The organism is Actinomycetota bacterium, assembly GCA_030018275.1.
In the GTDB taxonomy this organism is placed as follows: domain Bacteria; phylum Actinomycetota; class Aquicultoria; order Subteraquimicrobiales; family Subteraquimicrobiaceae; genus Subteraquimicrobium.
Genome location: JASEGB010000009.1, coordinates 11,911 through 69,581, shown reverse-complemented (window position 1 = coordinate 69,581; position 57,671 = coordinate 11,911). Strand labels below are relative to the sequence as shown.

The 57,671-nt window shown below is 46.5% G+C and carries 48 protein-coding genes, 2 rRNA genes and 1 pseudogene (1 of these 51 running past the window's edge); 8 read left to right on the top strand and 43 right to left on the bottom strand.

Annotated elements, in window-relative coordinates:
- From mutM to QMD66_05215, 5 genes are all read right to left on the bottom strand, one after another.
- Positions 1 to 120 carry the 5' portion of a bifunctional DNA-formamidopyrimidine glycosylase/DNA-(apurinic or apyrimidinic site) lyase gene (mutM, locus tag QMD66_05235; protein MDI6822244.1) on the bottom strand. It extends 705 nt beyond the left edge of the window, so only the first 120 of its 825 coding nucleotides appear in the window; it begins with the start codon at positions 118 to 120; its stop codon lies beyond the left edge, outside the window.
- A gap of 968 nt (positions 121 to 1,088) precedes the next feature.
- Entirely contained in the window at positions 1,089 to 1,403 is a 315-nt protein-coding gene (locus QMD66_05230) for a type II toxin-antitoxin system RelE/ParE family toxin (GenBank protein MDI6822243.1), read from the bottom strand.
- Positions 1,393 to 1,665, bottom strand: a complete 273-nt coding sequence (locus tag QMD66_05225; protein MDI6822242.1) for a type II toxin-antitoxin system Phd/YefM family antitoxin — start codon at positions 1,663 to 1,665, stop codon at positions 1,393 to 1,395. Before QMD66_05225 ends, QMD66_05230 begins: the two co-directional genes overlap by 11 nt.
- Positions 1,666 to 1,754: 89 nt before the next feature.
- Positions 1,755 to 2,660 carry a zinc metalloprotease HtpX gene (htpX, locus tag QMD66_05220; protein ID MDI6822241.1) on the bottom strand — a complete coding sequence of 302 codons (906 nt, stop codon included), beginning with the start codon at positions 2,658 to 2,660 and terminating at the stop codon, positions 1,755 to 1,757.
- Positions 2,661 to 2,742: 82 nt separating this feature from the next.
- Entirely contained in the window at positions 2,743 to 3,312 is a 570-nt protein-coding gene (locus QMD66_05215; protein MDI6822240.1) for a LemA family protein, read from the bottom strand.
- Between the two features lie 259 nt (positions 3,313 to 3,571).
- On the opposite strand from QMD66_05215, the gene QMD66_05210 reads away from it, so the two are divergent.
- Positions 3,572 to 4,294 carry a rhomboid family intramembrane serine protease gene (locus QMD66_05210; GenBank protein ID MDI6822239.1) on the top strand — a complete coding sequence of 241 codons (723 nt, stop codon included), beginning with the start codon at positions 3,572 to 3,574 and terminating at the stop codon, positions 4,292 to 4,294.
- On the opposite strand, the gene QMD66_05205 is transcribed toward QMD66_05210, so the two are convergent.
- From QMD66_05205 to QMD66_05190, 4 genes are all read right to left on the bottom strand, one after another.
- Positions 4,264 to 5,100 carry an ATP-dependent Clp protease proteolytic subunit gene (locus tag QMD66_05205; GenBank protein MDI6822238.1) on the bottom strand — a complete coding sequence of 279 codons (837 nt, stop codon included), beginning with the start codon at positions 5,098 to 5,100 and terminating at the stop codon, positions 4,264 to 4,266. The genes QMD66_05210 and QMD66_05205 overlap by 31 nt on opposite strands.
- A 57-nt stretch (positions 5,101 to 5,157) precedes the next feature.
- On the bottom strand, positions 5,158 to 6,507 hold the full coding sequence (locus QMD66_05200; protein ID MDI6822237.1) for a L,D-transpeptidase family protein: 1,350 nt from the start codon (positions 6,505 to 6,507) through the stop codon (positions 5,158 to 5,160).
- Positions 6,508 to 6,896: 389 nt separating this feature from the next.
- Positions 6,897 to 8,321, bottom strand: coding sequence for an ATP-binding protein (locus QMD66_05195; GenBank protein MDI6822236.1), 1,425 nt, complete (start codon positions 8,319 to 8,321; stop codon positions 6,897 to 6,899).
- A gap of 3 nt (positions 8,322 to 8,324) precedes the next feature.
- Positions 8,325 to 8,999: a response regulator transcription factor gene (locus QMD66_05190; protein MDI6822235.1), complete on the bottom strand. Its 675-nt coding sequence runs from the start codon at positions 8,997 to 8,999 to the stop codon at positions 8,325 to 8,327.
- Between the two features lie 310 nt (positions 9,000 to 9,309).
- Here QMD66_05190 and fusA point away from each other — a divergent pair, with 310 nt between their 5' ends.
- Positions 9,310 to 11,382: an elongation factor G gene (gene fusA, locus QMD66_05185; GenBank protein ID MDI6822234.1), complete on the top strand. Its 2,073-nt coding sequence runs from the start codon at positions 9,310 to 9,312 to the stop codon at positions 11,380 to 11,382.
- On the opposite strand, the gene QMD66_05180 is transcribed toward fusA, so the two are convergent.
- Positions 11,383 to 12,174: an HAD-IIA family hydrolase gene (locus QMD66_05180; protein ID MDI6822233.1), complete on the bottom strand. Its 792-nt coding sequence runs from the start codon at positions 12,172 to 12,174 to the stop codon at positions 11,383 to 11,385.
- Between the two features lie 542 nt (positions 12,175 to 12,716).
- Here QMD66_05180 and QMD66_05175 point away from each other — a divergent pair.
- A complete protein-coding gene (locus QMD66_05175; protein MDI6822232.1) occupies positions 12,717 to 13,253 on the top strand; it encodes a hypothetical protein in 537 nt (178 codons plus the stop codon).
- Between the two features lie 239 nt (positions 13,254 to 13,492).
- Here QMD66_05175 and QMD66_05170 read toward each other — a convergent pair whose 3' ends face one another.
- Together QMD66_05170 and QMD66_05165 are read right to left on the bottom strand one after the other, a co-directional pair.
- Complete coding sequence (locus QMD66_05170) at positions 13,493 to 13,645, bottom strand: DUF559 domain-containing protein (protein ID MDI6822231.1); 153 nt, start codon at positions 13,643 to 13,645, stop codon at positions 13,493 to 13,495.
- Positions 13,614 to 13,724, bottom strand: a complete 111-nt coding sequence (locus QMD66_05165) for a DUF559 domain-containing protein (GenBank protein ID MDI6822230.1) — start codon at positions 13,722 to 13,724, stop codon at positions 13,614 to 13,616. Before QMD66_05165 ends, QMD66_05170 begins: the two co-directional genes overlap by 32 nt.
- Before the next feature lie 228 nt (positions 13,725 to 13,952).
- Between QMD66_05165 and QMD66_05160 the strand changes: the two genes are divergently transcribed.
- Complete coding sequence (locus QMD66_05160; GenBank protein MDI6822229.1) at positions 13,953 to 14,246, top strand: transposase; 294 nt, start codon at positions 13,953 to 13,955, stop codon at positions 14,244 to 14,246.
- 22 nt (positions 14,247 to 14,268) lie between these two features.
- On the opposite strand, the gene QMD66_05155 is transcribed toward QMD66_05160, so the two are convergent.
- Together QMD66_05155 and QMD66_05150 are read right to left on the bottom strand one after the other, a co-directional pair.
- Complete coding sequence (locus QMD66_05155) at positions 14,269 to 14,679, bottom strand: NUDIX hydrolase (GenBank protein ID MDI6822228.1); 411 nt, start codon at positions 14,677 to 14,679, stop codon at positions 14,269 to 14,271.
- Positions 14,680 to 14,694: 15 nt separating this feature from the next.
- Complete coding sequence (locus QMD66_05150) at positions 14,695 to 15,906, bottom strand: methionine adenosyltransferase (protein ID MDI6822227.1); 1,212 nt, start codon at positions 15,904 to 15,906, stop codon at positions 14,695 to 14,697.
- Between the two features lie 301 nt (positions 15,907 to 16,207).
- On the opposite strand from QMD66_05150, the gene amrB reads away from it, so the two are divergent.
- From amrB to QMD66_05135, 3 genes are all read left to right on the top strand, one after another.
- The gene (gene amrB / locus QMD66_05145) at positions 16,208 to 17,050 is read left to right on the top strand and encodes an AmmeMemoRadiSam system protein B (protein MDI6822226.1); all 843 of its coding nucleotides are present in this window, start codon (positions 16,208 to 16,210) and stop codon (positions 17,048 to 17,050) included.
- A 361-nt stretch (positions 17,051 to 17,411) separates the two neighbouring features.
- Positions 17,412 to 18,743 (top strand): DUF1015 domain-containing protein, encoded by a 1,332-nt coding sequence (locus QMD66_05140; protein MDI6822225.1) that lies wholly within the window; start codon positions 17,412 to 17,414, stop codon positions 18,741 to 18,743.
- A 116-nt stretch (positions 18,744 to 18,859) separates the two neighbouring features.
- Complete coding sequence (locus tag QMD66_05135; protein MDI6822224.1) at positions 18,860 to 19,051, top strand: DUF6485 family protein; 192 nt, start codon at positions 18,860 to 18,862, stop codon at positions 19,049 to 19,051.
- Between the two features lie 13 nt (positions 19,052 to 19,064).
- Here QMD66_05135 and QMD66_05130 read toward each other — a convergent pair whose 3' ends face one another.
- From QMD66_05130 to tyrS, 7 genes are all read right to left on the bottom strand, one after another.
- Positions 19,065 to 20,429, bottom strand: a complete 1,365-nt coding sequence (locus tag QMD66_05130) for a CCA tRNA nucleotidyltransferase (GenBank protein ID MDI6822223.1) — start codon at positions 20,427 to 20,429, stop codon at positions 19,065 to 19,067.
- Positions 20,430 to 20,543: 114 nt separating this feature from the next.
- Positions 20,544 to 21,458: a radical SAM protein gene (locus QMD66_05125; GenBank protein MDI6822222.1), complete on the bottom strand. Its 915-nt coding sequence runs from the start codon at positions 21,456 to 21,458 to the stop codon at positions 20,544 to 20,546.
- A gap of 88 nt (positions 21,459 to 21,546) precedes the next feature.
- The gene (locus QMD66_05120; GenBank protein ID MDI6822221.1) at positions 21,547 to 22,008 is read right to left on the bottom strand and encodes a helix-turn-helix domain-containing protein; all 462 of its coding nucleotides are present in this window, start codon (positions 22,006 to 22,008) and stop codon (positions 21,547 to 21,549) included.
- A 110-nt stretch (positions 22,009 to 22,118) separates the two neighbouring features.
- Complete coding sequence (locus QMD66_05115; GenBank protein ID MDI6822220.1) at positions 22,119 to 22,355, bottom strand: hypothetical protein; 237 nt, start codon at positions 22,353 to 22,355, stop codon at positions 22,119 to 22,121.
- Between the two features lie 218 nt (positions 22,356 to 22,573).
- Positions 22,574 to 26,938 (bottom strand): 23S ribosomal RNA (locus QMD66_05110).
- Positions 26,939 to 27,135: 197 nt separating this feature from the next.
- Positions 27,136 to 28,696: ribosomal RNA gene (locus QMD66_05105) — 16S ribosomal RNA — on the bottom strand.
- Together the 16S and 23S rRNA genes form the textbook arrangement of a ribosomal RNA operon.
- Before the next feature lie 312 nt (positions 28,697 to 29,008).
- A complete protein-coding gene (gene tyrS, locus QMD66_05100) occupies positions 29,009 to 30,232 on the bottom strand; it encodes a tyrosine--tRNA ligase (protein ID MDI6822219.1) in 1,224 nt (407 codons plus the stop codon).
- Between the two features lie 381 nt (positions 30,233 to 30,613).
- Here tyrS and QMD66_05095 point away from each other — a divergent pair, with 381 nt between their 5' ends.
- The gene (locus tag QMD66_05095; GenBank protein ID MDI6822218.1) at positions 30,614 to 33,034 is read left to right on the top strand and encodes a PBP1A family penicillin-binding protein; all 2,421 of its coding nucleotides are present in this window, start codon (positions 30,614 to 30,616) and stop codon (positions 33,032 to 33,034) included.
- Here the strand turns inward: QMD66_05095 and QMD66_05090 are convergent.
- The 22 genes and pseudogenes from QMD66_05090 to QMD66_04985 all read right to left on the bottom strand — a co-directional run bounded on the left by QMD66_05090 (position 33,031) and on the right by QMD66_04985 (position 57,044).
- The gene (locus QMD66_05090) at positions 33,031 to 33,984 is read right to left on the bottom strand and encodes an NGG1p interacting factor NIF3 (protein ID MDI6822217.1); all 954 of its coding nucleotides are present in this window, start codon (positions 33,982 to 33,984) and stop codon (positions 33,031 to 33,033) included. The two genes, QMD66_05095 and QMD66_05090, sit on opposite strands and share 4 nt — an antisense overlap.
- An 86-nt stretch (positions 33,985 to 34,070) precedes the next feature.
- Positions 34,071 to 35,786 carry a DNA polymerase/3'-5' exonuclease PolX gene (polX, locus tag QMD66_05085; protein MDI6822216.1) on the bottom strand — a complete coding sequence of 572 codons (1,716 nt, stop codon included), beginning with the start codon at positions 35,784 to 35,786 and terminating at the stop codon, positions 34,071 to 34,073.
- Positions 35,787 to 35,821: 35 nt separating this feature from the next.
- Positions 35,822 to 37,207 (bottom strand): argininosuccinate lyase, encoded by a 1,386-nt coding sequence (argH, locus tag QMD66_05080; protein ID MDI6822215.1) that lies wholly within the window; start codon positions 37,205 to 37,207, stop codon positions 35,822 to 35,824.
- 36 nt (positions 37,208 to 37,243) lie between these two features.
- The gene (locus QMD66_05075) at positions 37,244 to 38,482 is read right to left on the bottom strand and encodes an argininosuccinate synthase (GenBank protein ID MDI6822214.1); all 1,239 of its coding nucleotides are present in this window, start codon (positions 38,480 to 38,482) and stop codon (positions 37,244 to 37,246) included.
- 23 nt (positions 38,483 to 38,505) lie between these two features.
- Positions 38,506 to 38,967, bottom strand: coding sequence for an arginine repressor (gene argR, locus QMD66_05070; GenBank protein MDI6822213.1), 462 nt, complete (start codon positions 38,965 to 38,967; stop codon positions 38,506 to 38,508).
- 5 nt (positions 38,968 to 38,972) lie between these two features.
- Positions 38,973 to 39,905, bottom strand: coding sequence for an ornithine carbamoyltransferase (argF, locus tag QMD66_05065; protein MDI6822212.1), 933 nt, complete (start codon positions 39,903 to 39,905; stop codon positions 38,973 to 38,975).
- A 90-nt stretch (positions 39,906 to 39,995) separates the two neighbouring features.
- Complete coding sequence (locus QMD66_05060; GenBank protein MDI6822211.1) at positions 39,996 to 41,252, bottom strand: acetylornithine transaminase; 1,257 nt, start codon at positions 41,250 to 41,252, stop codon at positions 39,996 to 39,998.
- Positions 41,253 to 41,468: 216 nt separating this feature from the next.
- On the bottom strand, positions 41,469 to 42,359 hold the full coding sequence (gene argB, locus QMD66_05055; protein ID MDI6822210.1) for an acetylglutamate kinase: 891 nt from the start codon (positions 42,357 to 42,359) through the stop codon (positions 41,469 to 41,471).
- A 218-nt stretch (positions 42,360 to 42,577) separates the two neighbouring features.
- Positions 42,578 to 43,807: a bifunctional glutamate N-acetyltransferase/amino-acid acetyltransferase ArgJ gene (gene argJ / locus QMD66_05050; GenBank protein MDI6822209.1), complete on the bottom strand. Its 1,230-nt coding sequence runs from the start codon at positions 43,805 to 43,807 to the stop codon at positions 42,578 to 42,580.
- Between the two features lie 95 nt (positions 43,808 to 43,902).
- Positions 43,903 to 44,952 (bottom strand): N-acetyl-gamma-glutamyl-phosphate reductase, encoded by a 1,050-nt coding sequence (gene argC / locus QMD66_05045; GenBank protein MDI6822208.1) that lies wholly within the window; start codon positions 44,950 to 44,952, stop codon positions 43,903 to 43,905.
- A 99-nt stretch (positions 44,953 to 45,051) separates the two neighbouring features.
- The gene (gene pheT, locus QMD66_05040) at positions 45,052 to 47,463 is read right to left on the bottom strand and encodes a phenylalanine--tRNA ligase subunit beta (GenBank protein ID MDI6822207.1); all 2,412 of its coding nucleotides are present in this window, start codon (positions 47,461 to 47,463) and stop codon (positions 45,052 to 45,054) included.
- 157 nt (positions 47,464 to 47,620) lie between these two features.
- Entirely contained in the window at positions 47,621 to 48,667 is a 1,047-nt protein-coding gene (gene pheS / locus QMD66_05035) for a phenylalanine--tRNA ligase subunit alpha (protein MDI6822206.1), read from the bottom strand.
- A gap of 467 nt (positions 48,668 to 49,134) precedes the next feature.
- Positions 49,135 to 49,494: a 50S ribosomal protein L20 gene (rplT, locus tag QMD66_05030; protein ID MDI6822205.1), complete on the bottom strand. Its 360-nt coding sequence runs from the start codon at positions 49,492 to 49,494 to the stop codon at positions 49,135 to 49,137.
- A gap of 21 nt (positions 49,495 to 49,515) precedes the next feature.
- A complete protein-coding gene (rpmI, locus tag QMD66_05025; protein MDI6822204.1) occupies positions 49,516 to 49,713 on the bottom strand; it encodes a 50S ribosomal protein L35 in 198 nt (65 codons plus the stop codon).
- Between the two features lie 60 nt (positions 49,714 to 49,773).
- On the bottom strand, positions 49,774 to 50,298 hold the full coding sequence (gene infC / locus QMD66_05020) for a translation initiation factor IF-3 (GenBank protein MDI6822203.1): 525 nt from the start codon (positions 50,296 to 50,298) through the stop codon (positions 49,774 to 49,776).
- 152 nt (positions 50,299 to 50,450) lie between these two features.
- Complete coding sequence (gene thrS / locus QMD66_05015) at positions 50,451 to 52,391, bottom strand: threonine--tRNA ligase (protein MDI6822202.1); 1,941 nt, start codon at positions 52,389 to 52,391, stop codon at positions 50,451 to 50,453.
- A 409-nt stretch (positions 52,392 to 52,800) separates the two neighbouring features.
- Entirely contained in the window at positions 52,801 to 53,157 is a 357-nt protein-coding gene (locus tag QMD66_05010) for an ATP-binding cassette domain-containing protein (protein ID MDI6822201.1), read from the bottom strand.
- Positions 53,158 to 53,162: 5 nt separating this feature from the next.
- The gene (gene mnmA / locus QMD66_05005; GenBank protein ID MDI6822200.1) at positions 53,163 to 54,266 is read right to left on the bottom strand and encodes a tRNA 2-thiouridine(34) synthase MnmA; all 1,104 of its coding nucleotides are present in this window, start codon (positions 54,264 to 54,266) and stop codon (positions 53,163 to 53,165) included.
- Between the two features lie 54 nt (positions 54,267 to 54,320).
- Positions 54,321 to 55,208: a permease gene (locus QMD66_05000; protein ID MDI6822199.1), complete on the bottom strand. Its 888-nt coding sequence runs from the start codon at positions 55,206 to 55,208 to the stop codon at positions 54,321 to 54,323.
- A pseudogene (locus tag QMD66_04995) lies at positions 55,208 to 55,849 on the bottom strand (aminotransferase class V-fold PLP-dependent enzyme). Before QMD66_04995 ends, QMD66_05000 begins: the two are co-directional and overlap by 1 nt.
- 31 nt (positions 55,850 to 55,880) lie before the next feature.
- Positions 55,881 to 56,687 carry a diguanylate cyclase gene (locus QMD66_04990; GenBank protein MDI6822198.1) on the bottom strand — a complete coding sequence of 269 codons (807 nt, stop codon included), beginning with the start codon at positions 56,685 to 56,687 and terminating at the stop codon, positions 55,881 to 55,883.
- Between the two features lie 18 nt (positions 56,688 to 56,705).
- The gene (locus tag QMD66_04985; GenBank protein MDI6822197.1) at positions 56,706 to 57,044 is read right to left on the bottom strand and encodes a type II secretion system protein; all 339 of its coding nucleotides are present in this window, start codon (positions 57,042 to 57,044) and stop codon (positions 56,706 to 56,708) included.
- Positions 57,045 to 57,671: the final 627 nt, after the last annotated feature.

Sequence of the window (57,671 nt, the reverse complement as noted above, 5' to 3'; positions counted from 1 at the left end):
CTCCACAGTTGCATTTTTAAGTGGTTTTGCCGATCTTACCTCGACCTTGGTGATTTCCTCTCCCTTGACCTTCTCCTCGAGTTCCCTTCGAATCGTCTCAACCTCTGGCATCTCCGGCATCCTACTCACCCCTCCCACTGTTCATTCCAATTTTAAAGAACTTATCTATCTTTAGCAAACACCCCCCCTCCTCCCTCACCGAGAGTAGATCCCGCATTCTAGTCCATTTGGACTATCAAAAATGAGTCAACTGTGCTATTTACCTGAGAAGATACTTAGCTAAACATTAGATTAGAAGGAACTTATGAATCAAATTGACTTCCAGCATTCTTTTTCAATTCCGTGATGGACTTTTGAAAACTGAGGGCTTTTCTGTAAGCTCTAAACTTTTTATGGGTAAATCCGATACTATACAGGGAGAGTCCCGAGAGCGTAGCATGACCAGAACCTCGAATTAAAATAAGATACGAGGTCGGCAGCTACAAAAATCACCTGAAAAGGTCTTGGGACTCTCCCCTTTTTGTTAGCTGAAAAACCAATAGCTCAGCAGCTCAGATTTAGGATTCGTTGAGCCAAGGCAATTCCCTTAACAATTTCGGTAAGCTAAACTGGGAACATAGTTGGAGGTCATTTCGGGGAGAACAAAGTGAAGTGCAAGTTTTATCTGTTTCTATTAAAGATTATTCGGGAGCGGCGTCGATTATTCTCGATTTTTCTATAGATATTGTCCATATTTTCCCGTAAATCTATTGTTAATTTGATTGCTTTTGCAACCTTCATATTTTTTTAAAAAAGGATTTTCTCATCTCCATGAGGTAGTTGATGTGGGGTTCCCTCTTGCCCCGTTCATCCGACTCCCAGTGACATCTTATCTTCTCTGGATGCAATCTCAACACGGTTTGATAAAGACCTTCATAAATCCTTATCCTCTCAAGAGGACTTAGTTTACCGAAATACTCTCTATCGTATTGATTTTCCCACCGGTAATTTCCAGCGTATTTCTCTTTCCCGCTCAGAATATTTTTTGTTTCCGTCCATCATGCTTCCCAAATTTTGTAAAAATTCCCAGCTTATTTGACCATCTTAATTTACTTCTCAAACATCCGCAAATCAAGTAACCGTGCCCCATGAATGACACGCAAAATGATCACGGTTGAGCCTTCGATGCGAAAAACCGTCCTATAATCGACATAGATTAAATGGCGATATGGATGACCAAGTTCCTCCAATTCAGGAATTACCGGACAACGTTGGGGAAATAACTCTAAGGAATCGATTTGGCGCTCAATTTCGGTAACCCATTTTGCCGCTGCCTGCGGGTTATCGTGCGCGAGGTGGTCAAAGGTGGACTTGATATCATTTTCCGCAGTGACCGTAATTTTGACTTCGTATTTACGAGCCACGCTTCAGCTCCCTCAAGAAATCTTGGGCTGGGCGTGTTCTTCCTTTCTTCACATCTACCTCAGCCTCCGCCAACAATGCCCCGAGATTTAACGCCCTCAGCTTTCTTTCAAAAACGGAGACATCGAGCAAAACTGCATCGGGCTTTCCATTGACGGTGATAATCACAGGGCGACCTGTACGGTGAATCTGTTCAAATACCTCGCGCGTCTTTTTCTTCAAATCGGATATGGATTTGAAATCCTCAATGATGCTCAAAGGCACAATATTTCACTCCTTTTTAAATATAAAATTTTATACTTTTAAGGATACCATTCTTTATCACTAATATCAAATTGTTATCGCTGGGAATTTTACTCCGTTTGGAGTTCGAAGGACATTTCACGGAGGCGTTTTATTCTTTCTTCTATCGGTGGGTGAGTGTTGAAGAGGCTGTTCATGGCACCCCGGAGGTCCTTTAAAGGATTGACGATATACAGGTGGGCGGTAGCCTTGTTGGCAACTTCCAGGAGTTCCCTATCTGCAGCCAATTTCTCCAAAGCGCTGGCCAGACCGGGGGGATATCTGGTGAGCATTGCTCCACTGGCGTCGGCGAGGAATTCTCTCCGTCGAGAGATGGCTAAACGGATGAGCTGGGCGATTAAAGGAGATAAAAGGGCGAGGATTATCCCAATGAGAAGTAAGACGGCGGTTAAAGCCCCTCGTTCCGAATCCCTTCTCCTTCCGCCCCACCAGAAGCTACGTAAAAGCCAGTCGCTTAAGAGAACGACCACTCCAACCATCACAGCGGTCAAGGTAGCCAGTCGAATATCGTAATTTTGGATGTGCGATATCTCATGAGCGATGACGCCCTCGAGTTCAACGCGATTTAGTTTCTCAAGGAGTCCCGTGGTCACGGCGACAGCGGAATGCTCAGGATCCCGACCGGTGGCGAAGGCATTAGGGGCGGAATCATCGATGACGTACATCTTTGGAGTGGGATTACCCGCAGCGATGGATAATCCCTCGACCACATTATATAAATATGGGTATTCCTCCTTCTCCACGGGGCGGGCTCTGCTCATGGTGAGTACGATTTTATCGCTGTAGTAGTATCCACTAAAGCTCATAACCATGGCGATGATGAGAGCCAATGCCACCCCAAAGTAGCCTATCCGCATGAGCTCCCCGAATACATAACCGAGGAGCATGATCAGGACAACGAAGAGGAGAATTAAAAACCAGGATTTTCTCACATTGCTTGCAATTTGTTCATACAAAACTAATCACCTCGAATGTCATAAATCGAATGTCGCAAGTTAAAATTTTCTTCGCCTGCAACTTGTGACCTGCGACTTGCGGCTAGAATTGTACTTTAACGGGTTCTCGAGATACCTCTTCTATTTCGAAGTATTCTCGAGGAGAAAACCCAAAGGCGGGAGCAACCAATCTGGTGGGTAAAGATTGAATCATGGTATTATATTTCATCACGGTATCGTTGTAAAATTGGCGAGCATAGGCGATTTTGCTCTCGGTCCCAGCCAATTCCTCCTGAAGCATCATGAAGTTCTCATTCGCCTTCAATTCTGGGTAGTTTTCAGCCACGGCAAAGAGTGATCTTAAAGTCTGTGTGAGCATGTTTTCCGCCTGTGCCTGCTTTCCAACGCTTCCCGTGGACTTGATTGCCTCGGCTCGAGCCTTTGTCACGTTCTCAAAGAGTTCCTTCTCATGGGCGGCATAACCCTTGACCGTCTCCACCAAATTCGGAATTAGGTCATAACGTCGCTTTAACTGGACATCGATTTGCGCCCAGGCATTTTCGATTCTATTCCTCAAAACCACCAACCGATTGTAGATATAGATCAAACCCAGGGCAATCAACAGCACTAAACCGATGATTAAAAACATTAAAATTCCGAAAATGACGGCCATTTTGTCCCCCCAAAGTTGAATTTCTACGGGTCTTCGTTTTACTTAAGAAATATGATGCCATGCAAAATGTTATCTGGCAAGTTTAACCTTAGCTATCAACCGAATGTGACCACAGTAAAAAGCGAACTTGAAACTTAAATGATCTAATGTAAAATAGGTATAATTATAGCCTAGACATAATTCACGCTTAATAATTCGAGATCACTCTATTTATGTCTTGGGCAGGTATAATTCAATTTCAAGAAAGGTTGTGAGGGTTTTGTTCCCCCTTCGCGACGAGAATCCCGCGGAAACTTTCCCCTTCATGACCGTGGGTCTGATAATAATCAATATAGCCGTCTTCATTTATCAGCTCTCTCTGGGTACGGAGTACAGCCTCAGACAATTCATATACACCTATTCGCTGATTCCCTACGAAATAACTCACGGTGTGAGCCTCTTCCCTGGGATCCAAAAGATTCCCTATCTCACCATTTTAACCTCGATGTTCCTTCATGGAGGCTTCATTCACATCATTGGGAATATGTGGTATCTGTGGATATTCGGGAACAATGTCGAGGATATGCTGGGACATTTCAAATTCACTCTTTTCTACCTCTTATGCGGTTTGGGAGGAACTTTTGGACACATCCTTTCTGGACCCAATTCACAGATACCTTCCCTTGGTGCCAGTGGAGCCATTGCCGGGGTTTTGGGAGCTTACCTTATCCTCTTTCCCACAGCTCGAATTCTTACTTTGGTTCCCCTCTTCTATTTCATTCAGATTGTAAGGCTACCCGCATTGCTGCTGATAGGATTCTGGTTTATCCTGCAATTGTTCAGTGGGGTAGCCGCGATCACAAGCCCTCAACAAGGTGGAGGCATAGCCTGGTTCGCTCACATTGGTGGATTCTTAACGGGATTTCTGCTCATCCTCATCCTTCCGAAGAGACCGAGACGAAGGAGACCAAACTATTTCTTCTCTTCGACCTTCCTCTCGTAAGGAAGAGGTATATATTCCACGGAAGGTCTGCGCAATCCAACCTGGGGATAAAGCTCCATCAGATTATAAACCTCTCGAGGCATCTCCACCTTGACCTCAATTCCCAGGCTCTTTAGCTTTTCGACGGTCAGAGGGAAGTCGTGGGTCCACCTTCCCTCCGTAAGCAAATTTGCAATATCCCAGGCTCTGTCCTTCTCCACTTTGTGTTGCAAAATATCGAAAATGAGCTGCCGCAGTTGTCGCACGGCCTTCTGGGCAACATCCAGATAGATCAAGGTTCTGTCATCCAACTCATTTCTATCCTTTGCCTGAGCTGTCCAAATAAGGGAGCTTGCCGGATACTGCCAACCAAGCTGGGGATCGAGTGACCCCAAAACAGCATCCTCATCGAGGATGATTTCATCAGCGGCCAAGGCTATGAGCATCCCACCGGACATGGCGTAATGGGGCACAAACACTGTGACCTTCGCCTTGTGTCTTAAGAGGGCGTGGGCTATCTGCTCTGAAGCCAGAACCAACCCTCCGGGAGTGTGCAGGATGAGATCAATGGGCATATCATGGGGGGTAAGCCTTATTGCTCTCAAGATTTTCTCGGAGTCCTCGATATCTATGTACCTATAAAAGGGTATCCCGAGGATACCTAGAGCTTCCTGTCGATGAATGAGGGTAATGACTCTCGAGCCCCTCTTTCTCTCCAACTCCCGGATGGCTTTTATCCTTTTGATCTCCAACATCTTCTTGCGGAAAGTGGGACCAACGAAGAATACCAGAAGTAATATGAAGAATAAAAAAGACATGAAATCCATTTTCATCCTCACCTTTAAATCAATTCTATCATAATCTCCATCTCTACCGCTCGTAAGTTATTTCACGATGTCCACGGGTGTTCCCACAGAGACCAGATCAAATAGCTCCTCGGCATGATGAAGATGCATGCGAATGCAGCCATGGGAAACGGCACGACCAATGGACCACGAACTATAGGTCCCGTGGATGCGGATACCGGGTGCATTAAGGTCCATAGCTCTGGTACCCAAGGGATTGCCCGGTCCAGGGGGAATCTTGTCAGGCATATTCGCTGACCAGGGTTTATGAGGATTATACCAGGTTGGATTCTTTCTTTTGCGAATGATGCGATAGTGACCAGCAGGAGTTGGGAAGGCAAACTCTTGACCAACGGCTATGGGATACTCCTTTATCAATTGTCCCTCTCTATATAAGAATAGCCTTCTTTGTGTGATGTTGATGACGACTCGTGTGGTGTCCACCTTAAAAGACCAAAGTTTTTTAACAGCATTACCCGCTTCATCGATGGCTTTGACCACCACTTCATGCTCTCCATGAGAAAGCCTCAACCCGCTGGTGATTTCCCTGGTCTCGGGATTATAGTTGTGCTTGACCACATTCCCATCTATCCACAATGTGGCAAAGCGAATATCGGATTCCCGTTCCTCCAGCTTGATCGAGATTTTGAGTTTTTCGGAATGAACCAAGGAGCCATGAGCAGGGGAAAATGCCTTTATCACGGGAGCCGAGTTATCCACGACAACGGGAATCACCAGAGTACCCTTGTTTCCCGCTCGATCGATGGCTACTATCTTCAACCTATTTTTCCTCGAAAGTGAAGAGAGACCGAGGCTAAAATGACCCCTTTCATCAACCTTGGGTGAGGGGATTGATCTACCGTTCAGATAAACCTTGAGTTTTGCGTGAGGTTCGGTGAATCCCAAAAGATCATGAATCCAAGATTGGCGAGTGGCGATTATATCCTCAATATCTTCGAATTTTATGCTTGGGGCTATGGTATCCACTTCAAAAGCCCATTTGAGCTTTAATTTCTTGGGGAGCAGAAATTTGTAGATGAGCTTTGTCTCTATGGTGTGCTCTCCCTCACTCAATTTCTGAGGAGGATCATAGGAAAATCCGACCGCAGAGAGGGAAACAGATTCACTGACATCCCTGCCATCGACGATAACAGTTGCGGAAGCAAGCCTTGCCAGAGGAAAAATCTGCCACTCTACGGAAATAGAAGGAGTAGCATTGGGTATGACCCTTCCATGGGAAGGTGATTTTATGACTAAGTCCTCTGCAAAGGCATAAAGATATCCCCAGACAGCAATGAAAATCAGGGCTAGAATGGAAAGACCTATGGGTAAAAGTTTTGTCCTTAGGATATATTTTATCCAGAGATATATTTTAAGTCGCCCCCTCAACCGCAAAGATTCATTCAACTAAAATTAATAATAAGAATTTCCTCTGAGAGGGTTCAATTCCTTCCGGCATTTACGAGGGAATTATCAAAGATGGTTTCGAAGCTTGTAACCTAGGATTAATACTTCTTGAGGATTAAGGAGAGCATAATAAAAAGGGTCAGGCCTGGAGACAACCTTGAGTGGTCTTCTGATGGGTACATTACGAGCCGGACGGTGAAAGGAGGGAAATTCTCCGACATTCATAATTGGTTGCGTCATTTATTACCTTAAGCTCCAGCCGACCCCCAAAAAATTTGGTACCTTGGCTCCAGCCGACCCCAAATATATTATTGGGGGAAAAATATTATGGAAATTTTGAAAAAATATTAAGTTTTGATTAAAAGTGGATTTTATTGATTTCTCTGTGGGGAAATCGGTAGCTCTATGGTGAATTTCGTTCCCTCACCCAGTTTGCTCTCCACATCTATGCTCCCGCCCAGGATTTCGATGATTTCTTTGCAGATGGAAAGGCCGAGACCAGCACCACCGTATTCCTTGGAACGGGATTTCTCCACGCGATAAAATCGGTCAAAGATCCTGGGTAGGTCCTCAAAGGGGATACCAACACCGGAATCTTCCACTTCCAATTGCACTTTCTTGGAATCGAGCAAGGTGGCTCTCAAGGCAATCGTTCCCCCGGATAGGGTATATTTGAAGGCATTGTCCAAAAGATTGGTCAATACCTGGTCCAAGCGATCCGAATCTGTGGTAATTTTGATATTCCCCGAAACTTGCACCTTAAATTGGATACCATCCTCATCGGCACGGGGTTGAAACTTCTCGCCGATCTGGCGCAAGAATTTTCTCAAGTCAAGGGATTTAAAACTGAGATCCAGTTGTCCAGCATCAATGCTGGATAAGGCCAATAAATCCCTTACCAATCTCACCAATCTTTTACTCTCTTGGTTGATTATTCGAAGTGAATTTTTGAAAGAATCCTCATCCTTGACTACACCATCCAGTAAGGCTTGGGAGAATCCCTCTATGGACGTGAGGGGCGTCCTTATTTCATGCGAGACGTTGGCCACAAAATCCCGCTGTGCTTGATAAGCCATTTTAACCCTTTCGGCCATGAAATTGAAGACTCTAGCCAGCCGTCCAATCTCATCCTCCGACTGCACATCGATGTATTGATCGAACCGCCCTTTTCCTATTTCACCTGCAGCTCTAGTCAATTTAAGAATGGGCTCCGATATTGAACGCGAAAGGTATAAACCGACGAATACCGAGATGAGAAAGGAGATTGCAGCTGCTCCGAGCAGGAGATTTAAGAAGGGACGCTGGGCTTCTTTTACCTCCGCAAAGGGCTTCACTATGACTAGCAAATTTTTGGATTCCCTCAAGGGAACACTGACCAATAAAACTTCCTTGCGTAATTCGGGGAGATATCTCCTCAACACCTGAGGGCTCTCTCCAGCTAAGCCCGTCACCCACTTTGGTAACTGTTGCTTTTGAATGAGTGGAGGACCCTCTGAATCGACGATGACTTCTCCTTTGGAATCGATGAAAAATATCCTTATCTTTGTCAGCTTGGCATAGGCGGATAGAAATTTGTGGATCCTTACTCTATGTATCCCAAGCCAGGGGTTCTGACCCTCTAATATTGCTTCCACTTCACGACCGAGGGTAACAGCTTGATTCGTTAGTTCTTTTCCCTGAGTTCGAACGGTGTAACTCACCAGAAATTGGTAGAAAAGTAGACTCGCGATACCCAAGGAGAGAAAAAGAACAAAAACATAGGAGAAAATAACTCGAGAGCGAAGGGACTTAAACATCTTTCACTTCCCTTTAAACCTATATCCGACGCCCCATATCGTTTCGATAAAGCGAGAGCCCTCATCACCCAGCTTTTGTCGCAGATGACGAATGTGAACATCCACCGTGCGAGCTCCACCAAAGAAATCATATCCCCACACCTTCTGAAGGAGACGCTCTCTTGAATAGACGATGCCAGGATTTGAAGCCAGTTCTTTTAATACATCGAATTCCGTGGAGGTGAGATCGATTTTCTTTCCGGCCAAGCTTACCTCCCTTTTATCGATATCTATGGTCAAATCCCCGAAGCTGAGAGGAGATTTTGGCGCTGGGCCGCGAACCCTCCGGAGCACCGCTTTGACTCGAGCCACGAGCTCCCGAGGACTAAAGGGCTTGGTCAGGTAGTCATCGGCTCCCAATTCCAGCCCCACGACCTTATCGACCTCCGACACCTTTGCGGTGAGCATGATGATGGGGACATCCGACTCCTTTCTTATCCGACGACATACCTCCCAACCATCCATTCCCGGAAGCATAATATCCAAGATGATCAATGAAGGCTGGAAGGATTTAAAGGTCTTTAAGGCCTCTTCGCCATTGATGGCGCCCCTAACCGTGAAGCCTTCATTGGTCAAGTAAAGCTTCACCAACTCCACGATATTCTGCTCATCATCGACCACTAAAATTGCTTCCTTCACCTTCGCTTTAACCCCTTGTAATGCTAAAAAGAGTATAACATATCGTGTCGATCCGTTCAGATTTTAACCCGCGAACTCTTTTTCTTGTGGTAATATTTCGGCTTTTTCATAAAAATGATAAATACTCGCAGCTGAAACTCTCCCTCTAGCACTTCCTCAACAGAGATATGGAACATGTACAAAAGGTTTATTATATTGTAGAAGATATATTGTGGGTGGGATTATATTATTGTAGGTTTGGGATTATATATTACTAGATATCTGAAATTATGATCCATGCATGATATATTATTAGCAGAAAAAGGAGGAGATGGTATTGAAAAAATATTCCACCGAAAGGATAAGAAATATCGCCATCATTGCCCATGGAGGAACTGGAAAGACTTCCTTGACCGAAGCGATGCTTTACACCTCGGGAGCCATTAGCAAGATGGGAAGCGTTGACAGTGGCAGCGCGGTCACCGATTACGATCCCGAAGAGATCAAAAGGAAGATATCGATAAATGCTGCACTTGCTCCCTGTGAATGGAAAAATCACAAAATCAACATAATAGATACACCGGGATACGCTGATTTCATCGGCGAGGTTATAAGCGCTCTGCGCGTGGCGGATGGCGCGATAATCGTCGTTTGCGCCGTATCAGGGGTAGAAGTGCAAACGGAGAGAGTCTGGCATCTCGCGGATGAGTATGATTTACCCCGCCTGGTTTTCATCAATAGGATGGATAAGGAGAACGCCGATTTTTATCAAGCGATGGATGTTGTCAAGGAGACCTTCGGCGTTAATGTAGCTCCCGTCCAATTGCCGCTTGGGAAAGAAAGCGGATTCAAGGGGGTTATAGACCTAATCAAAATGACCGCGGTCTTTTCCGATGGCAAATCCAAGGAAGAAGAAATCCCCGCGGATTTAAAGGCAGAAGCCGAAAAATATAGGGAGAAACTGATCGAATCCGTGGTCGAAGCCGATGACAAGCTCCTGGAGAGATATCTTGAAGGTGAGGAATTAACCGAAGAGGAGATAAGAACGATTCTAAAGACAGCTACATTGAACCGAACCGTTGTGCCAGTTCTCTGCGGCTCAGCTCTTAAAAACATTGGAATATTGTCGCTTCTGGATACCATAGTGGAGATAATGCCCTCGCCGATGGAGGGGCGCGAAATCAAAGGGGTCAATCCCAAAACGCAGAAGGAAGAGATCAGAAAACATAGTGAAAAGGAGCCTCTAACAGCTTTAGTTTTTAAAAGCGTTGCCGACCCTTATGTGGGCAAACTAACTTTCCTCCGAGTGTATTCAGGAGTGCTTCACGCCGACTCCGCAGTCCATAATGCATCAAGAGGCAAGAGGGAAAGAATAGGACATCTTTTCTTCATGCAAGGCAAGAATCAGATCGAAACTAGCGATGTCCCAGCGGGGGACATCGCAGCCGTGCCAAAACTCAACGAAACATTCACCGGTGATACCTTATGCGACGAAGGTAAGCCCATAAAACTACAACCGCCAACCCTACCTGAACCCATGATTTCCGTGGCCATCGAGCCAAAAACCAAGGGCGACGAGGAAAAGTTGAGCACCTCTCTTATGAGATTGGCTGAGGAGGATTTGACCTTAAGGGTCCGCCGTGATCACGAAACCAGGCAGACCATAGTCTCCGGAGTGGGGGATATGCATTTGGAGGTGACCATTGATCATCTGCGCAGAAAATTCGGGGTAGAAGCCACTTTGTCTACACCAAAAATACCCTATAAAGAAACGGTTCTCGCCTCAGCCAGAGCACAGGGAAAATACAAGAGACAAACGGGAGGTCGTGGACAATATGGTGATGCCTGGATTGAGGTCGAACCGCTACCTCGTGGTGCTGGATACGAATTTGTCGACAAAATTGTGGGAGGCGCCATTCCCAAGCAATACATCCCCGCCGTTGAGAAGGGGCTCAAAGAAGCTTTGGAAGGAGGAGTACTTGCGGGCTATCCCGTGATAGATGTCAAAGTGACTGTATACGATGGTTCCTTCCACCCCGTGGACTCCTCAGATATGGCCTTCAAGATTGCGGGTTCGATGGCGCTAAAAAAGGCGGTACTTGGGGCAAATCCGATCCTCCTTGAACCCATCATGAAAGTGGAAGTGATAGTTTCAGAGGAATATATGGGTGACGTCATCGGTGACTTAAGCGGGAAACGAGGAAAAATTCTGGGGATGGAACCTCGCGGACGCAATCAGGTGATTAAAGCCCTCGTCCCCCTGGCGGAAATAGCGAAATATGCAACTCAACTGAGATCCATAACCCACGGAAGAGGTACCTATGGAATGGAATTCTCTCACTATGAGCAAGTACCGGGGGATATCGCTCAAAAGATAATCGAGGAGGCAAAGAGGGAAGAATAATTAGAACAATTCCCAAATTCCTTTCAAGGTGTAGTCGGGTTTAATGCCGGATTTTTCCAACATCTCCCGGGAAGTCACACCCGTGAGAACTAGGATCGTTTTTATCCCCGCTCTCTTTCCAGCCAAGATATCGCTATCCAGTCTATCCCCTATGAGCACCGTCTTTTGGGGTTTTCCATCGAAAAGAGCCAAAGCCACTTCGACCATGTATTTTTCAGGCTTTCCTATAATCTTGGCTTTCTTGCCCGTAGCAACCTCGATGGAAGCAATTATCGCTCCCCCTCCAGGCCACAAGCCTTCGCCGCTGGGAAAAGTCTTATCGTAATTGGTACCAATGAAGATTGCACCACCATTGATCGCCAGGGTAGCAACCTTCATCTTTTCATAATTAAAATTTGTATCCCAGCCAACGATGACGAAATGAGCATTCCTTCCGCTATCGGTGGTAAGTAGCTCCAATCCGATGGATTTAATCTCCCACTCAAGGCCAGGTCCACCTATGACAAAGGCAGTTTTCCCCTTCAATCGGTGATGTTTTTTGAGATACATCGCCGTTGCAGCGGCTGATGTTAGAATCCGTTCCGGACTCGCTTGAATTCCCATGGATGAAAGCTTCTCCACATAATATTCGGGGGTGTAATAGGAGTTGTTCGTTAAGAAAAGGATGGACTTGCCGGCGGATTTCAGATAATTTATGACCTCCTTAGCCCCAGGAATGGAACTGTCCTGCAGATAGATCACTCCATCCATATCGAATATAAAATTTTGGAACATCTCCACGAACTTTGCCATCTAAACCCGCCCCCAAATTCCCTTTTATCGAACTTTAACTCTTCAAATTTTAGCTTAATCGATCATATATAGCTATTATTCAGTCAAATCTTTTAAGTTTTTCCACATGGTGAAAAGTTCCCCATTAGAACAAAAAATTATTTTTCGAAAACCCTGATGAAATCCAAAACTTGTTGCCTCATGTAAAAATATATTCGAAATGATCATTCGTTGCCTCATCAAAAATAGCCTCTGCGGTTTGTGGTTCTTCAGCTGCAGGTATCATGCCACTCTATCGCCTATATAATGGGCGTGATCATTTCTACACCACAATTGGAACGAAGTAATCTTTGCCACGAGTGTGGGTTATAATTATGAGGGAATAGTCTGTTATGTGAAATAAAAAACTCAAGGAGAGGATCATTAAATGACTGGGAAGCAGAAAATCCTTGTCTTGGTGATTTTGATAGTACTAGCGAGTGTTTTGATCGGAGTGATTGTAGCCCCAAAGTTACTTAAGACTCAGAAAGTTTCAATAGTCTCGCGTGCATTATGGAAAAAAAATGGATTTTCCGGATATTGTGAAGGAATCCGATATAATCATTAAAGGTAAAGTGGTTGAGATTTTGCCCAGTGTGGAAGAAAAACCAGTTATCGTTACAAGTGAGGAGGATGCCAAAAAGGCAGCAGAAAAAGGTGAAACATGTATATTCATTGTATCCAATGAGAAAGAAAAAGAAGCTGCCAAAAGATATTCAAGTATTATCTACACCGATAAAATTATCAAAGTTGAGAAATATCTAAAGAACCCCCAAAGCAAAAATAAAATCATTGTTCGTGAAGAGGGGGGAAAGATTGGTGATAAAGAGGTAGTAGTTGCTGGCATAACTCCTCTAAAACTCGGAGACTATATAATCCTTTTCTTAAAGAAAATCCCTCTAAAAAACGTATATTTTATTAAGGGAGGACCTCAAGGACAGTACTTTATACAGAAAGATTTAGCTGTGTGTAAAGGAATTGAAACAAAAAAGGTAAGCGAACTTGAAGCGGAGATAAAAGACCCCCTAAAGTTGACATTCCCTTTGAGACCCATTCGGTGAATCCGAATGGGTTTTTCTTTTTATGGAACATTTGGTGCGCCTCGATCGTCTAAACGGGGGAATTGAATATATTTGAAAGGAATCCAAATGGGTATCAAAAATTTGGTTCTTCTCCATTTTTAGTGGATACTCTTTTTCTCTCCTTTGATGGGAGCATATCTTTTTGTTTCCCCTCCCTCGATGGGAGAAATCTTTTTTGTCTTCCCCTCCCTTGATGGGAGGGGATTGAGGGGAGGGTGCTACGAAGAATTTTCCCTTATCATCTCCAATACTCCCTCGATATTTTCAAGAATCTCATTGTCCCAAAATCTTAGAACCTTAAAGCTTTGGTTTCGGAGCCACCTATCCCTTTGGATATCTTCATCCTTTTCCCTTTTGATGTTGTCCACCATCGACCTCTACTACAATCCTTCTCTCAAGACAAACAAAATCTACATATACTCGCCAGCGTATTAGTGGACACTTTTTCAATTATAACTTAGTATTGATATCTCATAGGTGATGTCCTAAAATTCCTGTAAAAATAGAGGGGCTTCGGTCACATTTTATTGATTCCAAAACCAAGAAGAAAGGAGACCGAAGTCCTATGAAAAAGGTGCCACCGAGCAAGAGAATTCGCAAGGAGCTAAAGGAAATCTTAGAGGAAGGAGTGATGGAGGAAATCTTTTGAGCGAGTTTCTTTTGAAAGGAATGTAGCTTATGATGCAGGAGCTTTTAGAAGCCGAGGTAACCGAGTTTCTGGAGAGGGAGCACTACGAAAGGAGAAAGGAAGGGCCTCACAGAGGATACAGAAATGGTTATGAGCCATCGAAGGTAAAGACCGCTGAAGGAGAGGTAAAAATGGAGCTTCCTCAGGTAAGAGACGCCGCAGGGCTCTTCTTTTCCAAACTAAAGGAGTTCTTCAGGGGAAATACCGATTGCCTGGAGAAACTCACCACGGAGATGTTTGCCAGAGGCTTATTCTCCGCGAGTGAGCAAAGTAAAGCATGGTGAGAACTTAGGTAGATCTGCCATACTAGAATTTGGGGAAAAGTGTCGATAATAATTCACGAAGGGGCTCGGTGAGTTCAAAATCCTTTAAATCCTTGAAGGGAACCCACTTCGCTTCCATCGCATCCGAACCTGCTTCGACATCAAAGTTGAGAGGTTTAGCGAGGTAGTCGATGAGAATATAATGGTGGAGAGTTCCTTTACCATCTTTGATGATGTGGTCAAAAACCCCCACTAACTCGGTTATTTCCACATTTATGTTGGTTTCCTCTCGGACCTCTCTCTTCAGCGCCTGATGCAGAGTCTCCCCGAATTTTACTCCCCCACCGGGTATCGACCAAATACCCTTCGATGGCTCCTTGCCTCTTCTCACCAAAAGCATGGAATCACCGCGTTTGACTACAGCTCCCACAGCGGGAATGGGATACCTTTTCACAGAAAATCACCCAACCTAGCAGACCTTATATTTTCCCTTAGCCAGATCGTTGCAGAACTCATCGATCTTTGATAATTCGAAATCCATTACCTCCCTAACCTTCTTGGACACTGGATCGAAGGAAACCCCCCGTTCTAGGATGAGCTGAGCAGAGGCAATCTTCGGCTGATCTATGGCCATGCCTATCTGGCTACATAGCCAGACATATACCTCCCTTATCCCCGACACTTCTTGATGGATAGTATTTGCGATCTTGTGTGTGAGGATATTATATATTTTCCCCACATGACTCACGGGATTTTTCCCCGCTGCAGCCTCCGTGCCCATGGGTCTGTTTAGGGCAATTACTCCATTTACCCGGTTTCCTCGACCGACTTCACCGGAATCTCCATCCTCGGCTGAAGTGCCCAGAACGGATAGATACATGCCACCCATTCCCCTACCCTTTTTATCCAGGGTATTGAGATAGACGCGGATCGCCTTAAGGGAAGCGCGTTTCTCTTTGACGAATTCCTCTATGACTTCCTGCATCTCATCTTTCCTTCGGAAGTAGGATTCTTCGCTGTGGACAAATCTGTCGATTTGTGGCATGGCGATGGTCAAATGCAAATTCTTTTTCTCCCTGTAGCCCATGACCTTGATATCCTCGCCCGACTCCGGGAACATCTCCTTAAATCGGGGGGAATTTAAGAATTTCTCGGTTTCAAGGACAATTTTCTCGGTATCAGTGAGAGGAGCATAGCCAACGGCAGCCGATGTATCGTTCGCTCCCAATAGTCCCTTCCTTCTCCTAAATATATCAATTAGCTCGGGGGAGCCGGGTTTGAGCTCAACCTTGTAAACCACATGTTTATCGGGATCGACAAATCTGAGATTTTCCCTGAACCATCTCTTCGCGGTCTCCACCGCTATTTCCACCACGGGTATCCTCTCTCCATCGACTTCAAAGGTGGCTCTGTCGCCGACGATCAGTTGCATGGGCTCCAGAACCCTTCCTCCCTCCAATCTATTCTCGACCTTGCCGGCAACGAGCAAGCCCTTATCCACATTATGATGCATGATATTCCCGAATCTTTTGACATACTCCCAAGAGAAAGCAATGGAAATCTCCTCCATTACGGCATCGCAAATATAATCGGGGTGACCAATGCCCTTTCTCTCCACGATTTCCACTTGATGTTCGGATACCGGTGTCTCCTTCATGCTCTCAATTAAGATGTTCCTCATCTCCCCTTCCCCCTTTAGATAAATAATTGCAAATTTTTTATCCTTTTTGAATTTGAAATACTCTCTCGCACCAGTAAATTGGTATCCTCATTAAATTGCCTTTAGACTAATCAGCAGCATAGAAATTTGCTGCAGAACCCCGCTTATTATAACAAAAGATTACAGATCCCTCGTCTCAAATATTTTCATTCCAAAAGAATATATGTTTCAAAAGGAAAATGGAAGAATTTTGACGAAAACTTAGGATGGAAACCAACCAAAAATAAGGGTTTTACCCAAAGCCGATAACAGGAGGTTCGCAATGAAACCCATCAGAAAACCCGCCGTGGCCGGGTTGTTTTATCAAGCAGATCCCGATGATTTAAGAACACAGCTTGAGGATTGCTTCTTAAATCCCCTTGGTCCAGGGAGTCTACCCCAAGTTAATCCCAAAGGAGAACATAGGATCATTGGTCTTATAAGCCCACATGCCGGATATATGTATTCCGGACCCATCGCCGCCCATGGGTTTCACCGCCTGGCCCGGGATCAAGAAACTAAGCTAGCGATAATTTTAGGTCCCAATCACTCCGGTATTGGCTCCCCCGTGGCCATAAGCAAGAGGATCTGGAATATGCCTTTAGGCTCCGTGGAAATCGATTCCAAAGTAGCTCAAGAAATTGAATCTCCTGTAATTAATGAGGATGAAATGGCTCACATCCGAGAACATTCCATCGAAGTTCAATTGCCCTTCCTCCAATATCTTTATGGCGCTCGTTTCAAATTCGTCCCCATATGTATGCTGGATCAGAGTCTGGAAACGAATTTAAAGGTGGGAGAGATTCTAGCCGAAGCGCTGAGCGAGAAAGAGGCCATCATCATTGCCAGCACGGACTTCACCCACTATGAGCCTCACAGTCAGGCCCAAAGAAAAGACAAAGAAGCTCTGCAAGCTATCCTAGAATTGGATCCCCACAAGTTGAATGGCGTAGTCAAAAATCTTTCCATTACTATGTGTGGAACAGGTCCGGTTATGGCCATGCTCACCGCGTGCAGAATCCTCGGAGCCAAGAAAGCCAAACTCATCTCCTATGCAACATCGGGCGATGTTACAGGGGATTTTGGTGCCGTGGTTGGATATGCCTCCCTCGCAGTCCTCAAATGAGATACAGATGGACTATTAACGAGTTAGGTTAACACTTTTGACATTTTAAGGAGGGTAAGTGTTAAGAAAGTGTCGGAGCCTCGCCCATGAAAACCTTTAAAACATACTCAGAGTTTTGTAGCGAGGCGAGACCCGAGCAGCCCCGAAGGACTCGTTTCACTCGCCAACGGGGTAAACGGCCGTAACTGCGCCTGCCCCGTAGACGCGACAGCGCCCTTGACGCATGACTCTTGACTGATCTTAAATTCATATTGCTTAAGACCGGTAGGCTAACTTAAAATTAAAAGCATGCAAGTGGGAACTGTAACGGAGATCCTACGGGAAAATTCCATTATTATTTCTGATGGGAGGACTTGTCTTTTTGGCTGAAATCAGAGCTTTTAAAGGGATTCTCTACAACGAAGAAAAGGTGAATTTAGAGCGAGTTGTAGCTCCACCCTATGACGTAATTTCTCCAAGAGAACAGGGAAAATACTACAATCTCAGTGAGTATAATGTAATTCGCCTAATACTGGGGAAAGAGTATCCCGGTGACAATGCAGTCAACAACAAGTACACACGAGCAGCAACCTTTTTCCAGGGGTGGTTGAGGGAAGGGGTGTTGCGAGAGGATGAAAAGCCTGCAATCTACCTTTACCAGCAGGAATATTCCCTACCTGCCTGCCGGCAGGCATGGAAAACCGGGGAAAGAAAAAGGAGAATGGGATTCATTGCTTTAGCTAAATTGGAGGATTTTGACAACGGGAAGATATTTCCCCACGAAAGAACAGAGTCCAAAACCAAGATCGATCGATTGAACCTGCTTAGAGCATGTAAGGCTCATTTCTGCCAAATCTTAGCTTTATATTCCGATCCACGAGGGGGTATCGATCACATCTTAGAGGCTAAAGCGAAAGAGCAACCGATAATCGATGTAAGGGACGAAGATGGCGTAAGGCATAAATTGTGGAGGATAAACGAACAAAAAACGATAGATAAAATAGTCCAAATAATCAAGGACAAAGAACTTTACATAGCCGATGGTCACCATCGATATGAAACTGCTCTCAACTTCAGAAATGAGATGAGGAAAAAATTTCCGGAATTAACAGAGGTTTACGACTATGTCATCATGATGCTCGTGAACATGGATGGTGAGAAACTAACGATTTTGCCCATCCATAGAGTGGTAAGAAATATAAAGGAACTTAATTTCCACAGGCTTCTACAAAAGATCGAGGAATTCTTTGATCTTCAAATACTGCAATTCAACCGAGCGAATGAAACGATGCAGAGAGAGAAATTCCTTGAAAAATTGAGGGAAAAGCGAAAGGATCGCGCGTTTGGGATGTATTGGGGCGATAAATACTACCTGCTGACGGCACGTGAGGAAAAAACCATCGATGAGATATTGGGTCCCGGCCATTCAGCGGAGTGGAAAAAATTGGATGTAATCATCCTTCATAATCTATTGTTCGGCCGTATATTGGGTCTTAAAAAAACAGATCTTGAGGATAGCATCAAATACACCATCCATGAAGAAGAGGCAATTGAGCTCATAAATCGAGGAGAATATCAGATTGCATTCTTCCTCAATCCAACCAAAATTAACCAGATTAAGAAGATAGCCAACAATCGTGAAATAATGCCACAAAAGTCCACGTTCTTCTACCCAAAACTTCTTTCGGGTCTTGTTATGTATAAACTCGAATGAAAAGGGGTAAGGGATAAGGGAGAAGTCTAGAGGGATAAAAGATAGGAAAAGAATTTCCCCCTCTAGACTCTTGGCTCATCCCTCATCCCTTCATAAATGTAAAGGGAGGTTAAAAAATGGAGTGCAAGCGGGAGGAAAATATGAATAATTGTACCTGTACCTACGAACCCTGTGAACGAAAGGGTATTTGCTGCGAATGTATAGCTTATCATAGGAAAAATCGACAGCTCCCAGGGTGTCTTTTCCCTTCGGACGTGGAAAGAACTTACGATAGATCCCTCGAGAGATTCCTTTCAGCCTTCAAGTAAAGAGATTCCAAAATTATAATTCGCTCCGCTCACTCGTCCACTTCCTCAAGAACTCGTAGGCTTCCTCTTTCGTGGCGATGATGCCATCGAGCTTGGCTTCAAGCAAGGCATTTAAGGCTTCTCCAACGAGAGGACCCGGGGAAATATTGAGGAACTCCATGACTTCGTATCCATTAAGAGGCGGTCTGATCTTTGCGGATTCCTCCTTCGCCTCAAGCTCCTTGATTCTGTTCTCCAATTCCTCGAGCAAAGCCAGGGCTTCTTTGGTTCTCTTGGGATCCTTGCTTGTGCAATCCGCTTTTATCAATGCAAGCAGTTTCGGCAGTAATTCTCCGGCATCCCTGACAAATTTTCGAATCGCTTTATCCGTCCAACCTTGGCGATAGGTATAAGCCCGCATGTGCATCCTCACCAGTTTAACGACTTCCTCGACCTCCTTACCACGATATTTGAGCTGTTTAAGTCTTCTTTCAGCCATGTGAGCGCTTACGACATCGTGACCGTAGAAGGTGATCTTATCCTCAACTATCCTTTTGCACCTTGGTTTTCCGATATCATGCAACAAGGCGGCTAAACGGAGGGTTAAATCGGCTTCCACTCGACCAACAACCTGGAAAGTGTGCTCTAAAACATCCTTATGATCATACTCCGGATCCAGAGCCATCTTCAAAGTCAACAATTCAGGGGCGATTTCCTCCATGAGACCCGTATCGACCATCAGTTGCAGAGCACTGGTGAGCTTGTTGCCCATGAGAATCTTCGAAAATTCATCCCTGATTCTCTCTCTAGAGACTATGGAGAGTTGAGAACGGTAAGTGATCATGGCCTCTTTGACTTCCGGGGCTACATGCATCTCCAGAGTAGCTACAAAGCGTACTGCTCTTAACATACGCAATGGGTCATCAAGAAAGCTCTGGCTGGGCGTGACAGGTGTCCTCAAAAGTTTTTTTCGCAAATCATCTTTGCCGCCGAAGGGGTCGATGAGCTCTCCTTGGGGCAATTCCAGAGCCATGGCATTGATGGTGAAATCACGACGGGAAAGATCGGTCATTATATCCGTGGAGAAACTAACCTTTGGGTGGCGGTCAGGTTCGGGATAAACCTCACGGCGCAGGGTGGTTATCTCAGCTTTGATATCATTTTTAACCACGCCGACCGTGCCAAATTTCACCCCCACCAACCACATCCCATCAGCCCACTTTCTCACGATCTTGATGACCTCCTCTGGTGGAGCATCCGTGGCAAAATCAAAATCCTCATGAAATTCGCCGAGAAAAGCATCACGCACACTTCCTCCGACCAGATACAGCTTTCTGTGAGCATGCCCAAAGAGGGAGCTCAATTCCTTAACAACTGGGTGCTGAAGAGCTGTAAGAATGTTACCCCCACTGAAAAATGCCTTATTTATGGCTCATCCCTCCTGCAAGATATTCTCGTTGCTCCGCTTTCAGGGACATATCAAAAGATTTGAGAACATCAATAATATAGAGCTCTACACAGTGATTCCGTCAAGCCTCCTTAAGCTAGCCTCAAACGCTTCATTCACCGCATCTTGAAATTCCTTAAGGGTTATAGGGCGGTTTAGGGGAGGATATTTGTGAGCCTGACCACAGGGTCGATATTGATCCATTACATTTACGTAGGTGTTGGGCGAAATTTCTTGGGCTAAAAATCTCATGATCTCCCTCGTTCCCGCCAGACCATCGGGAAGTACCAGATGTCGCACTAAAAGCCCCCGTTGGGCGATACCATCTTCATCCAATACCAGATCGCCCACTTGCCGGTGCATCTCGCGTAGAGCAGCTTTGGCAACCTCAGGATAATCCCTTGCCTTGGAAAATCTTTTAGCCACTGCGGGGTGGGCATATTTAAAATCAGGCATGTAAATATCAAAGACACCATCCAAGAGTTTTAGGGTTTCGACGCGCTCGTAGCCACCGGAATTATAGACCAAGGGAACAGAGAGCCCTCCCTCGATAGCATAGGGTAAAGCCGCCAAAATCTGGGGAACTACATGAGTAGGGGTGACAAAGTTTATATTGTGGCAACCGATCTTCTGCAGATAGAGCATCATCTTAGTAAGTTCATCGATGCTAACCTCGGATCCCTCACCGAGGTGACTTATCTCATAGTTCTGGCAATAAACGCAAAGTAGGTTGCAAAATGTCAAAAAGATCGTCCCTGAACCGTGCCTTCCAACAAGGGGTCTCTCCTCGCCAAAATGCGGATGATAGCTGGAAACCATGGGTAATTTACCAACCTGGCAAACTCCCTTCTCACCAGCAAGTCTATTTACCCCGCACTGACGAGGGCAGATTTTGCACCCTTTTAAGATTTCGTAAGCCTTCTCGACCCTTTTTCTGAGTTCGTTGATTTCATGTAATTTTATGTAACTTGGGACGAACAAATTTCTTTTCTCCTATAAAAATCTTTTCCACCTGCCGGCAGGCGGGCTTTTGCAAAAGTTCAAAGAAGAGCAATTACAATGGTAGCAATTAAAATTCGATATCTGGGACGATATCCCCATAATATATCCCTGAGGGTAGAACCTCTATTCTTTTTGGCTCACGCACATCTTGCTCTAAGGCATCGTATATGATTTTCAATCTGTCAGTTAATTCAATCTCTCTATCCCTCAAGTATTCAGGCGAGATATAAAGCTCAAAAAAGAATGAATCACCCTTCGAAGAGGAGATATAAAAGAAGGAAGGATTTTGTGTTCCTAATTCAGAGAGTTTACAAATCTCAACCTTAAACTCCGTTCCGCCTCTGGAATGGTATGCAAACTTTCTTTTGCTAGCCTCAACCCATTTTTCCAGATCTCTTTTGGGAATGCGATACTCCCCACCAACCTTAAGAGCTCGTATCTTTCCTCGCGTGCAATAAGTCCTAACGGTCTCTGGTTTAAGATTCAAAAGAGCCGCCACTTGGTTTACGGTATAAACCTTATCGCTCATCAATTCACCTCCTCAATAATTGAAGTCTAACATATTATCGCCAGGACATGAATTTTTATACCTCATCTCCCATGGTAGAAACCAATTTCTCAATATCCAATGGCCGGGGTTTAGTTTTCCCGTCTTCTGCTTAATTCGTGGAATGTAAGCCACATCCCGAGGGCTAACTCCGCAGCAGCCAAAGCCCGCACAAGACCGGGCGAGGCACTCAAATTGTCCAGAAGGTCATTGTAGTCCGCAGGGGCCCAGTCAAATTTCCAAAGCTTAAGATAGCTTTTAGGAGTTATAAGGCAAACGAGCCCCTCACCACACATTGCCAGACCCAGTATCAACAATAATTTTCTCATCTTCATCCCAACTCATTTTCTCACTATACGATAACCCTGGCAGTTTGCTATGTCAAACGGAGGAATCAAAAACAAACTAATAGGCTTGAGCAATAAAATTAGGGGAGATCATCCTTCTGACGACCTCCCCTGAACCAATCTTTCAAACAATCGACTATGGACTATCGTCCATCGACTACCTATTTGCACCCTCAAAACTACATAGCGGTCATCGAGTAAAAGTCAAGTCCTCGACCTATTAGTACCACTCGGCTCAACCCATTGCTGGGCTCACACCTGTGGCCTATCAACCAGGTAGTCTACCTGGGGTCTTACTCCTAAGGATGGGAGACCTAATCTTGGAGTGGGCTTCGCGCTTAGATGCCTTCAGCGCTTATCCCTTCCGAACATAGCTACCCAGCGATGCCCTTGGCAGAACAACTGGTACACCAGAGGTCCGTTCGTCCCGGTCCTCTCGTACTGGGGACGACTCTCCTCAAGTCTCCTGCGCCCGCAACGGATAGGGACCGAACTGTCTCACGACGTTCTAAACCCAGCTCGCGTACCGCTTTAATCGGCGAACAGCCGAACCCTTGGGACCTTATCCAGCCCCAGGATGCGATGGGCCGACATCGAGGTGCCAAACCTCCCCGTCGATGTGGACTCTTGGGGGAGATGAGCCTGTTATCCCCGGAGTACCTTTTATCCGTTGAGCGACGGCCATTCCACGCTGAGCCGCCGGATCACTAGGTCCGACTTTCGTCCCTGCTCCCCATGTACGGGTCGCAGTCAGGCTCCCTTCTGCCCTTACACTCAACGCGCGATTGCCGACCGCGCTGAGGGAACCTTTGAGCACCTCCGTTACCATTTGGGAGGCGACCGCCCCAGTCAAACTGCCCACCTAACATTGTCCCCAAACAGGATAACTGTTAGGGTTAGAACCCCACTACGACAAGGGTGGTATCTCAAGGGCGGCTCCACCCCGACTGGCGTCGGGGCTTCACTGCCTCCCACCTATCCTGCACATGCCGCAGCAAAGTCCAATGTCAAGCTACAGTAAAGGTTCACGGGGTCTTTCCGTCCAGTTGCGGGTAACTCGCATCTTCACGAGTAGTACAATTTCGCCGAGCCCCTCGTCGAGACAGCGCCCAAGTCGTTACGCCTTTCGTGCAGGTCGGAACTTCACATTGCTCCCCTGTTACCAGAGGTGTAGACTATACCTTTATCTTGGTTCGGGGGTATTTCTTCTTGCCTGAAGTGTTCATTTCTGATGCAAGTTCAGCAATCTTATTAAGACCCTTTGGCATCAGATGCTCTCTCCTATTCATCATCCGGCATATCTCCGCAAATATCTCAAAATCGCATTGTTTACTAGAGATGAGCGGATATAGCTCAGAATGTGGGGATGACCTTCGCTACCAGTTCCGGAATACTTCTGACTTCATATTTTACCGTCTTATCCGATCCCCCAAATCTTAATTGTTCCACAACCGAACTGGTTCTTAAACAACTCCAAAATCTCAGCACGGTCATGATTCTGACTTACAGAAAAACTAGGTCTAATGTCCCAACCAAAAGCATGTCGTTTGCTTCGATTAAAGGTCACACAGAAACATCCTTCACCATCAGCGTCGCCGGAGAGATAAGATGCGATATCCATCTCAGACCCCCAAATTCAAGATACCGGCGTGTTATAGCAACCTTAGATTTGCCAGTTGGCAGTAGCTGCTATCTCCCCTGATTTTATCAGTCGTTACAGGGCTAACCCCAACTTAATTGGGGCAGCTTCCCTCGGTATTACCCTCGCCTTCTTACAATGCGATAGGGCTTCACCGATATGAGCCGGTTTTGCTTATGGAATCTCTTCCATAAGGGGCAAGTTAGAACTTACCCGACAAGGAATTTCGCTCTGTCTGTTACTTGATGACTTCGAATCATCGGAGCGGACCGTCATTTCTGCCGGTCTCCTCCTATCGCTAGGAGGTACGGACCATATCTTCACCCAAGCTCACACCTAGGTGTCCGGCGTATGATCTCTGAGGATTCCCCCGATATATCGGGGGTCTTTCCTGCTGATCATCCCCACCGGTCGGATTGTTACCTTCTCAAGGTACCGCCGGATACACGGGACTTCCCAGCATATAGCCGGATTTTACTAAGGCAAGCACATACTAACCTTAGGACCGTTATAGTTCACCTAGTCCTCATATCGCCATGAGGGGTGGACCATATCTTCACCCTTGCTATTAGCAAGGGGCCTGGCGTATGGCCTCTGAGGATTCTAAGAACCTAGATGGGCTTCTGCGATTCATTGTTTGTCCATCTACAAAACCTACGACCCATCCAATAGCCCTTAGCCTTTCCTGCTGATTACCTGCACCCAACGCTTTATCACTCCTTGGTTACAGTCATTTTTGCATTTTAGAACAAATGTTCGTAAAAATCCAGGAGTAGCGTGAGATACTACACCCCTTTGAGGGGACAGGCTTCCCAGCATATAGCCAGGTTTTTTCCTTAGGGTTACCCCTAAGGAGCCGCAACTTTCTTACGGCCGCCGTTTACCGGGGCTTAGGTTTAGAGCTTCTCTCCCGACAAAGTCGGGAGATAACCCGTCCCCTTAACCTTCCGGCACCGGGCAGGCGTCAGCCCCTATACTTCGCCTCGCGGCTTAGCAGAGACCTGTGTTTTTAGTAAACAGTCGCCTGGGCTGTTTCTCTGCAACCTCTTCACGCTCCCCCCGTGAGGAGTTCACGCTAATGAGGCACCCCTTCTCCCAAAGTTACGGGGTCATTTTGCCGAGTTCCTTAACGAGGGTTTGCTCGATCGCCTGAGTATCCTCTACCCGCCTACCTGCGTCGGTTTACGGTACGGGCACCAAGTCGCTTGCTAGAGGTTTTTCTCGGCAGTGTGGGATCAGTCACTTCACCTAAATTGGCTCGTCATCGCACCTTAGGGTTAATATCCCGACGGATTTCCCTGTCGGGACCCCCTACGTGCTTAAACGCGGACGACCAACGCCGCGATGGCCTACCCTTCTGCGTCACCCCATCACTTCACCCCAAAGGGAACGCGACCTGGTGGCGCTGGAATATCAACCAGCTGTCCATCACCTACGCCTTTCGGCCTCGGCTTAGGTCCCGGCTAACCCTGGGCGGATTAACCTTCCCCAGGAAACCTTAGGCTTACGGCGTCCCGATTTCTCATCGGGATCTCGCTACTTATACCGGCATTCTCTCTTCCCTACAGTCCACCAAGCCTTGCGACTCAACTTCGTCCCGCAGGGAATGCTCCCCTACCCCCCGAAGTTAAGCGCTTGCGCGCATACTTCAGGGCCACAGCTTCGGTGATGAGCTTAAGCCCCGTTAAATTTTCGGCGCAGAATCGCTTGACCAGTGAGCTATTACGCACTCTTTAAAGGATAGCTGCTTCTAAGCCAACCTCCTGGCTGTCTCGGCGATTCCACATCCTTCTCCACTTAGCTCACACTTTGGGACCTTAGCTGGTGGTCTGGGCTGTTCCCCTTTTGACCATGAAGCTTATCCCCCACAGTCTGACTCCCAGGCTCTCAAGCTTTGGTATTCGGAGTTTGGCTGGGTTTGGTAACCTGTTAGGGCCCCTAGCCCAACCAGTGCTCTACCCCCAAAGCTAAACACCTGAGGCTAGCCCTAAAGCTATTTCGGGGAGAACCAGCTATCACTGAGTTTGATTAGCCTTTCACCCCTATCCACAGCTCATCCCCTGGTTTTTCAACACCAGTGGGTCCGGGCCTCCATCCCGTTTTACTGAGACTTCACCCTGGCCATGGATAGATCACTCAGCTTCGGGTCTACGCCACGCAACTAAACGCCCTATTAGGACTCGCTTTCGCTACGACTCCGGCCGATTCATCGGCCTTAACCTCGCTACGCACCGTAACTCGCCGGTTCATTCTACAAAAGGCACGCCGTCACCATATCGGCACCCAAAAGGATAACCGATAGAGGGCTCCGACTGCTTGTAAGCATATGGTTTCAGGTTCTATTTCACTCCCCTCAACGGGGTTCTTTTCATCTTTCCCTCACGGTACTAGTCCACTATCGGTCGCTGGGGAGTATTTAGCCTTAACCCGTGGTCGGGCCAGATTCCCACAGGATTTCCCGTGTCCCGTGGTACTCAGGAAACTACCGGGAGACTTAAGGATTTCGTCTACGGGGCTTTCACCCTCTCTGGCGGACTTTTCCAAGCCCTTCGACTACCCTTAAGTTTTTTAACTCCCTGGCACTTCTGCAGCAGCGCCTGGTAGCTCCTACAACCCCAGGTTGGGCAGCACCTGCAGGTTTAACACCCAACTGGTTTGGGCTGTTCCCTTTTCGCTCGCCACTACTCAGGGAATCGCACTCGCTTTCTTTTCCTCAGGGTACTAAGATGTTTCAGTTCCCCCGGTTGTCCTCCACACCCTATGTATTCAGATGTGGATAGCTCCGGTTTAGCAGAGCTGGGTTTCCCCATTCGGAGATCCCCGGATCAAAGGCTGTTTGCGCCTCCCCGAGGCTTATCGCAGCTTACCACGTCCTTCATCGATCCCAGCACCAAGACATCCACCATATGCCCTTAGTAACTTGACCTATGGATACTCGACTTCCGCTATGTAATTTTCAAGGTGCAAAAAAGCCAGCGAAGCTGGCCTATAACCGCTTTCCTGTTAAACTTCGCTTAATCCAAATAAACTAAATGAATTTTAACTTCCTGATCAAATCCTCTTGGCTCCATTTAGTTGATCTCTCAAAACTGAACAGTGTGCTGTATTTTTCATACTCCTTAGAAAGGAGGTGATCCAGCCGCACGTTCCCGTACGGCTACCTTGTTACGACTTCACCCCCCTTACCCTCCACACCTTCGGCGCCTCCCTCCCCCCGACAAGTCGGGGGGTTGAGTCAGCGACTTCGGGTGCAAACGACTCGGGTGGTGTGACGGGCGGTGTGTACAAGGCCCGGGAACGTATTCACCGCGGCATTGCTGATCCGCGATTACTAGCGACTCCGCCTTCATGAGGTCGAGTTGCAGACCTCAATCCGAACTGAGACCGGTTTTATGGGATTCGCTCCGGATTACCCCATCGCAGCCCATTGTACCGGCCATTGTAGCACGTGTGCAGCCCAGAGCATAAGGGGCATGATGACTTGACGTCATCCCCACCTTCCTCCCCGTTGACCGGGGCAGTCTCCCATGAGTCCCCAACTTAATGCTGGCAACATGGGAAAGGGGTTGCGCTCGTTGCGGGACTTAACCCAACACCTCACGGCACGAGCTGACGACAGCCATGCACCACCTGTGCTGGCTCCCCTTTCGGGGTCGCTCCCCTTTCGGATCACTACCACCAGCATGTCAAGCCCTGGTAAGGTTCTTCGCGTTGCTTCGAATTGAGCCACATGCTCCGCCGCTTGTGCGGGCCCCCGTCAATTCCTTTGAGTTTCAACCTTGCGGTCGTACTCCCCAGGCGGGGCACTTAATGTGTTAACTTCGGCACAGACCCTTAGAGAATCTACACCTAGTGCCCAACGTTTACGGCTAGGACTACCAGGGTATCTAATCCTGTTTGCTCCCCTAGCTTTCGCACCTCAGTGTCAGTCACAGCCCAGAGAGCCGCCTTCGCCACAGGTGTTCCTCCCGATATCTGCGCATTTCACCGCTACACCGGGAATTCCACTCTCCTCTGCTGGACTCTAGCCTATCAGTTTCAGATGCAAGCCTTGAGTTGAGCCCAAAGTTTTCACACCCGACTTGGTAGACCACCTACGTGCCCTTTACGCCCAGTAAATCCGGATAACGCTTGCCCCCTACGTATTACCGCGGCTGCTGGCACGTAGTTAGCCGGGGCTTCCTCTGGAGGTACCGTCAGCCCCGATAAATCGGGACCTTCGTCCCTCCTGACAGGAGTTTACAACCCGAAGGCCTTCTTCCTCCACACGGCGTCGCTGCGTCACCCTTTCGGGCATTGCGCAAGATTCCCCACTGCTGCCTCCCGTAGGAGTCTGGGCCGTGTCTCAGTCCCAGTGTGGCCGAACACCCTCTCAGGCCGGCTACCCGTCGTAGCCTTGGTGAGCCTTTACCTCACCAACTAGCTGATAGGACGCGAGCTCCTCTCGATGCAGAACCCTAACGGGAACCTTTCCTTACTCCCCATGCGAGAAGTAAAATTATCCGGTATTAGCTCCTCTTTCAAGGAGTTATCCCAGTCTTCGAGGTAGATTGCCCACGCATTACTCACCCATTCGCCGCTCCCCTGAACCTAAGCGCAATCGCATGGTTCAGGGCCGCTCGACTTGCATGTGTTAGGCACGCCGCCAGCGTTCATCCTGAGCCAGGATCAAACTCTCCATTGAAACTTTTAGCTCTCAGCCATCACTTTCACCGATGGCCAATCGCTTAATTCCTTGCTAACCCAGGGCACACTGTTCAGTTTTCAAAGATCAACCATCAAGGTATTTAACATATTAAAAACTTTACTGTCAAGCTCAACTTGAAAAAAATGTCGCTGAAATGTTCAGCGACAAGTCAACAATCTGTTTTTGTCCAGATTGAAGATCACTCACCTATGGACTTGTCGCCTCCAGTTCGTGTAAACTTTTCAAATCTCACACCCGCACATTCAGTGCTCACACCAATACGATAATAGCACCTGCCATAATTATTTGTCAACTTAATTTGAGTCTGGTAAATTTCCTCTTTCCCACCTGCAAAATATATCCATCTTTAATTTCGATATCAATATCCGGAGACTGGATAACCTTCCCATTTAACTTGACCCCACCCTGCTGTATAAGGCGCCTCGCCTCACTGCCCGTTTTGGCAAATCCAACTGAGGTTATGAGCCTCACTATCCAGATCTTCTTATCCTTCAAAAGCTCTCTGGATACCAAAACCTCTGGTATCTGGGATGGCAACTCCTTCTCTTTAAAAATGGTGTCGAATTCTCTCTCGGCCCACTCTGCAGCCGAATGACCGTGGTATAGTGTGACGACCTCTCGTGCCAATCGACGTTTAGCCTTAGCGGGGTGGAGTGTTCCTTGCTCTAAACCCTGGTTTATCTGCTCTATCTCACCATTTAATAAATCGGTTGTAAGATAAAAATACTTTATCATTAGCTCGTCGGGGACGGACATAATCTTTCCGAACATCTCTTCAGGAGGATCGGTCAAACCCACGTGATTTCCCAAACTCTTACTCATCTTTTGCTTTCCATCGATTCCCTCCAAAATGGGCATAGTTATTACGACCTGTGGTTCCTGCCCAGACTCCCGTTGAAGATCTCTACCTGCAAGCATATTAAATATTTGATCGGTCCCCCCGATTTCTATATCGGCATGGAGAACTATTGAATCATAGGCTTGCATCACAGGATAAAGAAACTCGTGAAGCCCGATGGGAAAACCCTCGGAATACCGCTTTCCAAAATCATCTCTTACGAGCATTTGAGCCACAGTAAACTTTGCAGAGAGTTTTAATATCTCCTCAAAAGTCATTTTGCCAAACCAACGACTATTGTAATCTATCACCGTTCGCGCCCTATCCAATATCTTAAAGGCTTGATCCGTGTAGGTCTTCGCGTTTTTTCTCACCTGTTCGGCACCGAGTTGTGGTCTTGTCACAGACCTCTCTGAGGGATCTCCAATCCGAGCTGTGAAGTCCCCGATCAGCAATACCACCCTGTGACCCAGCTCTTGAAAAGTCTTAAGTTTTCGAAGGATTACGGCGTGACCCAAATGAAGATCGGGTGAAGTTGGATCCACTCCAAACTTGACGGTGAGAGGAGTTTTCTCCTTTAAAGAGCGGGTCAATTTCGCCTTCAGATCCTCCAGAGGCAAGATTTCCTCGGTACTCCGTGTAATTATCCCCAGTTGCTCATCAACTTGCTCCATCTCTCCTCACCTTGCATAAGTCTACCATGCTTTTTCCAAATCTGTCTACGAACCAAATTTAACTCAAAATTTAAAATTTAAAATGCAAAATGACAGAGTAAATTTCAAAATTTATTTAAAGTCTGAAATCTCCTGCCCAAAGTCTAAGTCAAATCATGAACGGTCTCCGAGATTATAGAACGTTGGGCCTCGGACCTGAGACAAAATGATTTTTGATTTTGATCTGTGATTTTGATTTTTGATCTTTGCATTTTGCATTAAGGAAGCTGCGGGAGTAAAAGGTGAATGAATGCAGAAAAATACTTGTGGGAACTATGCTGGAGCTCATTATGATATAATTCTTTCAGAAAATTTAAAGATTCAAACTAGGCGGAGATTCCAGTGTCGAGAGCAAGGAGACGAAGAATAGTTAGGAAAAGGAGGGGTCGATTCTTAAGGATTATAAGCCTAGGAGTCTTTTTCGCCTTTCTCACCTTCTTTCTGGCTGCAGCAGGGATTTTAGCAAGCTGCGCCAAAGATCTCCCCAGACTGGAAAGTCAAACAGCCCCTGAAGCCGCCCAAACCTCCAAAATGTATGCTGCCGACGGTTCCCTGATAGCAAACCTTTACGCCGAACAAAATAGGGTCATCGTCCCCCTAAGCGAAATCCCCAAGAGCCTTCAAGATGCCGTAATAGCCATAGAAGATCAGAGATTTTACAAGCATAAGGGGGTGGACTTTGAAGCAATAGCGCGAGCCGTAATCATAAATCTTAAAAGAGGAAAAATAGTAGAAGGAGCAAGCACAATAACTCAACAATACGTCAAAAATACCTTCATCACTCCCGAAAAAACGTTGAGAAGGAAGATAAAAGAGGCAGTTTTGGCCTATCAGGTAGAGAAAAAGTATTCAAAGAAAATCATCTTGGAAAAGTATCTGAATACCATCTACTTCGGGCATGGTTGTTATGGAATAGAGACCACCGCGGAAACATTCTTCGGAAAGAAAGCCAGGGATTTGAACCTCCCAGAATGTGCTTTATTGGCTGGACTCATTAAATCCCCCAGTTATTATTCCCCCTACACCAATCCCGATAAGGCAAAGGCCCGTCGCGACCTTGTCCTAAAAAGGATGGCGGAACTTGGATTCATAACCGCGGAGGAAACTGCAACCGCCCAAGCCATCCCCATTCAAGTTCAGGAAATTAAGGAAAAACCAATTCGAGCTCCCTACTTTGTGGAGTACGTCAAGCAAATCCTCATCGATAAATATGGAGCTAATGCGGTTTTCAAGGGGGGCTTACGCATTTTTACTACTTTGGATCTAAAGATGCAAACTCATGCCGAAGAGGCAGTGTGGTCCACACTCAATCGACCAGAAGATCCCAGTGCTTCCATTGTGGCCATAGATCCAAAAACTGGTTATATAAAGGCCATGGTCGGAGGGAGAGATTTCAATACCCAAAAATTTAATCTGGCCGTTCAGGGAAGACGGCAAGCTGGATCCTCCTTTAAAACCTTCGTCCTGGTCACCGCCATTGAGGATGGCGTCTCGCCAAATAAAGTCTATCAATCAACCCCTCTTACAATTAAGCTCCCCGGTAAAGACTGGCATGTCAGGAATGCAACAGAGGGAAGCGGCGGCCCTCCCATGACCCTTAAAGAAGGAACGATAAAATCAGTTAATGCCGTTTTCGCCAGGTTAATAATGGAAATAGGTCCCAAAAATGTGGTCAATATCGCCAAAAAGATGGGTATAACCTCCCCTCTTAACCCAAATCCTGCAATCGCCCTGGGTGGTTTAAAGATCGGAGTCTCCCCTTTGGAAATGGCTTCAGCCTATGGCACCCTCGCTAATCATGGAGTACACTGCACGCCCTTAAGTATCTTAAAAATCACCAATTCGAAGGGGAAAGTATTGGAGGAAAATAAGGTGGATGAAAAAATGGCCATAAATCCTACGACCGCTTATGTTGTCACCGATATTCTCCAAGATGTGATCAAATATGGAACGGGGCGAAGAGCGAATATCGGACGTCCGGCCGCGGGAAAGACGGGTACGACACAGAATTATCGAGATGCCTGGTTCATAGGCTATACCCCGGATTTGGTGGCCAGTATCTGGGTAGGTTATCCACAGGGACAAATTGAGATGAAAAACGTACATGGCATTCGAGTTGTGGGGGGTAGCTTCCCCGCTCAGATCTGGGCAAAATTCATGTACAAAGCCCTTGAGGACACTCCCCCCTCCAGGTTCCCCGCCCCCGAATCGGAAGTGGTGAGAGTCAGGGTATGCAAAGACTCTGGACTTTTGGCCAGCATCTATTGCCCCAATGTGGTCACTCGTACCTTCGTTAAGGGCACCGAGCCGACTAAACTTTGCAATATCCACACCGCCCCCAAAAAAATAGTCGTCCCCAATGTCGTTGGCTTGACCGCTGAGGAAGCAAAGAACATTCTTACCAAGCTTGGATTTAAAGTTAATCGGGTAGACGAGGTATATCCCGGCGTTCCCAAAGGTGAAGTTTTCAATCAAGAGCCAAAGGAGGGAACCGAAGTTGAACCGGGATTCACGGTCACCATCTCCGTGAGCGCGGGCGAACCGATTTCGCAAAAAACTGTTGTTCCCAACGTTTTGGGAATGGAAGAGCACGAAGCCATTCGAGCCATCGATCGAGCTGGGTTGATGACTATCATGAGTTACGAAAAAACCTCGATTCCGAGCAATGATGGGAAGGTGATAAAACAAAATCCCCTCGGTGGAATCACAGTCGATAGAGGAAGTAACATTTCCATTAGAGTGGCGAGGCATGGGGGTAGCTAAGTCCTTCTAACACGTCTTAACCCTGAGCAGACGATGATCTTTACCCCTTTTTTCTCCAGCTCATCGAGGAAGAGATTGATTCCCACGGCATCACTGGCTATGTGCCCCGCAATGACCACATTTATGTGATGTTTCTCCGCTCTCTTTCGAAGCTTATCCCCCATGTGCATTCCAACTAAGGTTCCCACACCGGCATCCGCCAGCCTTTCGATGGCTTCCTCAGGACCCTCAGTTCCACCCGTCATGTCCACGACAACCTTACCCGCTCGTCTATCCGGTTCGCCAACTAAAATGGTGGGACCAGCGCTATCCTTCGCGGCATAGTTGTACTCGGGTATCCTCCTCAACCTATCCGCAATGTCCTTGACGGTATAGGGCTTTTCCTCGTCGAAGATCTTCTGCAAAAAAGAGGTCACAAGATTATCCGCGGGGGTGTGGATGGTCATGAAAGCAAATCCCAAAAGACGTGCTGCATCAACCGCTCTATTATGGTTTAAGGGAAGCAAGGCTCTGTGTACCTCCTTCATGCGCTTATCGATGAGGACATCACCGATATTTATGGGTACACCGAGCTTTCCCCATATATCCGCCTGCATCGCCATAACCTCGGGAAGAGCTGCCAACGCGCTTCCCTCGGGGTGATGCGCGAGGAGGAGATTTATCCTTTCTCCCTTTTCATTCAATCTATCGGCCAACAGGACCTCGGGGACCTCCAGATCAATTCCAGCCAGAACCCCAGTTATCTCCATCTCCAGATCGCCACATAGGATGCGGGTATCAGAATAGGGATTGGTCAGCTTCTCGATGTCGAAGAACTCCCTTTCCTCTTCCCTTAATTGCCCAAAGTTATCCTTGATTCTGTCCAAAACCCGTTTAACACCCTTTTCACCCCGAGGATCCTTAGACATGCCCATCTTCACAGCTAACCTGTATACTTCTCTGAGTTTCATGGCCATTTTCTCCCCTTCATTTTTCGGCGAGATCAGCGACTAGCGGATGGGCTCGCTCATCGAACATCGCGAATCGCTAATCGGACTTACTTGAGTATCTCCTTCAGTTTATCGAGTGGATAGGTGTTGATGACATCTTCTGGCTCCAGCCAGCCCCTTTGAGCCGTAGCCACGCCATATTTGATATAAGCCAGTTGAGCCGCACTGTGGGCATCCGTGTTTATGGCGAATTTTATGCCGTATCCCTCCTTGGCCTCTCTTAGTTGAATATCATTGAGATCCAGTCTATCGGGAAACGAATTCAATTCCAGAATGGTATTCGTCTCCGCAGCCGCCTTAAAAATGGTTTTTAGATCGATGGCATAGGGTTCGCGTTTACCCAATATCCTGCCAGTGGGATGACCAATTATATCGATGTACTCATTGTATATAGCGGATAAGGTTCGCTTTGTGAGCTGGTCCTCCGGCTGGCGGAAACCCCCATGTATTGAGGCTACCACGATGTTCAGCTCCTTTAAAAATTCATCCTCGTAATCGACCCTGCCATCATTATCTATGTTCAGCTCAATCCCGCACATGATGGTGATGCCATCGAGTTCCTCATTCAGCCTCATAATCTCTTCGGCCTGAGCTCTAAGCTCTTTTTTGGTCAATCCCCCAGCTACTTTGAGTTGCTCAGCATGATCGCAGATGGCTACGTACTCATAGCCCAATTCGATGGCGGCTTCGGCGATCCTTTTTATCTTGCTCAATCCATCGGTCCACGAAGAGTGGACGTGAAGGTCACCCCTTATGTCCTCAAGTTGAATGAGCCTGGGAAGAGAATCCTCAATTCCCCTTTCTATCTCTCCCCTATCCTCCCTTAAAACGGGTGGGATATAGGACATTCCCAATACTTCGTAAATTTCCTCCTCCTTCTCCCCGCCTATTCTTCTATCCACCTCCATCTCAAAAATCCCATATTCATTTATTTTTAGACCCTTTTTTCGGGCGATTTCCCTCAAGTGTACATTGTGCTCTTTGGAACCAGTGAAATATTGGAGGGCTGATCCATATTGGTCGGGGCTCACCACACGCAAGTCTATTTGAAGACCGTTCCGGGCGATGATGCTACTCTTGGTGTCGCCCTTCACTAAAACCTGAGCTACCTCGGGCATGTGGCAAAAATAATCCATCACCTTATGGGGCTCATAACTTGCAGCTAAAAGGTCGATGTCACCGATGGTTTCCTTCATTCGTCTCAAAGAGCCGGCCATATCCGCTCTCTCAACAAAGTCTTGCCTCCTTAAGTTCTTGATGAACCGTTCGGCGATGGGATGGGCTTCAAAGAGGAGAATGCGCTCCCTAGCCCTTCTCAACTGTTGAATTCCCCTGATGATGTTCTCTTCCGTCTTGGCACTCATTCCCTTTAAGCCCCGAAGACGATGAGTTCGTGCAGCTTCCAAAAGCTCGTCGATGGTGGTGATGCTCAGGGTATCATAGAGGAATTTGGCTTTCTTGGGACCAAGACCGGGGATTCTCATCAGCTCCACAAGGCTGGGTGGGATTTCCTCTTTTAAATCTTCATAATAGGGGAGACTTCCGGTTTCCAAGAGCTCCACTATTTTCTCGGCGATTCCCTTTCCCACCGCCGGAACTTCCCTTAAGTTTCCCTCTTTATAAAGGACGTTGATATCCTCCCTGAGACTACGGATGCTGTTGGCGGCGCGGTGATACGCCTGCACCTTGAAGCTCATCTCCCCACGAATATCGAGCAAATCTGCAATTTCGTCTAAAATGTTTGCCACTTCCTCGTTGGTCATCTCAAGTCCTCTATAATCCCACTTGCCATCTCTGGTTAGGCAAGCGGATGAGATAGCCACATCTTTTCGGATTCAAGTAAACTTTCGGCCCTTATGAACTGATCTTTCAAACCTTTGACCGAAGTTCCCCCGACACTGGTCTTTGAATCCACTGAATGTTTAACCTCAAGAACCTCGAACACATCTTGATCAAAAAGGGGAGAAAAGCTTCGATAATCCTCCAAGTTGAGATCACTCAAAACACAATTGCGATCCAGACAATACGCGATTATTTTCCCCACGACCCCATGGGCTTCCCTGAAGGGGAGTCCCTTTCTTACCAGATAATCAGCGACATCTGTTGCCACCGTGAAACTCTCTTCAGCCGCTCGTCCCATCCGCTCTGGATTTATTCTTATGGAGGCAACCATCGGTGTGAATATCTCCAAAGAGCGCTTGGCCGTATCTACGGCATCGAAGAGAGGTTCCTTGTCCTCCTGAAGATCCCTATTATAAGTCAAGGGAAGGGCCTTTAGCGTGGTGAGAAGTCCCATCAAATGCCCAAAGGTGCGTCCGGTCTTCCCCCGAATTAGTTCAGCCACATCGGGATTTCTCTTCTGAGGCATGATGCTCGATCCCGTGGTGAAAGCTTCATCAAGTTGAATAAAACCAAATTCGGATGTTGACCACAGAACCAGCTCTTCACAAAAGCTGCTGAGATGGATCATCAAAAGGGATAAACTTGAAAGAAACTCCACTAGGAAGTCCCTATCGCTCACGGCATCCATGCTGTTCTCAGCTATTTTCGAGAAGCCAAGTTCTTTTGCGACGAATTCCCTATCGATAGGGAAGGAGGTTCCCGCCAAGGCCGCCGATCCCAGAGGCATGGCATCAGTACGCTCATAACAACTCTTGAGCCGATCAATATCTCGACCTAACATGAAGAAATAAGCCATGATATGATGAGAAAAGAGTACGGGTTGAGCCCGCTGAAGATGAGTATACCCGGGCATAATCACTTCGGTATTTTCCTTCGCCAGATTTAAAAGAGCTTTCTGGAGAGTACGTATCAGATTCCCTATCTTTAAGATCTCTTCCTTTAAGTACATTCTGATATCCAGGGCAATTTGATCATTTCTGCTCCTCGCCGTGTGTAATTTCCCCCCCAAGGGACCAACTTTCTCAATCAAAGCCCGCTCAATGCTCATGTGAATATCCTCATCCGCGATATCGAACCTGAATTTACCCGCCTCGATCTCCCGCTCAATTTCCTTAAGTCCTCGAGTGATTTTTCCCGCATCTTCCTTTGGGATTATTCCACACTTAGCAAGCATGGCCACATGGGCCAAGCTCCCCCGTATATCATATTTGTACAGGCGACGATCGAAGGAAAGAGAGGCGATAAACTCCTTCGGATCCGTGGGATTTCCCCGATATTCCATTGCCACCTCCTCTTTCTTCGAAGGTTAATCAATTGCTCATCGCTTCGCTGGTCCCTTGTCCCGTGACTCTCTACTCCTTCGCGCCCATAACTTCAATGGTAAACCCCAAAGTTCGATAAATCCCCTGGCTAACTCGTGTGAAAATTCATCGGCTTCTCCATAAGTTGCCAATGAATAATCGTAAAGGGATTTTTCGGATTTCCTTCCCACGACATTGCAGGAACCTTTGTAGAATCTCAAACGTACGATCCCTGTAACATTCCCTTGGGAATCACTGATGAAGTCATCGAGAGCTTCTTTAAGGGGAGAAAACCACAGACCATAGTAGACCAGTTCGGCATATCTCTGCTCCAAGATCGATTTATAGTGGAGTAATTCTCGCTCTAAGGTTAAATCCTCTAAATCCCGATGGGCAGCAATGAGAGCCAAAGCGCCTGGGACTTCGTAAATCTCCCTGGATTTTATACCTACCAGCCGATTTTCAATCATATCGATCCGCCCATATCCGTGACTACCCGCAATTTCATTGATCCGGGTGATGAGATCCACAAAGGGGATTTCTCTCCCATTCAAGCTCTTTGGTACTCCCTCCACGAAACCAACCTCTACGTACTGTGGTCTATGGGGAGCCTGAATGGGATCCACGGTCATCTCATATACATCGGCTGGGGGTTCTACCCAGGGATCCTCCAAAATCCCACATTCAACGGTTCGCCCCCAAAGATTTTCATCCACACTATAGGGACTCTTTATACTAACCGAGACTGGAATTCGATGTTTTTTGGCATATTTTATGGTCTCCTCCCGAGACATGGCCCACGCACGTACAGGAGCGATCACTTCCAGGGAGGGATCAAGTGCACCTATTGATACTTCGAAACGCACCTGATCATTTCCCTTACCCGTACAACCATGAGCCACATATTTAGCCCCACTTGATTTGGCCGTCTCCACAAGCCACTTGGCAATTAAAGGGCGAGAAAGTGCTGATACCAGGGGATACTTTCCCTCGTAAAGGGCATTCGCTTTCAGAGCAGGGAGAATAAAATCACAAGCGAATTCCTCCCTGGCATCGACGATGTGAGATTCGATTGCCCCTATCTTCAGGGCTTTCTCCTTTACACTCTCCAAATCCTTAGATGGGTCATCTTTTGCCTGCCCCACATCAACGACCATGGCTATTACGTCCAGATCATATTTCTCTTGAAGCCACTTTATAGCCACAGAGGTGTCTAACCCACCCGAATAAGCCAAAACTACCTTTTCCTTCGCCATTTTTCCTCCTACGAGAGTGGAGCTTATTTACTTTTCAGCTCATTTAATCTAGCTAGAACGGAAGCTCCCTCCCTGCTATTGTGAGTGACCACCAAGATGGTATCATCTCCGGCCACCGTTCCCAGAACCTCTTCCCATCTCACTCCATCAAGTGCGGAGGCTACACCCTGAGCGGTACCTGGAGTGGTTTTAAGCACGATGAGATTCCCGCTCCGATTCAGGCTTACCACAAAATCCTCGATCATCCTTCGAAGATGCTCCGTTTCATCGCCTATGAATTTACCTTCGGGAAGAGCATAAATACTGGTACCATCACCCATCCGGACTTTCAACAAGCCCAATTCACTTATGTCCCTCGATATCGTAGCCTGAGTCACTTCGTATCCCAGTTTTTGTAACTCAGATACCAGTTCTTCCTGTGTGTGAATTCTCTTTGATTCCACTATTTCCCTGATAGCAACGTGTCTCTCGCCTTTTAACCTCATTTTGATCAACCGATTAGCGAAATTAATAAGGCCTTTTGAACGTGAAGTCTATTCTCCGCCTGATCAAAAACGACACACCTGGGATCGTCCATCACTTTAGCGGTAATTTCTTCACCCCGGTGGGCGGGAAGACAATGCATGACGATGGCATCAGGCTTAGCGTAAGCTAAAAGTTCCTTATTTACCTGGTAGGACTGGAAAGCAGATAGTCTCTCATCCCGCTCCGCCTCCTGACCCATACTTACCCAGACATCCGTGTATACGATATCAGCATTCCTCACAGCCTTTATGGGGTCATTGACCATTTCCACCTTTGGTTTTAACCCTCTTAGGTTCCTTAAAGCCATGTCAACGATCCACTTCTTGGGCTCGTATCCCTTTGGAGAAGCGATGAAGATATTTAGCCCCACTTTAACTGAACCCATTAAAAGGCTGTGAGCAACATTATTTCCATCCCCCACATAGGCGAGCTTGAGACCCGCCAGGCGATCTTTCTTTTCCAGGATGGTCATGAAATCGCCAAGGACTTGACATGGATGAAAATCGTCGGTGAGAGCATTGATCACCGGTACATCCGCATCTTTAGCCAACTTTTCCACATCCCTTTGAGCAAAAGTCCGAATGATTATGGCATCCACGTATCGGGAAAGAACCCGACCGGTGTCCTCGATGGACTCTCCCCGACCCAATTGCATATCCTCAGCGCTTAAGAAAATTGGGTGTGCACCGAGATGTGCCAAAGCGACTTCAAAGGAGACCCTCGTTCTCGTGGATGGCTTCTCAAAGATCATGGCCACGGCTTTACCCTCTAAATATCGATGGGAAATCCCCATCCGTTGCAGGCGTTTGAATTCCATGGCTTTGGATAGAATGAGATAAATTTCATCCGGGCCCAGATCACCCAATGTTAGAAGGTCTCTTCCCTTAAGTGATGCCACACTAACCTCCACCCTGATAATTAGGTATCTGCTCGCCTTACTGGTAATGGGTTAATTTCCAACTACCTATCAATCCATCCACCTAACAACCTATCTTTCCAATTCGTCGAGAATCTCATCAAATATGCCCAGAACGGTCTCGATTTCCTCCCTCATTATACAAAGTGGGGGAAGAAATCGAACGATGTTATCTCCGATATTATTTGCAATCACCCCGCGATGAAAAAATTTCAGTACAATATCCTGGGCAATACCCTCCCTACCCGTCTGGAAGGCGGGTCTGCCAGGCAGGTCCCTGTGGAATTCGACTCCAATCATCAAACCTTTCCCCCTCACTTCCTTAATTATAGGTCTTTTCTCCTTCAGTTTTTCAAGCTCCTGTTTAAAATAACTTCCTAAGTTGGCGCAATTATCTATCAATCCTTCCTTTTTTAGGACCTTCAATGCGGCCATTGCCGCCGAAGTAGCAACAGGTCCACCACCAAATGTTGATCCATGATCACCTGGTTTAAAGACTCGAGCCACTTCCTCGCGGGTGATGAAAGCACCGATGGGTAGTCCACCTCCCAAACCCTTTGCTAAAGTCATGACATCAGGCTCGATGTCGTAATGCTCGTAGGCAAACATCTTTCCCGTACGACCCATACCGGTTTGAACTTCATCCAGAATGAGCAAGAGATTCTCCTGGTTACAAAGTTCCCTCACACCTTTGATGTAATCTACCTCGCACTCATATACTCCGCCTTCCCCTTGGATGGGTTCGAGCATTACCGCACAGGTATTCTCGGTTAGGCAATCCTTCAGAGCATCCAAATCATTTAGGGGCACGTGCTTGAAACCCGGTGGCAAGGGCTCAAAGGGTTTTTGTTTATCGGGTTGCCCCGTGGCCGCTAAAGTCTTGAGGGTTCGACCGTGAAATGAGCGAAAGGCGGTGATCACCTCATATTTGCTCCCGCCAAAATTCTCCTTGCCGTATTTGCGCGCCAATTTCAGGGCTCCCTCGTTTGCTTCGGCACCACTATTGCAAAAGAAGCATTTATCTCCAAAGGATATTTCCACCAGCATCTCAGCTAACTCGATTTGAGGAATGGTGTAGTAAAGATTGGAAACGTGAACGAGATTCTCCATCTGCTCCTGAACCACTTTAACTACCGCCGGGTGACAGTGTCCAATGTTAGCCACTCCCAATCCTCCCAGGAAATCAAGGTATTCTTTGCCCTCTACATCCCACAATCTACTTCCTCTTCCTCGCGAGAAGACAACCGGGAGGCGGCTATAAGTATTCACAAGATACCGTTGCTCTTTGCTAATGAAGTCCTCAACATTCATTTGGAATTCCTTGTTCATAATCCCTGTTATAGCCTAGACATAATTCACGCTTAATAATTCGATAAGAGTATTCTGGAAGGCGCATCTAGCGCCTGTAAGGATGGCTCTTAGAGATCACTCTATTTATTTATGTCTAGGGCACAATCCCTGTTATGCAGCCGCAAGTCACATGTCGCAGGAAAAATCCTTAAAACATTCCTAAGATTAAGACCTGCAACCGGATTCATGCAACAATTAGGCAGTGATCATTGTTCCAATGCCCTCATCGGTGAAAATCTCCAAAAGAAGGGCATGTGGGATCGTTCCATTTAAGATGTGCGCCCTTTTCACCCCAGCCTTAAGGGCCCTTATACACCCCCTGACTTTAGGTAGCATTCCTTCACCTATTAAATTCTCCTTTATCAACCTCTCGCACTCATCGATGTTAAGTGCAGAAATGAGAGATTTCTTATCGGCAAAATCCTTATACAATCCATCAACATTTGTAAGAAAGATTATCTTATCAGCTTTCAGCGCTGCAGCAATCTCAGCGGCGACAGAGTCGGCGTTGATATTATAGCTTTCTCCCTCTTCTCCGACCCCCACAGAGGCGATGACTGGGGTAAATCCATCCTTTATCAAATTTTGAAGAATTTCCGTATTGATCCTCTGAACCTCGCCAGCGAAACCGAGGTCTTGCCCGGTGGTTGTGGTACACTTTTGAGCTATTATTAACCCTGCGTCGTCACCGCTTATTCCCACGGCTATCCTGCCCTGCCCACCAGGCTCAGGCAGGCGGGCATGGCAATTGATCATGGAAACGAGTTCCTTATTTACTTTACCCACCAGGACCATTTTTACAATGTCCATGGTTTCCTTATCCGTGACTCGAAGCCCTTCCACGAATTTTACCTCTTTTTTCAACTTCTTCATGTAGCTTGAAATCTCGGGACCTCCTCCATGAACAATCACCGGATTCATGCCCACATACCTCATCAAAACGATATCGGAAGCGATGGATTGTTTAAGAGAATCATCGAGCATGGCACTTCCACCATATTTTACGGTGATGGTTCTCCCATAATACTCCTTGATGTATGGAAGCGCCTCCATCAGAATTTTGGCTTTAGTTAATGCATTCTCCATTTTCCTCATCCTTTAACATCGTCCCTCGCCGCTCGTCATACAAGTGGACTATTAACGAGTTAGGTTTACACTGCAGTCAACCGCGCCTGCCCCGTAGATGCGACAGCGTTCTTCGGGGTGTTTTCGGAGCACTTCACCCCGACCATAGTTAACCCATCTTGTTAATAATACAAGTAAGATTTGAGATTCGAGTTTCGAGAGTCGAGAAACAGTGTCCTTTACGTTTTATAGGCTGCATTTATCTTCACGTAATCATAGGATAAATCCGTAGTCCACACGGTTGCTATTGAATCACCTAGATTAAGATCGATGGTTACCCTTATCTCTTTATCCTTCAAGACCTCTTTGATCTCCCCTTCATTAAAAGGCAAGCCCACACTACCTTTCACGATTTGATGATGGCTAAGGTAAATATCTATATCGTGTGGATTGATTTCCGCTCCAGAGTGACCAATTGAGGCGATGATCCTTCCCCAATTGATATCCTCACCGAAAAAGGCGGTTTTAACCAAATTTGAGTTGGCTACGGTCATGGCTATGGTCTTAGCATCTTCGAAGGATTTTCCACCTCTGACGATGATTTCGATGAATTTGGTGGCTCCTTCCCCATCCCTCACAACCATCTTGGCCAATTCCTGGGTGAGGAAGTCCAATGCCTCTTGGAAGATGAGAGCATCTTTACTGTCTTCGACCACCTCCTGGTTCTGAGCAATCCCATTGGCAAGGATAACGACCATATCGTTGGTGCTCATCTCACCATCGACGGTGATCATATTGAAGGATTTATCGACCGATTTTCTTAAAGCCCGTTTTAAACATGAATGGGAAATTCTGATATCCGATGTCAAAACCGAAAGGGTTGTAGCCATATTCGGAGCAATCATCCCAGCTCCCTTGGTCATCCCTCCTAGAGTAATGGTTTTGTTGCCTATTTTAAATTCAATCGCCATTTCCTTGGGGAAAGAATCGGTGGTCATAATCGCTTCGGCGGCATCCAGATGAGCATCGTAAGAAAGAGATGCTACAGCATTTTGGATGCCTCGTTTCAGCTTGTCCATGGGGAGGGGAACACCAATAATCCCAGTTGAAGCTAGTAAAATTTGATAAGGAGAGATTTTCCCCAAACATTTCTTTGTGAGCTCACCCGCGGTGATTTTTGCCATCTCTATAGCATCGGTTATGCCTCGCCTCCCCGTACAGGAATTGGCATTGCCACTGTTGATCACCACCGCTTGAGCCACCCCTTCCTGAACATGTTTTTTGCTGATCAAAACGGGGGGAGCGGCCATCTTATTGGTGGTAAAAACCACAGCGGCAATAGCGGGAACTTCGGAAAAGATGAGGGCAAGGTCTTTTCTACCACTTCCCTTGATCCCACAACTTACCCCGGAAGCCTTAAACCCACTCGAGGCGGTTACTCCCCCGGATATCACCTTGACCTTTACCATCTCTTTTTATCCCCCTGTAATCTTTAAAGTAGCGAGAAATCATAGAAATATTTGATCTTGCGCTCCCAACTACGAACTAACAGACTCCCGACCAATCAAGGTACAAGCCCAACAGCTCTTAGCCCTTCATCTTCAGAAAACCCACACATGATATTCATGTTCTGAATGGCCTGGCCCGCAGCTCCCTTGACCAAATTATCGATCGCACAGACCACGATGACCTTGCGAGTTCGCCTATCCACCTCCAAACCTATATGGCAGTGGTTAGAACCCAAAACGCTTTTCGTCTCGGGGTATTCTCCCTCACTTAGGATGTGTACGAAGGGTTCACCCTCATAAAAAAGCCCATATATTTCGAGGAGATCAGGGGTCTTTAAACTCCGTTTTAGATCACAATATATGGTGCTCAAGATGCCCCTGGTCATGGGGATGAGGTGAGGAGTGAAAGAAATCTTTATCTCCTTTCCGGCGAGCTTGCTCATTTCTTGCTCCATTTCCGGGGTATGCTTATGCGCGGCAACCAAGTACGCCTTTACATTTTCATTACATTCAGGGAAGTGGCTGGAGATACTTAAACCCCTACCCGCCCCCGAAACCCCGGATTTCGCATCCACCACGATACTTTGGGTGTCTATGAGCCTCTTTGTCAACAAAGGAGCCGTTGCCAAGAGAACGCTAGTGGGATAACAACCGGGATTGCACACAAAATTCGCCCTTTTAATAGCTTCCCGATTAATCTCCGGCAGTCCGTAAATGGCCGCACCCAAAAGCACGGGATAAACATGGGGTATCCCATACCACTTCTCATAGATGTTTTTATCAACCAATCGAAAATCCCCACTGAGGTCGATGATCTTGTGATTCTCGTCCACCAGCTGGGGCACGATCTTCATCGAAGTCCCATGAGGTAAAGCAATGAAAAGAAGATCCGAATTCTCCTTGGCTTGCCTTGAATCGAAAACCGTGTAAGAAAGGTCACAAATTCCCGTTAAATTGAGATAAAGAGAGGCGGCTTTCTGATCCCTATATCGGTCGGCTGTAACATAAGTCAGCTCAACGTGGGGATGATTCAGTAACAACCGAGCGAGCTCAGCTCCAGTGTAACCGGAGGCTCCAATTATCCCTATCCTACAAACCCGAGACATCCACCATCGCATCCTCAGACTCCATAAGTATTGCCAAAATTATACAAAAATTTGCATATTTATGCAATAGCTTTTCCTGAATTTTTTCTTTTTCCCATCCTAAGCGCGAATTCTTGCACCGAGCTCCTCTTTTAATCTGGCGATGATGCGCTCCAGAGCCTTTTTCGCTTCGTCTTCGGTGAGGGTTCTATCATCCGCTCTGAAAGTCAGGGAGTAAGCGAGACTCTTCTTGCCCCTGGGAATCTGCCCACCGCGATAGAGATCAAAGAGATGAATCTCCCTTAGTAACCTACCTCCCCATCGGTGGATAATCTTGTACACCTCTTCATTGGAGATGACTTCATCCACAACTAAAGCGATATCCAAGGTAACGCCGGGGTATTTCGGTATCTCCTCAAAGTGCCTGAGGAGCGAGGCATATTTCACCAGCTTCGCTTGCTCCAATTCAAAAATGGTCACGGGATTGGGAAGCTCAAAAGCTTCTTGGACATGAGGATGAATCTCCCCTAATATCCCAACCATCTTGTCCTTTATGAAAACTTCCGAACCCCGACCCGGATGGAAGAAGGGACGGATGGTTCTATTAAGGTGCCAATCTTCGATGCACAACTGGTCAAATAAGGTCTCAATTATGCCCTTTGCATCGAAGAAATCCAGTAGCTTAGCCCTTTCATGCCACTCATTATCCCTCCAGGAACCGGTCAAAGCCGCGGCAACCATAACCGGCTCATGGGGCAAAATCTCGCCTGGTCGAGAATGAAAGATGTGCCCAACTTCAAAAATTTGCACATTATATCGATTTCGATGGGCATTGTACCTTAAGACCTCAAGCAATCCCGGAAGGAGAGTGGTTCGCATGATTGATTGTTCTTCGCTCAATGGATTTCTCAAGGTTATAGCCTCCCTTAGGGCGCTGTCTGCGGGTAGCATGAGCTTATCGAAGTGTTGGGGACCGATGAAGCTATAGGTAACGACCTCCCAAAGACCACAAGAAACTAAAATATCCTTGATACATAGGCTTATCCTTTGATTTAAATTTAAACCGCCCCGCTTTCTACCGCTCTCAGGCAAGGTGGATTGAATCCGGTTGTATCCGTAAAGACGAGCTACTTCCTCAATTAAATCGACTTCCCGCTCCAGGTCCGTTCTGAACGTGGGCACATGGACCTCAAGTTGGGAGTTGGGAGTTGGGAGTTGGGAGACTTTGAGTTCTAGACTCTCCAAAATTTGGGTGATTTGCTTAGGCAAGAGGTTGGTGCCAAGGATGTCGTTAACCCTCTGAGGACGAAGCGTAAGACTCCAGACTCGCTTCGGTTTGGGATATACATCAATTACACCCTTGAATACCTTACCCCCGGCGAGCTCTTGCATCAATTGAGCAGCTCTATCCGCAGCATAAACCGGACCATTTGGATCAAGTCCCTTTTCAAAACGGTTTGAAGACTCCGTGATTAGCCCCAATTTCCGCGATGTGCGCATGATGCTTCGCGGATTAAAATTGGCCGATTCCAGCAGGATGGTGGTTGTTCCCTCGGATACCTCCGAATGAGCACCACCCATTACCCCAGCTAAAGCAATGGGTTCTTTGGCATCGGCGATGACCAGCATGGTCTCATCCAGCTGGCGGAAGACACCGTCGAGGGTAACAATCGTCTCTCCAAGATGGGCAGTCCTTACCACAATCCTGCCCTCATTTAAACGGTCGAAGTCGAAAGCATGGAGGGGTTGACCCGTTTCCAGCATTACATAGTTGGTGATGTCCACAACGTTATTGATAGCCCGAAAACCCGCCGCCTGTAGACGGCGCTTCATCCACAACGGGGAGGGAGCGATGGTTATATCGTCGATGATTCGCGCCGCATATCGGGGGCAAAGATCACCATCCAGAACATCGACTCTTGTTGCCTGGTGGATGGATCTATCAACCTCTTTCAATTTGATCTTCGGTTTCTTGAGTTCACTGCCCACAATGGCGGCGACTTCTCGCGCAATGCCTATGACCCCCAAACAATCCGGTCGGTTGGGGGTGATCTCCAACTCAAGGACCACATCTTCAAGACCAAGGACCTTCACTAAATCCTCACCAACCTCGGCGCTCTCATCAAGAATGAGCAAACCACTTGCATCCTCACCTATCCCTAACTCCGACTCAGAGCACATCATTCCTTCGGAGGCAACTCCTTTTATGATGGCCCTCTTTATCTCGAGACCTCTCGGTAGCTTCGCGCCAACCAAAGCCACGGGGACTTTATCCCCTTCTTTCATATTCTTGGCACCACAGACGATTTGAAGCTCCTTGTCCCTAATATCCACCGAACAAACCTTGAGATAATCGACATTTGGATGTGGTTTGATTCTTTTTATCCGCCCAACCACTACCCCCTGTAAATCCTTCCCGAGATATTCTATTCCCTCAACGGCCGTTCCTGTTAGATTCAGCCTCTCCGCAAGTTCCTCCGGGGAAAGATTGAATTCCACATATTCTTTTAGCCAATTTAATGAAACACGCATCTTTTCTCCACCCTAATCCTTTATGTGCACAAGCGATTCTTATCTTGCGCTCCATACTTTCTACTTCAACCACATTCGATTAGCGAAAAGCGACTAGCGATGAGCGAGAAATTCTTTAAAAAACGAAAATCGCTGATCGAACATCTTCCATCGGCATTTAGAATTGCTCCAAAAATTTCAAGTCGCTTTCAAAGAATAGTCGGATATCGTTTACTCCGTATTTAAGCATGGCTATTCGCTCCACACCCATACCAAAGGCAAATCCGGTTACCTTCTCGGGATTGTATCCCACAACATTAAAAACGTTGGGATCTATCATCCCCGCCCCTAAAATCTCCAACCATCCACTATACTTACAGATTCGGCATCCTCTCCCATCACAAACGATGCAGGAGACGTCGACCTCGGCACTGGGCTCAGTGAAAGGGAAAAAGTGGGGACGGAGCCTTACCTTTCGATCCTTACCGAACATCTCCCGGGCAAAGATTTCAAGTGTACCCTTAAGATCACCAAAAGTGATGCGTCTATCGACGGCAAATCCCTCAACTTGATGGAACATGGGAGAATGGGTTGGGTCTGCAACATCGCGGCGATAGGTTCTCCCAGGTGAAACCACATAGAGAGGGGGTTTCATTCTTTCCATGACCCTGATTTGGACAGGTGATGTGTGAGTTCGCAGGAGAACTTCCTCCTTACTCGATTTGGGCTCAAGTGCAGTCTTGACGTATAACGTAGCTTGAAGGGAACGAGCCGGATGATCGGGGGGAGTATTGAGCGCTTCAAAATTGTAATAGTCCAACTCCACCTCAGGACCTTCAACCACATTGTAACCCAGGCCCACGAAGATGCGGATGATCTCCTCTATAACCTGGGTCAACAGATGCTTTCTTCCCACACAAGGGCGTTTGCCTGGGAGTGTGATGTCCACTCTCTCCGCTTCGAGCTTTCTCTGCAAAAGCTCCTTTTTGAGCTCCTTTTCTCTTGAGACGATGCTTTCCTCTAAGGTCTCGCGTATCTCATTGGCCAAACGTCCCACAGCAGGTCTTTCCGAGAGGGGAAGCTTGCCCAGGCTCTTTAAGATGACCGTCAACTGCCCCTTTCTGCCCAGAAATTTCACCCTCGCCTCGTTGAGCTCCTCGATTGAGAAACTCTGGGAAATGGTTCGTTGGGCTTCTTCAGCTAAAGACCTTAGTTCTTCCCGTATTGACAACCGCTTGTCCTCCCCACATAGCCAATTTAAAAATGCTCAATATTAAAAACCTTCCGTCTCTGGGACGAAAGGCTTACTTCCGCGGTACCACCCAAATTCCCCATGGGCACTCTAGAGATTCCTGATAACGGTGGAAACCGGTGTAACCTACTTAAGTTCAGTCAATCGGCCTTTGGCCTAGTCAACCGCTCGTCCTTAAAGAACTTGCTAGTCAAAAGTTTTTTCTTTTGACTCTTGACTTGTCCCTCCTGACTGATCTTGTTCAGCCCACAGCTCCAGAGTGAACTTCAATCAGTCCTCCCTGACAACGCTTTCAGCCAGCGACGCTGCCTCTCTGAAGGGAGCTTACCTGTTTACTCTCTCCTTCACAGCCTTTGTCATAACAATATCTCGCTATATCTAAAACACACAACTTGCTATTTATAACTTATAATATATCCACTTCGATGTTTGAACATGGTTTAGACCTCGAGTTTCTCCTTCGCCAACGAAGCGAGTTCAGCAAAGGCCTCTGGGTCGCTTACCGCAAGTTCGGATAACATCTTCCTGTTTATTTCGATATTTGCCCTTCTCAATCCATCCATCAGTTTACTATAAGATAAACCATTTTCCCTCGCCGCGGCATTTATCCTGGTTATCCACAATCTTCTAAAATCTCTCTTGCGAGCCCGGCGATCCCTATAGGAATACATTAAGGAATGCATAACCTGCTCTTTGGCAGCACGAAAAGACCTGCTTTTAGCCCCATGATAGCCTTTTGCAAGTTTTAAGATCTTTTTCCTTCTCCTCCTGGTAATGGATCCCCTCTTCACTCTGGGCATATGTTTTAAGCCTCCAGATGATTATATCGAAAGCATCCTCTCCACAGCCTTCCTAGCCGTTGGAGTCAGGATGGCTTTCTTTCCCAATTTACGCTTCCTTTTAGAGGTTTTTTTCTCCAGAAGATGACCCTTGAAGGCCCGACGCCGCATAATCCTGCCCGAACAGGTGATCTTGAATCGTTTCACAGCGCTTTTACGGACCTTTGCCTTGGTGGCCATAAAATATTCCCCCAAAAAAATTCCATTGTTTGAAAGTGGAAAGATTATGAATCTAACAAACTAACGGGATAAATACAATGGAGCTAAAATCATTACCATATTCCGACCATCGAGTTTGGGCTTTGACTCCACAATTCCTAAATCCTTAACATCTTCCGCCAATTTATTTAAAAGCTTTTCTCCCAGATCGATGTGGGCTAATTCGCGTCCCCGAAACATCATTGTAACCTTGACCTTCGCACCGTGTTCCAAGAACCTCACCACATGCTTTTTCTTGACATTGAAATCGTGCTCTTCGATCTTTGGTCGCATCTTTATTTCCTTCACGACAATAGTAGTTTGATGTTTCCTCGCCCTTTTTGCTCTTAAAGTCCGTTCATACTTGTATTTACTATAATCCATAATACGGCAAACAGACGGATCCCCCTGCGGTGCAACCTCAACCAGATCAAGACCTTCATCATAAGCAATTCTCAAAGCTTCCTCTAGGGGTAAAATTCCAATCTGTTTACCTTCCGACGAAATAAGTCGCACCTTTTGAGCTCGAATACGCTCATTTACACGAACCTCATCAATGATGGGCATTCACCTCCTGAAACTATCAAAGCCTTTACTTTAAAATAATTCGGCAGTAGTATACACATTCCCTTGTATCGTGTCCAGTTTAAAAAATAAAAGACATCATATACCAACATCAATCATAAATATTCTACCATCATTTTTAAATTGAGACGATATCAAAAAGTCAGTTCACTGGCTGATCTCCTTTCCCTTATTTCCACTTCTAAATTCTCAATAAATTGGCCAAGGGATATACCTCTTCTATCCACGCCGCTTCGATCTCGCACTGCCACGGTGTTTGTCTCCCTTTCCCTGTCACCTACCACCAACATATAGGGAATCTTTCGAACCTGGGCGTCGCGAATTTTTTTGTTTACCGATTCCGATCTTGGATCGAGTTCAACTCGTATCTCCGCTTCAACCAATTTCAAGAGAACATCCTTGGCGTACTCAAGGTGACGATCGGCAATGGGTATGACCACAACTTGCACGGGTGAAAGCCAAGTTGGAAAGGCACCGGCATGATGTTCGATGAGGCAGCCCATGAATCTCTCCATGGATCCAAGGATCGCGCGATGGATCATAATTGGCCTATGTTCCCTGTTATCTTCTCCCATGTATGTCATATCGAATCGCTCGGGAATGTTGAAATCAACTTGGATGGTGGTGCACTGCCAGGCTCGACCCAAGGCATCTTTGATCTTAATATCGATTTTGGGTCCGTAAAAAACGCCTTCGCCCGGATCGATCTGATAATCGAGAGCAACTTTCTCTAAAGCCTTTTTAAGGGCCTCCGTTGCCTTCTCCCAATGTTCGAGGGCTCCAACATACTTTTTGGGTCGTGTGGAGAGGAAAACATCGTATTCTTCAAAACCGAAGGTCTTAAGCATGTAAAGTACGAGATCGATGACTCCCAGGATTTCAGCTTCGAGCTGATCTAAGCGGCAGAAAATATGGGCATCATCCTGGGTAAACCCTCTAACCCTAAGTAATCCATGAAGGACTCCCGACCGCTCGTAACGATAGACCGTGCCCAACTCAGCCCATCTAAGAGGTAATTCGCGATAACTGCGCGTCCGAGATTTATAGATGAGGATATGGGCGGGACAGTTCATGGGCTTGATCACATATCCCTGCCCTTCGATCTCCATGGGCGAATACATATATTCGCGATAGAAATCCCAGTGACCACTGGCTTTCCAGAGATCAACCTTGGCGATGTGGGGTGTCATTACCATCTCGTATCCTCGCTTTAGGTGTTCATCCCACCAAAAATCCTCGATGATCTTGCGGACCAAGGCGCCCTTCGGATGCCAGAGGGGAAGCCCCGCTCCAAATTGTTCACTGATGGTGAACAAATCGAGTTCTCTACCAAGCTTACGGTGATCTCTCTTTGCAGCTTCTTCCAGCCTATGTAGATACTTTTCTAGCTTTTCTGTTGCATCAAAAGCCGTTCCATATATCCTTTGCAACATCGGGCGATGCTCATCACCCCTCCAATAAGCGCCAGCGATATTCAACAACTTGAAAGCGGATATTTTGCCCGTCGATGGAACATGCGGTCCACGACATAGATCAAAAAAATTTCCATTCTTATAGATGGTGACCGTTTCGTCCTCCATCTCCTCCAAAAGCTCCACCTTATAATTCTGACCATTGGATTTGAAGAGCTTTATGGCCTCACTTCGCGGAATTTCCTCTTTAACAAAGGGAAAATCGTTCTCGATTATCTCACGCATTTTTTGTTCAATCTTTTTCAAATCATCCGGAGTGAGGATGTGCTTGATATTGAAATCGTAATAAAAGCCGTCTTCGATGGGCGGACCGATGCCCAACTTCACATCGGAGAAGAGCTCCGTTACAGCTTGAGCCATTACGTGAGCGGCGCTATGGCGGTAGATGCTTTGACCTTCCGGGGAGGAGAAGGTGATTATCTCTACATCGGCATCTCCTAAAATGGGGGTGGAAAGATCACATAGTTCACCATTGATCTTTCCAGCCAAAGCTTCCCTTTCAAGCGCAGGGCTTATGCAAGCGGCTAAATCCCTTAGGAGCAATCCCTTTTTTATCTCCAAGGTGGACCCATCAGGCAACGAAACTCTAATCTTCTCGCCCATGCACCTTCCCCCATATTTTAAACTCGGATTCTTATTTTACCAATTTTTCACGGCGCATTCCATTTCAGAGGGTAAATCTTAAGGGGCAAAATTCCGCTAAATAAAAAAGAAACCATTATTTTCGAGGTGAGGTGTTATGCTCAAATTTCTGCTGATTCTATTCCTCTTAATCTTCTATGGAACCATCGAACTCACACTATTTATCATGGAAACGGGGATCCGGTTTCGTGAACTCGGAGATTCAACTAACCAAATCCCTAACGACAGGTTACTCCATTCGATTTTAAAAGAAAAATTGGAAAATGCTCAAACCACTATCAACAAATTCGAGAGGAAAATAAAGACTTTATCCGGCAAAAAGGTCAACTGAAAGAAAAGAGCATATCCACAAATAACCCCAAAAGAGCCGCTACCAACAGATTCCAAGGTAAGGATTCCAGGGCTCCTTGCCAGCTATAAGCCTTATTATGTCTCTTAGCTTTACCCCTCGAACTACCGGAGGGCTTTGATATCCCAAGGCAATTCCAAGCTTGGCCCGCTCAGAAATATCTTTCTCGGTGAGGTTTTGTCCATCGAAAATGATGGTCCCCTTGGTTATCCTATAAGCCGGATAGCCGAGTATCGCCAGAGCGAGCGTGGTCTTACCGCAAGCATTGGGTCCCATAAGTACATGGATTTCACCCTCTTCCATACGTAGGTCAATACCTTTTAGTATTTCCTTATCACCCATGCTGGCATTTAGATTTTTGGTTTCTAAAAGGCTCACCTATATCACCTCGCTCTTCTGTCTACCTGATGGACAATCCTTCCTCCCCCCACAACTACATCATCTTGATAAAATACCACCGCTTGTCCTGGAGTGATTGCTCTTTGGGGCTGGGTAAATTTCACTTGAACCTTACCACCATTGAGCGGGGTAACCACTGCTTCTGCCTCCTTCATCTTATACCTTATTTTTGCCTTAACCTTGATGGACCTGGTTAGTTGCCTTATGGAAATATAATTTACTTCTTCCGCTATTAGCTCACTACCATATACCTCATCCTCGCTTCCAACAACGATAGCATTTCTTTCTCTATCGATGGCTATCACATAAAGTGGCTCTTTAGCGGATATGCCCAATCCCTTACGTTGCCCAATGGTATAGAATATAATCCCCTTATGCTCTCCCAATAGGTTTCCCCGGCTATCTAGAATGGGACCGGACTGGGCAACCTTCGGTATGTACTCCTTTAAAAATTTGCCATAGTCGTTGTCGGGAATGAAACAAATCTCCTGACTTTCTGGCTTTTCGGCTACCGGCAACCCCAGCTCAGCAGCTTTTCTTCTAGCTTCAGTCTTTGTCAGATTCCCCAGGGGCATCAAGGTATGGGCAAGCTGTTCTTGAGTCATGATATAGAGGACATAGGACTGATCCTTGGCGGCATCTATTCCCTTCTTCAAAATATAGCGTTTCTTTTCCTTGTCAAAGCCTATTCTGGCATAATGTCCAGTGGCTATAAAATCTGCATTCAATTCTTTGGCTTTTTTAAGTAAAGCATCAAACTTTATATGTTGATTACATCTAATGCAGGGGTTGGGCGTTCGTCCCCGTGTATATTCTTCACAGAAATTGGCGATTACTTTTTGGGCAAATATCTCTCTAAAGTTTATTACATAGTAAGGTATATCCAATTTGAAAGCTACTCGACGGGCATCATCCACCGCAGCCAGAGAGCAACAACCTCCGAATCTGTCGGCTTCTTCCGCTAACTTATCGGATGGCCAGATCTGCATGGTAATCCCAATAACCTCATATCCCTGCTCCTTGAGTAAAGCAGCGGTGACAGAACTGTCCACTCCTCCACTCATAGCTACAACCACTTTCCCGCTCATAGTTCATGCGCTCCAGAGTGTTAAAATACTCCAAAAACCCATGGCCTAACCAAATTAGTGAATCAAAGAAAAAGAATATCCTAAGATTAAAGAGAGAGTGCTAACCGTGACCAAATAGCTAAATAATATTTTAGCGCCAAACTCCTTTCTCATAACCAAAATCGTTCCATAGCTGGTGATCGGTCCCACAAGGAGCAATACCATCCCTGCACCGACACTCATTCCTTTGACAATAAAGGCATCGACTAAAGGAACGGTAGCTGTCGAACATATGTACGTAATCAAACCAAAAATCAAAGCGAACAGGTATCCCCAACCAGCAGCAAGATACGTATTTATCAATCTTCCAAGGGGAACGAAGGATGCCACAAAGGCAGCCAAAATTATTCCCAGAAGCATCTCGGGTCCAATCTCTCTGACCATGTCCACAAAGGCAAACTTAAAAATGGATTTGATTCGATCCCCCACCTTCCTCTCGCAAACACAACTTTGTACCTCCTGGGCACAGTAAGAACAATGCTCCACTCCGATCCTTGGTTCAAAGGTCAGAAAATTACCGATGGTGCCCATGATCAGTCCCATCAAGATCACGGAGAAAAATAAGAAGATGGTGAATTTTAACCCCAGGAGTTTGAAGGTCACCAGGAGAGCTGTTACGGAAGTGGCGGGAGTGGCAACCAGAAAGGCGAGAACCGATCCCAGTCTCGATCCCTTCTTGTAAAAGCTTATGGCCACGGGAAGGGAGCCCCAACAGCAAATGGGTAAAACCGTTCCCACGATGGTGGCGTAAAAAATCGGTTTTATTCCTTTCTTCCCCAGATGTTTTTCCACCCATGAATCGGGTACGAGCTCGTGAATTAAACCGCTGAGGAAGAAACCCAGAACCAAAGCGGGAAATATTTCCACGATATAATGCTTGAGCGCGATGATGAATTGAGCCATCAGGATTTGTTCTTCCTTCCCAAATAGTCTTTGACCGCGGCGTGGAGAGCTTGCTCCGCCAAGACCGAACAATGCATTTTTATGGGAGGCAATCCATCCAAGGCTTCGGCAACGGTCTTGTTTGATATCCTCAAGGCTTCGTCGATGGTCTTTCCCTTGACCATCTCCGTAACCATGGAACTGGTAGCAATGGCTGCCCCGCAGCCCAAGTTCTTGAACTTGACGTCAATGATTGTATAACCACTGGAAGCACAAATCCCTTTCATGTCCAGATTGAGAAGCATGGCTTCCCCCTCTACCCCTTCGATGCACACACTTACATTATTTGGTAACCTCTGTAAGGGATGACCATTTAATCTGATTCCATCAATCCTTTCAAAGAGACCTTTGATGAGTTTATCCCTAAAATTTGCAATTTGACATTGCTTTTGCTCCATTTGAGCCTGGGCTATTTCCATTGCCTTGCCGAATCCAATGATACCGGGAACATTTTCCGTGCCTGCTCGACGCTTTCGCTCTTGCTCTCCTCCATGTAATAGGGGTATCATCCTCGTCCCTTTTCGAATGTAAAGAGCGCCCACGCCTTTTGGACCATAGAGTTTGTGGGAGGACATTGAGAGTAGATCCACACTAGCTTTCAGTGATTTAGTCGTGAGCGCGACTTTGGGGGTTCTAGAAAGCTTTTGTCGCTAGCCTCCTCCGTAATCTCCGTAGTCTCCTTTTATCATCGAGGTATCCGAAAATTTCCAATCTGATTTTAACGTCATTTTCAACAAAATATCTCTGCTTCTTTAGATAATTAGCCACAAGTTTTTGGATTCTTTTGCCTGCCACAGTCGCCCTGGAGGCATTTGTATAAGGAAAAATCAAACCGAATTCAGTATTACTGACACGTCCCACTTCGTCAACTGCTCGAGTATTATTACGGATAGTTGACCCCATTTCTCTCAATTGTGTTCTAAGTTGAGCTTCCTTAAGCTTATTAAAAGCTTTACTGTCAATCTTTAGAATAGCCACCGAAAAGGGGTTTTGATATCGCTTAAACTCTTGCTCATACCTCTCAATTAGCTGCGCTAGATAATTTGGGTTGTAAAGACTAGTCACGTCATCGATAAGATCTTGTCGTTCCAACCTAGCAAAGAGGTATTTTATGCGCGAACAAATCATACCTCCGCCAATTCCCACAACTCCATATACAAGAACTCTTACAATAAGGAGTTGAAAAATGGGGCCGACTAATCCTATTTTTATTATGTCAGGTACTCTTATTGCCAGATAAACAGCACTAGCAAGGGGAAAAGTCACCAGGCCACCCTTTCGTCCATAATGAAGAACACCTACAAGGATAGGGATTAAAAGCAGTTGCGCCGTTATTTCAACAGGCGTTTGCCAAGGTGATGAAAGTATCAGGACAAATACCGTTCCTGCTCCAAAAATCAGAACCAATAATTCAAACATAGCGTACTTAGAATGTTTCATGGTTTCCCCCTTCCACGTCTATTCATGCCCAGAAGTTGAACATTGTACCTCTCCAGCAATTGGATCATACAAATACTCTTGTTTTGTTGCTGGACACTTAAATTCGAATCCACTCTTTATATATTCGGGTACCAAATCATCCAAGGAATCAGGATTGTTTTGATCATTTAGGTTCGTGTAGAGAACAATGGCATTGCGAATTGCACGAAGATTGTAGCGACAAGTTGCCTCATTAGCTTTGGCAAGCGAGAAATTGTAACTTGCTATTGCGATAGTAACAAGGATAGCTAGAATGGTCATGACAACCATTAGTTCAATTATGGTAAAACCTTTCTGGTTTCCCAATAGTTTTTTCATTAGAATTCTCATTAAGAGTTTCCTGAAAGTTCAACAATCTAGTACTTATACTCGGTTTAGAAGGAAGTTTGCTTTAGGGTATGCTCTAATTTCGTGAGACTCCCCACTTGTAAGGGTTGGGGTGAAGGCAATTTCTGGCATCCTCCTGCAAGATAGAAAGAAAAGAGCCCCAAACAAGTGCTCAAAGGGGAGGCTTTCTTGATACAGTCTCCGTTCATATTCGAGTCTTGTCTCTTAAGCTTTTACGAAAAGTGAAGACGCGACCCTTCCGCGTCAACTTATCAAGGGTTTTTCAGCAAAAAGTGGAAGAAGTGGAAATACTTTCTGAGGTACCTTACCTTGTTTAGGCCGGGAAAAGACGCCCCCTGTGTTATCAAAAACGGCACATGGGTGGTTTGCTTCGAGTCCTTAAAAAATAGGCCCCCTTTCGGAGCCTTTTGGACGATCGACTATGGACCATCAACTATCGACGGAATTTGGTGGGCGCTAGAGGATTTGAACCTCCTCGCGCTTCCGCGCGTTCCTAGGGGGACTCCGTCCCCCTGAGGACGCTCGCTTTGCTCGCTGTCACCCCCTGTGTTATCAAAAACGGCACATGGGTGGTTTGCTTCGAGTCCTTAAAAAAAT

Bases quoted from the DNA above. Each gene is read 5' to 3' on its own strand.
- QMD66_05215 (MDI6822240.1), bottom strand. From the start codon at position 3,312: ATGGCCGTCATTTTCGGAATTTTAATGTTTTTAATCATCGGTTTAGTG.
- QMD66_05205 (MDI6822238.1), bottom strand. From the start codon at position 5,100: ATGGATTTCATGTCTTTTTTATTCTTCATATTACTTCTGGTATTCTTC.
- QMD66_05195 (MDI6822236.1), bottom strand. From the start codon at position 8,321: ATGTTTAAGTCCCTTCGCTCTCGAGTTATTTTCTCCTATGTTTTTGTT.
- fusA (MDI6822234.1), top strand. From the start codon at position 9,310: ATGGTATTGAAAAAATATTCCACCGAAAGGATAAGAAATATCGCCATC.
- QMD66_05180 (MDI6822233.1), bottom strand. From the start codon at position 12,174: ATGGCAAAGTTCGTGGAGATGTTCCAAAATTTTATATTCGATATGGAT.
- QMD66_05175 (MDI6822232.1), top strand. From the start codon at position 12,717: ATGGATTTTCCGGATATTGTGAAGGAATCCGATATAATCATTAAAGGT.
- QMD66_05170 (MDI6822231.1), bottom strand. From the start codon at position 13,645: ATGGTGGACAACATCAAAAGGGAAAAGGATGAAGATATCCAAAGGGAT.
- QMD66_05160 (MDI6822229.1), top strand. From the start codon at position 13,953: ATGATGCAGGAGCTTTTAGAAGCCGAGGTAACCGAGTTTCTGGAGAGG.
- QMD66_05150 (MDI6822227.1), bottom strand. From the start codon at position 15,906: ATGAGGAACATCTTAATTGAGAGCATGAAGGAGACACCGGTATCCGAA.
- amrB (MDI6822226.1), top strand. From the start codon at position 16,208: ATGAAACCCATCAGAAAACCCGCCGTGGCCGGGTTGTTTTATCAAGCA.
- QMD66_05135 (MDI6822224.1), top strand. From the start codon at position 18,860: ATGGAGTGCAAGCGGGAGGAAAATATGAATAATTGTACCTGTACCTAC.
- QMD66_05120 (MDI6822221.1), bottom strand. From the start codon at position 22,008: ATGAGCGATAAGGTTTATACCGTAAACCAAGTGGCGGCTCTTTTGAAT.
- QMD66_05115 (MDI6822220.1), bottom strand. From the start codon at position 22,355: ATGAGAAAATTATTGTTGATACTGGGTCTGGCAATGTGTGGTGAGGGG.
- tyrS (MDI6822219.1), bottom strand. From the start codon at position 30,232: ATGGAGCAAGTTGATGAGCAACTGGGGATAATTACACGGAGTACCGAG.
- QMD66_05090 (MDI6822217.1), bottom strand. From the start codon at position 33,984: ATGAAACTCAGAGAAGTATACAGGTTAGCTGTGAAGATGGGCATGTCT.
- polX (MDI6822216.1), bottom strand. From the start codon at position 35,786: ATGACCAACGAGGAAGTGGCAAACATTTTAGACGAAATTGCAGATTTG.
- argH (MDI6822215.1), bottom strand. From the start codon at position 37,207: ATGGAATATCGGGGAAATCCCACGGATCCGAAGGAGTTTATCGCCTCT.
- QMD66_05075 (MDI6822214.1), bottom strand. From the start codon at position 38,482: ATGGCGAAGGAAAAGGTAGTTTTGGCTTATTCGGGTGGGTTAGACACC.
- argR (MDI6822213.1), bottom strand. From the start codon at position 38,967: ATGAGGTTAAAAGGCGAGAGACACGTTGCTATCAGGGAAATAGTGGAA.
- QMD66_05060 (MDI6822211.1), bottom strand. From the start codon at position 41,252: ATGAACAAGGAATTCCAAATGAATGTTGAGGACTTCATTAGCAAAGAG.
- argB (MDI6822210.1), bottom strand. From the start codon at position 42,359: ATGGAGAATGCATTAACTAAAGCCAAAATTCTGATGGAGGCGCTTCCA.
- argJ (MDI6822209.1), bottom strand. From the start codon at position 43,807: ATGGTAAAGGTCAAGGTGATATCCGGGGGAGTAACCGCCTCGAGTGGG.
- argC (MDI6822208.1), bottom strand. From the start codon at position 44,952: ATGTCTCGGGTTTGTAGGATAGGGATAATTGGAGCCTCCGGTTACACT.
- pheT (MDI6822207.1), bottom strand. From the start codon at position 47,463: ATGCGTGTTTCATTAAATTGGCTAAAAGAATATGTGGAATTCAATCTT.
- rplT (MDI6822205.1), bottom strand. From the start codon at position 49,494: ATGCCCAGAGTGAAGAGGGGATCCATTACCAGGAGGAGAAGGAAAAAG.
- rpmI (MDI6822204.1), bottom strand. From the start codon at position 49,713: ATGGCCACCAAGGCAAAGGTCCGTAAAAGCGCTGTGAAACGATTCAAG.
- infC (MDI6822203.1), bottom strand. From the start codon at position 50,298: ATGCCCATCATTGATGAGGTTCGTGTAAATGAGCGTATTCGAGCTCAA.
- thrS (MDI6822202.1), bottom strand. From the start codon at position 52,391: ATGGGCGAGAAGATTAGAGTTTCGTTGCCTGATGGGTCCACCTTGGAG.
- mnmA (MDI6822200.1), bottom strand. From the start codon at position 54,266: ATGAGCGGGAAAGTGGTTGTAGCTATGAGTGGAGGAGTGGACAGTTCT.
- QMD66_05000 (MDI6822199.1), bottom strand. From the start codon at position 55,208: ATGGCTCAATTCATCATCGCGCTCAAGCATTATATCGTGGAAATATTT.
- QMD66_04990 (MDI6822198.1), bottom strand. From the start codon at position 56,687: ATGAAACATTCTAAGTACGCTATGTTTGAATTATTGGTTCTGATTTTT.
- QMD66_04985 (MDI6822197.1), bottom strand. From the start codon at position 57,044: ATGAAAAAACTATTGGGAAACCAGAAAGGTTTTACCATAATTGAACTA.